Origin of the sequence: Thiobacillus denitrificans (genome assembly GCF_001530125.1) — a bacterium.
Classification (GTDB): domain Bacteria; phylum Pseudomonadota; class Gammaproteobacteria; order Burkholderiales; family Thiobacillaceae; genus Thiobacillus; species Thiobacillus denitrificans_C.
Genome location: NZ_LDUG01000036.1, coordinates 109,805 through 165,093, shown reverse-complemented (window position 1 = coordinate 165,093; position 55,289 = coordinate 109,805). Strand labels below are relative to the sequence as shown.

Sequence of the window (55,289 nt, the reverse complement as noted above, 5' to 3'; positions counted from 1 at the left end):
ATAATGCATTAAGTATTAAAGAAGTGCTTAGCTTCGTTGATGGATCAGCGCCCCCTTTACCAAGTGTGATCTATTTAACACTTACGGAAAAAGGATGGAACTTCGATTTCCATCATCCCTTGAAAACATCAGCCACTGAGGCCCATGCAAGCAGTGTTGCAGTGCTTCCGGCTGGCGTCCCGATTTATAGGATCATCGAAAGCGAGCTGGTAACTCTGACTGGTTTTGTCAGCGATAAACCAATTATCTTATTTGAGGAATTTGGCAGCCAACCATTCTCAATGGCGACGGCCCTAAAAACATTCATTACGCCGACATCAACTTTAATACCACCCTCATACCTTCAAGGAAATCCAGATGAGTACTCCAAGCCCTACCATTAAGGGACAGGCGTTCATCAATGCAAGGCCCTTGCAAGTCCGGCTCGTCAATGAACGCGCAACGTCCGCACCTGCACAGCCAAGCAAAGAACCCAAAAAGATCGAGTTGCGTGCCGAAACTGGTAGCCAATTTGAAATTGGATTGGACAATCCCGAGGCCCCTACTCTGCTCAATGTCGCGATCAACTTCGAAGTACGGCTTACGGTTTCCGAGGCGGAAAAAAAATTAGTCGATTACGAGGCTAAACACGAAGTTCAATTCTCCCTGATATCTTGGGTAGGTTTTGATGACTGGCTAAATGTACCAAGCGAGGCCCTCTCTCCGTATTTAGGAGTTGTTCATGACATCGCGCTTCGTAGGGCCGAAAGCACTTTATTGGAAATGGGCTTGCGAGGCGTTAGCTTACCAAGACCTCAGACGTTTGATGGGCCTGAGATCGAGAAACAAATTCCTGCAGAATAGCTCGTGTAATAGTGCTAACCCATTCAGAACAGCCTAAATACGACGTCCCAGTGCCCCGATTCATCTCTTCCAGCGCACCACACATTAAAAGCTCGGTCATTTGACCGGGCTTTTTTCTTTTTCCGACTACACCCTGAATTTCATCCCCGGGCCATAGGTGCCCAACGGCGGTTTTGATCCGGCTGTGGGTTCAACTCACAGGAAGCCCGGACAGCGATGCCTCTTCCGGGAATCCCTCACCCAGTTTCAACCTGAGTGTCCGCGTACGGGTAAAGTGACCGGGTCTCCGGTAAAATGCCGGATTGGTGTTTACCGCTTTACCCTCCCTGATGGAATCCACTCTCACCGCGCCGGCGCAAACCGGCGATCCCGCCTTGGCGCGCGACGTCAAGAAACGCCGCACCTTCGCCATCATCTCGCACCCCGACGCCGGTAAGACCACGCTGACCGAGAAGCTGCTGCTGTTCGGCGGCGCGATCCAGATGGCTGGCACGGTCAAGGCGCGCAAGAGCGGCCGCTATGCCACCTCCGACTGGATGGAGGTCGAGCGCGAGCGCGGCATTTCGGTGGCGAGCTCGGTCATGCAGTTCTCCCACGGCGGCTGCGTGTTCAACCTGCTCGACACCCCCGGCCACAAGGACTTTTCCGAGGACACCTATCGCGTGCTGACCGCGGTGGATGCCGCCATCATGGTGGTCGACGCCGCCAAGGGCGTGGAGGAACAGACGATCAAGCTGCTGGAGGTGTGCCGCCTGCGCGACACGCCCATCATCACCTTCATCAACAAGATGGACCGCGAGGTGCGCGAGCCGCTGGAACTGCTGGACGAGATCGAGTCGATCCTTAAAATCCACTGCGCGCCGGTGACCTGGCCGATCGGCATGGGCAAGCGCTTTCAGGGCGTGTACCACCTGCTCAACAACGAAATTTTGCGCTTCAAGGCGGGAGAAGAAAACGCCAACCAGCAGTTCGAATCGCTGCAGGGGCTGGGCGAGGCCGCCCTGAAGGAACGCTTCCCGCTCGAAGCCGACACCCTGCTGTCGGAAATCGAGCTGGTGCGCGGCGCCGGCGACAGCTTCGATCTTGATGCGTTTCTCAAGGGCAGGCAGTCGCCGGTGTTTTTCGGTTCCGGGATCAACAACTTCGGCGTGCGCGAAGTGCTGCGCGCGCTGTCCGACTGGGCGCCGCCGCCACAGCCGCGCGAGGCGGTCGAGCGCGTGGTCGACCCCACCGAACCGAAGTTCACCGGCTTCGTGTTCAAGATCCAGGCCAACATGGACCCGCAGCACCGCGACCGCATCGCCTTTTTCCGCGTCTGCTCGGGGCGCTACAGCCCCAACATGAAAGTGCGCCACCGCCGCACCGGCAAGGAGATGAAAATCGCCAACGCCGTGGTCTTCATGGCCAACGAGCGCACCCGCATGGAAGACGCCGTCGCGGGTGACATCATCGGCATCCACAACCACGGCCAGCTGCATATCGGCGACACCCTCACCGAAGGTGAGGCGCTGCAGTTCAAGGGCATTCCCTACTTCGCCCCCGAACTGTTCAGCCGCCCGCGCCTGCGCGACCCGCTGCGCGCCAAGCAGCTGAACAAGGGTTTGCTGGAACTCGGTGAGGAAGGCGCTGTGCAGGTGTTCGAGCCGTTTGCCGACAACACCCTGCTGATCGGCGCGGTCGGCCAGCTGCAGTTCGAAGTCGTCGCCCATCGCCTGAAGACCGAGTACGGCGTCGACGCCAGCTTCGAGAACGCCGGCATCTACACTGCGCGCTGGGTCACCTGCCCGGACGCCCAGCACCTGGCGGAATTTACCAAGGCCAACACACTCAAACTGGCCAGGGACGTCGATGGCAACCTGGTCTATCTGGCGGACACGCGGGTGAACCTGATGCTGGCACAGGAACGCTGGCCCAAAGTCGCATTCCACGACACGCGCGAACACGGCCAGCTGATGAGTTAGGGCGCGGGAACGTAGCGGAAGCCCGGGGAGCTATCCAGCAAGCGCGCACCTGCCGGGATCAGCCTGCCGGGATAATTGCCGCAAACAGCCCGCTTGTTCATCCAACGCGGCCGGTCAATATGGGGAAAACCTGACCCCGTCCGCATGTTCGTGGGGGAAACTCGGTGCCTAAGCTCAAGGATTTTTATGCATGACAACTATCAAATACTGGGCATATCGCCCAGTGCAACAACGGATTTAATCAAGGCCGCTTACCGGAAAAAGGCCGCACAGTACCACCCTGACAAAAACCAGTCTCCGGATGCACCGACGCGCTTCAGAGAAGCCCAGGAAGCCTATGAAGTGCTTTCCGACGCAGCGCGCCGCAAGGCTTACGACGACTATCGGCAACGCAGCCTGATCGAAGACCCTTTGCCTGTCGCATGGGACATGTCGGGCAAATACATCCAGGAAGCCCTTAAGTGAAAAAATCGCGTTATTTTTCGGACCTCATCAAAAACTACATCGAAGAGGTCGACGACCTGGTGACGGATTCCGAAGGCAAGTCCGTGCTGCAAAAGCGCTTGAACGAGAAGCGCCGGGAGATTGATGCCATCCTGCCGATGATCGAATTCAGCCCGGAAATGGTATCGGTCGTTTTCTACGGCGCCTTTGACTTCAGGTCGCCGGAAACCATGCAGCGGGTCGTGTTGAGCGAACCCGGGGATGCCGATTTCCTCGCCTGGGCAGAGCTTGAAAACGAGCTGGCGGTTTCAGCCTGGGCCAAGCCGCTGATCGATTCGTCGCTGAAGGTTCAGGGCGGCGACGTTTTTCTCGTCGCCACGGCTGCGCTGGAATTCCTGCGCAACAAGGATTCGATTCCTGCGCCGATGCCTGAGCCAGAGACCGAGAAAGAAGGGGGCGCCGAAGGTGAAGAAGGCGATGAGGACGGATCGGATGACTTGAATGAGGCGGGCGCGGACTGGCTCGCCGAACAGGGATTCGATCCGCTGGATCGCTAGGCACAATGATTCATAAAGAAGGACACAGCATGCACCCGGTTGTTTTGAAATCCTCACAGCTGATTCTTGCCGGCGATATCGTCGGCGCCGAGAACGCCCTCGCGACCATTGCCGATGAGCAAGGCGATCACGCGCTGGTAAGCATCCTTGATGAGTTGCAGCCCAAGGACCTGCTTGCGGTCATGCGCGAATTTGATTCGTCCAGGGAATCCGTGGTGAATATGCTGGTGACGCCCGAGCAGTTCGCCCGCTCGATTGTCCTGGAAAAAAAGTACGGCGACCGGACGAGCGAGCGACTGCGCGCCATGATGAATGCCGTCATTCACCGTGATTATCATGCCGTCCACGAATACCTCGAAGCCATCTCCGACATTGAGGGGGGCAGCGAAACGCTGGCTGACTACTTTGCCGACCATTACGACGAGGTGTTTTGTTTCGCCACCAGCGGCAGTTTTGCACCGCAAATCAATCCTGATTCCGATCCCAAAATCCACACCACCTGGCTCATGGAAAAAATCGAGGAGATCGATCATGGGCTGGCTTTTGGCAACTTCATCGAAGATTCGCGGCCCGTGCTTTCCCGCTCGGAAGTCGCGGACGGCGACTGGATGGAAACCGCATGGGTGCTTCGCTACGAGCTGACCGATGCGTTCGAGGAAGTGATGATCACACTGCGTGACCGTGCGCAAAAAATGCTGGAGTTGGCCGAACTGGCTTCGATTTCCGAGGCCTCGGGTTCGGTGGATGCGACCGGTGACGAAGAAGAGTCCGCAATTTAAGGGCTGGACGCATGGCAACCGCTTTCACCGCACTGGCGCCTTTCGACAATCGGCCATTTTTTGACAAGGCACTGCGTTACGGCGTTGCGCAGGACATCATCACGCCGGGGCGACTGCAAAGCCTCCAGGAGGAATTCTCGAAGGGCATCGTCCAGATTGCCCACTTTTTCGGCACGGCGCATCTACGCCCGGAGCTTGAACTCGCCCTGCACCGGATGGTGAATCTGGTCAGTCTCTACCTCGAGGACATGTCGGGTGGCGACATGCAGATCGCCGCAGCGTCCTTGCGCGACAGGACATTACTGTCGCACTCCAAAGCCGGCTCGGACATGCTCAAGCGGCTCCATGCGATGCCGGACAGCACGCTGATCGGTCGCGGCCCGGTTTCAGCCGAGGGTCAACGCGCCTATCTCGACCAAAAAACGGCTTCAGACACGATCCCCCTTGCTGAATACCGGTCCGAACTAGGCCTTCGCCAGGAGATGCGGAACACGATCGATTTCTCGTTGTGGCTGGCAAAAACAATGGGGGTTTCCCGCGACGACATCGATGATGCCGAGTCGCTGATCCGAAGCGCCATGCTGGTTGTTTTTGTTGATCAAGCCGAACTGAAGCTCCCGACCCGCACGGCATTCGTCCGCTTGTTCAAATCTGCCAAGCATCCGAAAGCCAGGCTAAATGAAAACCGGCTGAAAGGGTTTCTCAGGGAAGCACCAACGGAATTCCAGCGGCTTGCGCGAGGTGCGATGGATCGTTTCATCGAAAGGGATCTGCCGCAGATTCGCGCTGCCTCCAGCACGGCTGATAAATTGCTGTATAGCGACGCTGGCGAAAACTATTTCATCAGCGAGAGCGTGGACGACGACGTCAGGGAATACGACCGCCTGGTCGCCAGGGAATGGGATCGCGTGACGCAAGGCGAGGCTGACGACCCGACAGTCGTGGCCACGGTGTTTCTTTTCGTTGCGACCGGGCTGCCACCCAAAACCACCCTGCTTCTGCGGGAAGCCAAGGAAGTCATCAGTATTTTCAGAAGCCGAGGTTTTGATTCGCAGGCCGTGATCAAGTTCGTCGATGACCATGCGCCTGCAGCGATCCGCGAAGAACTGCAGAAATTCTGGAACGATGAGCTGAAGCCCGAAGCGGAAGAACAGCTAAGCGATCTGGACCCCAACTGGCCAGACGCCCACATGGAGCGTGCCCTCGAATACCTGAGGAAAACCTGCCGTGTCACCTGGAAAGCGCGAAGACGGTAATCTGGGCGAGCGCCCATCGCGTGACATCAATCCTGTCCCCGGTGCCCTCAGCTTTCCCTGAATAAGCGAATCGCCTCGTCCAGCCGATGTACGGGATGAATCGTCATCCCCATGATCTTCTGCTTGGGCTGGTTAGCGGCCGGCACGATGGCCTGGGTGAAGCCCAGCTTGGCGGCCTCCTTCAGGCGCTCCTGGCCGCGCTGCACCGGGCGGATTTCGCCGGCCAGGCCGACTTCGCCGAACATCACCAGCTTGTCGGGCAGGGGCTGGCTTCTCAGCGACGACACGATCGCCGCAAGCACCGCGAGATCGGCCGCAGGCTCGCTGATCTTGACCCCGCCCACCGCGTTGACGAACACGTCCTGATCCATACAGGCGATGCCGGCATGGCGGTGCAGCACGGCGAGCAGCATGGCGAGCCGGTTCTGTTCCAGGCCGACGGACAGGCGGCGCGGGTTGGGCGCCTGACTGCTGTCGACCAGCGCCTGAATCTCGACCAGCAAGGGGCGCGTGCCTTCCTGCGTGACCAGCACGCATGAGCCCGGCACCGGCGTGCCGTGGTGCGACAGGAAGATGGCCGAAGGATTGGACACGCCTTTCAAGCCCTTCTCGGTCATCGCGAAGACGCCGATTTCATTCACCGCGCCGAAGCGGTTTTTGATCGCGCGCACCAGGCGAAAACTCGACCCGGTATCGCCCTCGAAATACAGCACGGTGTCGACGATGTGCTCGAGCACGCGCGGGCCGGCGATCGCACCTTCCTTGGTGACATGGCCGACCAGCAGAATCGCGCAGCCGCTCTGCTTGGCATAGCGCGTCAGCTGCGCCGCGCATTCGCGCACCTGCGCCACCGAGCCGGGGGCTGAGGTCAGGGTTTCGGAATACACGGTCTGGATCGAATCGATCACCGCGATGACCGGCTTGATCGCGGCGAGGTGGCTCAAAATCGCTTCGAGTCGGATCTCCGGCAACACCGGCAGATACGCTTCGGGCAATTGCAGGCGGCGCGCGCGCAGCGCCAGTTGCTGCGCGGATTCTTCGCCGCTGACGTAGAGCGTCGGCAGGCTTTGCGACAGCACCGCCAGCGCCTGCAACAGCAGGGTCGATTTGCCGATGCCGGGGTCGCCGCCGATCAACACCACGCCGCCTGCCACCAGCCCGCCTCCCAGCACGCGATCGAGCTCGCCGAGCGTGGTCGGAATCCGGCTCGCCTCGGCGCCCTCCACTTCACCCAAAATCTGCACCTGGCTCGACGCCGCCAGCGCCTGGTAGCGCGGCTTGGCCGACTCGGCGATGGTTTCAACCAGGGTGTTCCAGGCATTGCAAGCCGGGCACTGCCCCTGCCACTTGGGTGATTGCCCGCCACATTCTGTGCAGGTGTAAATCGTCTTGGTTTTGGCCATCAGGCGTTGCTTCTTCTCGTCGATTTTCTGTTCACAGCCCGACCTCACGTTGGTGGCGAATGGCGAGCACGATCACGACATCGCGAATTTCGTTGTAGCGATACAGCGCGATGTAACCGGTTTTTCCGCGCGAGATGACAAGTTCGCGCAGCTGGCTTCCGCTTCGCCTGCCGATATTGGGATGCAGGCGGAGGGTTTCTACCGCCGAAATGATAAGGGGAATGGTTTGTCTGGCGGCTGGCGCATCCACTTCGAGCAGAAAATCTTCCAGCCGATCCAGGTCGTCGAGTGCTTGCAGGGCATATACGACCGCCGTCATCGATCAGATCTTGATCGGTTTGGGACGTTTGACGGGTTTGCCGTCGAGCTTATCCAACAGATATTGGTGCACGTCTTCCATTGCATAGGCTTCGCCTGTCCGCAGCATCTCCTGTTCTGCTTCCAGCGCCTCTGCGACAAAGGCAGTGTAGGCCTCGGATTGCTCGACACGTTCTTCCAGTGCTTCGATCATCCAGGCATGGGGCGACTTTCCAGCAGCCTCGGCCAGCGGAGCGATGCGGGTTTTGAGCTGTTCGGGCAGTTTGAGCGTGGTGGTAGCGGCCATGACATTCCCCAATAAACAAGGTGTTACCAAAGTAGCACCGAACAGGGAAAACGTCAATTTCAGGCCGGGAACACGCCGGTGGACAGATAGCGGTCGCCGCGATCGCAGACGATGGAGACGATGACGGCATTCTCGACTTCCTTCGACAGCTGCAGCGCCGCCCACAGCGCGCCGCCGGACGAAATACCGGCGAAGATGCCTTCCTCGCGCGCCAGCCGCCGGGTGGTTTCCTCGGCGTCCTGCTGGGAGACGTAGATCATGCGGTCGACGCGGCTGGGGTCGCATATTTTCGGCACGTATGCTTCCGGCCATTTGCGGATGCCAGGGATTTGCGCGCCCTCGGTCGGCTGCACGCCGATGATCTGGATCGCCGGGTTCTGTTCCTTGAGGTAGCGCGAGCAGCCCATGATGGTGCCGGTAGTGCCCATGCTGGATACGAAGTGGGTGATCCTGCCCTCGGTGTCGCGCCAGATTTCCGGGCCGGTGGTGCGGTAGTGCGCGTCCGGATTGTCGGGGTTGGCGAACTGGTCGAGGATCTTGCCGATGCCCTGCTTTTCCATCGAAACCGCCAGGTCGCGCGCGCCTTCCATGCCAGCTTCCTTGCTCACCAGCTGCAGTTCGGCGCCGAAGGCGCGCATGGTCTGGCGCCGCTCGATCGACAGATGCTCGGGCATGATGAGGATCATCCTGTAGCCGCGCATCGCCGCCGCCATCGCCAGCGCAATGCCGGTGTTGCCGCTGGTGGCCTCGATCAGCGTATCGCCGGGCTTGATCTCGCCGCGCGCCTCGGCCCGTTCGATCATCGACAGCGCCGGGCGGTCCTTCACCGAGCCCGCCGGGTTGTTGCCTTCGAGCTTGACCAGGATAGTGTTCGACGTCTCGCCGGGTATGCGCTTGAGGCGAACCAGCGGCGTGTTGCCGACACAGTCTTCGATGGTCTTGTACATGCCTTACTGGCGTCCGATTGGCAAATAATCGAAACCCATCTCGCGCATCGCCTGCGGCTCGTAGAGATTGCGGCCGTCGAACACCAGCGGGGCTTTCAGCAGCGCCTTCATGGTGTCAAAATTGGGGCTGCGGAACACTTTCCACTCGGTGACGATCAAGAGCGCATCGGCGCCCTTCAGCGCATCCATCGGGCTGTCGACCAGCAGCAGGTCGGCACGCTCGCCGTAGATGCGGCGGGTTTCCTCCATCGCCGCCGGGTCGTAGGCCGACACGCTCGCGCCCATCGCCCACAGCGCTTCGAGCATGCTGCGGCTGGGTGCTTCGCGCATGTCGTCGGTGTTCGGCTTGAACGCCAGCCCCCACATGGCAAAGCGCTTGCCCTTGAGGTCGGTGCCCAGCTTTGCGGTCAGCTTGTTGACCAGAATCTGCTTCTGCGCATCGTTGGCTGCTTCCACCGCATCGAGCACGCGCAGCGGGATGCCATTTTCCTGACCGGTGCGGCGCAGCGCCTGCACGTCCTTGGGGAAGCACGAACCGCCGTAGCCGCAGCCGGCATACAGGAAGTCGTAGCCGATGCGCGGGTCGGAGCCGATGCCGTGGCGCACCTGCTCGATGTCGGCGCCGAGTTTCTCGGCCAGCACCGCGAGTTCGTTCATGAAGGAAATGCGCGTCGCCAGCATGGCGTTGGCGGCGTACTTGGTGAGTTCGGCGCTCTTCACGTCCATCACCGTCAGGCGATCATGATTGCGCTGGAACGGCGCATACAACTGGCGCAGCAACGCGGTGGCGTCCTCGCTGTCGGTGCCGATCACGATACGGTCGGGCTTCATGAAATCGTCCACCGCCGCCCCCTCTTTCAGGAATTCTGGATTGGACGCCACGTTGAATTCGATCGCTACGCCGCGTTTGGACAGCTCTTCCTGCAGGGCGGCTTTCACCCGGTCGGCGGTGCCGACCGGCACGGTGGATTTGTCGACCACCAGCTTGTAGTCGGTCATGTGGTGGCCGATGTTGCGTGCCGCCGCCACCACGTACTGCAGGTCGGCTGAGCCATCCTCGTCGGGCGGCGTGCCGACGGCGATGAACTGGATCTGGCCGAATCGCACCGACGCCTCGATGTCGGTGGTGAACGACAGCCGGCCTGCGGCGACGTTGCGCTTCACCATGTCTTCCAGCCCCGGCTCGTAAATCGGGATGCCGCCGGCTTTCAGCATTTCGATCTTGCTCTGATCGAGGTCGAGGCACAGCACCTCGTTGCCGACTTCCGCCAGGCAGGTTCCTGTCACCAGGCCCACATAGCCCGTTCCAATTACCGTGATTTTCAAAGCATCTTCTCCCTAGGTATTTTGTATGTCGGACTGAATCTGTCTGAGCGCAGCCAGTGGATCGGCCGCTGTCGTGATCGGGCGCCCGATCACCAGGTCGGTCGCGCCGGCACGCAAGGCTTCCGCCGGCGCCATCACCCGGCGCTGATCACCCGCATCCAAGCCCGCCGGGCGGATGCCTGGCGTGACCAGGCGAAAGTCCCCGCCCAGATCGGCGCGCAGCATGGCAGCCTCCTGCGCCGAGCAGACGACCCCATCGAGCTTGCAGGCCTGCGACAGGCGCGCCAGTCGCAGCACCTGGTCGGCCGGCGCGTCGGAAACGCCGACTTCGATCAGGTCTTCGGCGCTCATGCTGGTCAGCACCGTCACCGCAATCAATAGCGGCCGCTGCGGCATATCTACCAGCGCTTGCTGCGCCGCCGTCATCATGCGGCGCCCGCCCGACGCGTGCACATTCAGCATCCACACCCCCAGTCCGGCTGCCGCGCGGCACGCGGCAGCCACGGTGTTGGGGATGTCGTGAAATTTCAGGTCGAGAAAAACCTCGAAACCGCGCGCAACCAGCGCCCGCACCAGCTCCGGCCCCGCCACGGTAAACAGCTCCTTGCCCACCTTGAGCCGGCATAACGCTGGATCGAACCGCTCCACCAGCGCCAGCGCTGACGCCGCGTCGGCGAAATCTAGCGCCACAATGATTTTATGCGTCATCCATTATTCCCTGATCCCTGATCCCTGATCCCTGATCCCTGAATCCTGCCCCCTGGGGTTCACCCCTCGCTCTCGCGCCGCTCGGGGTCGAAACTGTCCCACCGCCCGCACGCCGGGCAGCGCCAGAAGAACTGCTTGGCCTTGAATCCGCAACTGCTGCACTGGTAGCGCATCATGCGCTGGCTGTGCGACGCCACCAGGCTTTTTTCCACCTGCAGCAACTCGCGCTGTTCCGGCTCGGCATTGATGAGTTCGGCTTCCAGCAGGCGATCCAGCGTGCGCAGGGTCGGATTGCGCCGCAGTTCCTCGCGCGCGAGCTGGCTGGCTGCCGCCGCGCCTTCGGTTTCAGACACCGCCAGATACAGGGCGTTGAACACGTCTTGCGAGGGTTGCCGGGCATACAGCGCACGCAGCCACTGCACACCTTCTGCCAGCCGTCCCAACTGGCGATAGCTGCCGAGCACGCGATCGACCACCAGCGCCATGTGCGACGTGTTCTGCGTTTCGACCAGACGCCAGTCGGCAATCGCGGCTTCGTGGCGCCCTGCCGCCGCGTCGAGATCACCCGCCATCAGGTTGGCGCGCACCGACTGGCGATTAGTGGCCAGCGCCTGCTGCAAATGGGCGGCCGCGGCGTCGGGATTGCCCCTGGCCGCCTCCAGCAGCGCCAGTTCGCAATAAAAGTGAGCGATGTCGGCATTGAGCGGCTTGCTGGTGTCCTTCTCCAGCATGCGCGCCGCGTCGATGGCCTTTTGCCAGTCTTTTTCCTGCACGTAGATTTCCAGAAGATAGGTGCGCGCCTGCCCATGCTGCGGGGTTTCCAGCAGCTTGCCGAACACCTGCTCGGCGCGGTCGAGCAGCCCGGCCTTCAAGTAATCCTGGCCCAGTTCGCTCATCGCGCGCAGGCGCTGGTCTTCGGCCAGGCCTTCGCGTTCAAGCAGGTTTTCGTGCATGCGGATCGCGCGATCGAGTTCGCCGCGGCGGCGAAACAGGCCGCCCAGCGCAAAGTGCAGGTCGATGGTTTGGGGTTCGAGCTTGACGACTTCGAGAAAGGCTTCGATGGCCTTGTCCGGCTGCTCGTTGAGCAAAAAATTCAGCCCGCGGAAATACGAATTGGGCAGCGCACGCGATTCGGTCACCACCTGCCGAATATCCACCCGCGCCGCCAGCCAGCCCAGCACAAAAAACAGGGGAAACGCCAGCAGCCACCAGAATTCGAATTCCATGGCGGATTACACGACAGGCATGTCGGTGTGGATGATCGTGTCCGAATCAACGGCCCGTGATTTTTTGGCAAGTTCACGGCGCATGCGGATCTGGGTGGGCAGCAAGGCCAACACCCCCGTCAGCGCACCCAGTACAAACGCCAGCCCCAGCATGACGATCAGCGGCGCCTGCCACACATAGCCCAGATAGGAGTAGAAAGTGGCGCTATGGCTGTTTTTCAGGGCAAAGCCCAGCACCAGCAAAAACAGCAGCAGTTTCGCCGCCAGCCCCAGATAACGTGTGATATTTTTCATGGTTGATTGCGTCAGATTGGCGTCCATTCTACCGTTGCGGGCTGATTTCAAAAAGCACAGGTGAAAAAGAAAACGGCGCTCAACGCGCCGTTTTCAACAACCTGAGATCCCGCTCAGAGCGGAAAATCCACCCGGTCACGCAACTCCTTGCCTGCCTTGAAGTGCGGCACATACTTTGCCGGCACCTGCACGCGCTCGCCCGACTTGGGATTGCGCCCGAGACGGGCGGGACGGAAGCTCAGACTGAAGCTGCCGAAACCGCGGATTTCGATGCGCTCGCCACGCGACAGGTTTTTCGCCAGCGCGTCGAGAATCGTCTTCACCGCCATCTCGATATCCGCAACCGAAAATTGCGAATGCCGCGCCGCCAGTTGAGCAATCAGCTCGGACTTGGTCATGGATTACTCGGCGTTCTTGTTTTCGAGTTTGGCTTTCAGCAACGCGCCGAGGTTGGTCGAACCCGTGGCGGCCGCTGAGGAGTCTGCGGCAAGTTTCTTCATCGCCGAATCCTGATCGGTCATGTCCTTGGCCTTGATCGAGAGGTTGATCACGCGGTTCTTGCGATCGACGTTGATGATCATGGCTTCGATTTCATCGCCTTCCTTGTAATGGGTGCGCATGTCTTCGACACGGTCACGCGAGACCTCGGATGCGCGCAGGTAGCCTTCCATGTCGCTGTCCAGCTGCACGGTGGCACCCTTGGCTTCCACGGTCTTGATGGTGCCCTTGACGATGCTGCCCTTCTCGTGGCCGGTCGCGTAACTGGTCAGCGGATCGCCTTCGAGCTGCTTGATGCCGAGCGAAATGCGCTCGCGCTCGAGGTCGATGCCCAGCACCACGGCTTCCACGTCCTGGCCCTTGCGGAAGTTGCGCACGGCTTCTTCGGCGGGGACGTTCCACGACAGGTCGGACAGGTGAACCAGGCCATCAATGCCACCCGGCAAGCCGATGAACACGCCAAAGTCGGTAATCGACTTGATCGCGCCGCTGACCTTGTCGCCCTTCTTGTGGTTCATCGAGAAGTCTTCCCACGGGTTCGACTTGCACTGCTTCATGCCGAGCGAGATGCGACGCTTGTCTTCGTCGATATCGAGCACCATGACTTCGACTTCGTCGCCCAGCTGAACGATCTTGGAAGGGCTGACGTTCTTGTTGGTCCAGTCCATTTCGGAGACGTGCACCAGGCCTTCGATGCCCTCTTCGATTTCGACGAACGCGCCGTAGTCGGTCAGGTTCGCGACCTTGCCGAACATGCGGGTGCCCTGCGGGTAGCGGCGTGCGATGCCGACCCACGGATCGTCACCCAGCTGCTTGATGCCGAGCGAAACGCGGTTCTTCTCGGTGTCGTAGCGCAGGATCTTGGCTTCCAGTTCCTGGCCAACGTGCACCACTTCGGACGGATGCTTGACGCGGCGCCATGCCATGTCGGTGATGTGCAGCAGGCCATCGATTCCGCCCAGGTCCACGAACGCGCCGTAGTCGGTGATGTTTTTCACCACGCCTTTGACGATGGAGCCTTCCTTCAGGTTCTCCATCATCGCTTCGCGGTCGGCACCCATGGTCTCTTCCAGCACGGCACGACGTGACACCACGACGTTGTTGCGCTTGCGGTCGAGCTTGATGACCTTGAATTCCATTTCCTTGTATTCGTAGGGCGTGGTGTCCTTGACCGGACGCATGTCCACCAGCGAACCCGGCAGGAAGGCACGCAGGCCGCCCACCAGCACCGTCAGGCCGCCCTTGACCTTGCCCTGCACCATGCCGGTGACGATGCGGCCTTCGTTCATCGCGGCTTCCAGATCCAGCCATGCAGCCAGTTTCTTGGCGCGCTCGCGCGACAGCTTGGTGGCACCGAAGCCGTCTTCGATCGACTCGATGGCGACCGCGACAAAATCACCGATCTTGGCTTCGATTTCGCCCAGATCGTTCTTGAATTCTTCAATCGGAATCAGGCTCTCGGATTTAAGGCCGGCATTCACCGTCACGAAATTGCTGTCGATGTCGATGATTTCAGCGGTGATGACTTCACCCTGACGCATTTCCTGGTGAACCAGGGATTCCTCGAACAGGTCGGCAAAGCTTTCCATCGAAGCGGGAGCGGTAGCAGTAGACATTAAAACCTTCAGTCCGCCGGTGAGGACGGGGTTAGTTGCACATCGCCAGCCTGCGGGCGCAGAACTGACACGAGACTCATTACATCAATTACCTTGTTTGCTGTGGGCCTTGCATAAATCATAGTGCGCCAGCACCTTCTGCACCGCCGTCTCGATGCCCATATGGGTCGTGTCGAGCAACAGCGCATCGGCGGCGGGTTTGAGCGGCGCCACGGCGCGGGCCGTGTCGCGCGCATCGCGCGCTTGCATATCAGCAACAAGGGCGGCGAGATTAGCAGAGTTCCCCTTTTCGATCAACTGCTTATACCGCCGCTCGGCGCGCGCTTCGGCACTGGCGGTGAGGAAGACCTTGGCGACCGCATCTGGGAACACCACGGTGCCCATATCGCGGCCGTCGGCCACCAGCCCGGGGGCCTGCCGATAGGCGCGCTGGCGGTCGAGCAGCGCCGCGCGCACCGCCGGCAGCGCCGCCACTTTCGAGGCGCCGTCACCCACCGCTTCGGCGCGGATGGCATCGGTGACATTCTCCTCTGCCAGCCACACCGCGCCGTCGCGAAAGCTGGCCGGCAACTTTACCGCCAGCGCCGCCACGCCCGCTTCGTCGTCCAGCGCCACGCCGTGCTTCATCGCAGACAGCGCGGTCAGCCGGTAGAGCGCGCCGCTGTCGAGGAAATGAAAGCCGAGTGTGGCCGCCACGCGCTCGGCCACGGTGCCCTTGCCCGATGCCGAAGGGCCGTCGATCGCGATGACAGGAATGTTCATTGGGCAATCTCCGCAAGAACCTTGAAATACGCCGGGAAGGTCTTGTTCACGCACGCCGGGTCGTTGATGCGCACCGGCACGCCGCCGAGCGTCACCAGCGACAGGCACATCGCCATGCGGTGGTCGTCGTAGGTGTCGATGATGGCGTTCGGAATCAGTGTTTCCGGCGGGGTGATGCGGATGAAGTCCGCGCCCTCTTCCACCGTCGCGCCGACCTTGCGCAGTTCGGTCGCCATCGCCGCGATGCGGTCGGTTTCCTTGACCCGCCAGCTGGCGATGTTTCGAAGCGTGGTGACGCCGTCGGCAAACAGCGCCACCACCGCGAGCGTCATCGCGGCGTCGGGGATGTGATTGCAGTCGAGGTCGATCGCTTTGAGGCGACCCTCTTTGGGAGAACGCGCCTCGATCCAGTTCGGCCCCATCGTGATCTGCGCGCCCATCAACGCGAGGGCGTCGGCAAAGCGCACGTCGCCCTGAACGCTGTCCTGGCCCACGCCCTCCACCCGCACCGGGCCGCCGCCGATGGCGCCCGCCGCCAGGAAATACGAGGCCGACGAGGCATCGCCTTCGACGTGGATCTCGCCCGGGCTGCGATAGCGCGCATCGGCCGCCACCGTGAAACTTGCCCAGCCGTCCTGCGCCACCGCCACACCGAAGCGGCGCAGCATCGCCAGCGTGATGCCGATGTAGGGCTTGGAAATCAGCTCGCCGACCACCTCGACCGTGGTGGCTTTCTGCCGCAGCGGCAGCGCCATCAACAGGCCGGTGAGGAACTGGCTCGACACGTTTCCGCGCACCTGGGCGCAGTCGCCTGCCGGCGTCGCCGGATGAATATGCAGCGGTGGAAACCCGGGTTTGCCCAGGTAATCAATCTGCGCGCCGAGCTGTTTGAGTGCGTCGATCAGATCGCCGATCGGCCGCTCGTGCATGCGCGCGACGCCTTTCAACACATAGTCGCCGCCACAGAATGCCAGCGCAGCGGTCAGCGGGCGGAATGCCGTGCCCGCGTTGCCCAGAAACAATTCGGTCCGCTTGACTGGAAACGCGCTGCCCATGCCGCTGATGCGCCAGTGATGGTTACCGCAATCCTCGACCCCGACGCCCAGCGCGCGCAGCGCCGCCAGCATGTGGCGCGTGTCGTCGGAATCGAGCAGGTCGTGGACCTCGGTCACGCCGTCGGCCAGCGCCGCCAGCAGCAGCACGCGGTTGGAAATGCTTTTGGAGCCGGGCAGGCGCACCGTGCCGCGCGCCACGCTGCATCCGGGCAAATCGAGAAATTCCATCAATCCTGAGTCTCAATCCAGTGTTCACGCGCGTTGCGGGCGCGTGAAAACAGCGTCAACAATGCCTCGGCGTCTTCCCCAGCCACAGCCTCACGTAGCGACTGCAGCGCCGCGACATAGGCGTCCAGCTCGGTCAGCAGCGCCTCCCGGTTCGCCAGCGCGATGTCGCGCCACATCTCGGGGCTGCTGCCGGCAATGCGGGTGAAATCGCGGAAGCCGCTGGCAGCGAAGCGGAAGAAGGTGTCGCCGTCGGCACGCTGTGCGAGTTCATCCACCAGCGCAAACGCGGCCAGGTGCGGCAGGTGGCTCACCGCGGCAAACACGCGGTCGTGCAGCGCGGCCTCCAGCATTTCGACCTGCGCGCCGGCCGCTTCCCACAGCGCCCGCACGGTGGCGAGCGCGGCGGCGCGGGTATCGGCCTGCGGCGTCAGCACCACTTTTTTGCCCTGGTACAGATCGGCGCGCGCGGCGCCGGGGCCGCTCTGTTCGGATCCGGCAATCGGGTGGCCGGGCACGAAATCGGCGGCCCGCGCGCCGAGCGCCGCGCGGGCCGCCGCCACCACGTTGGCCTTGGTACTTCCGGCGTCAGTGACGATGGCGCCGGCCTTCAGATGCGGCGCAAGCAGTTTCAGGACGGCTTCGGTCTCGCCCACCGGCAGCGCCAGCAGGATGCAGTCGGCCTGGCCAGCCTCGGCCCAATCGACCGCGCGGTCGATCAGGCCGAGTTCGCGCGCAACGGTGAGTCGCGCCGGATTGCGGCCGACCCCCAGCACCTCACGCACGGCGCCGGCCTGTTTCAATGCCAATGAAAAGGAGCCGCCGATCAGGCCGGGACCGACGATGGCGAGCGTGTCGACGATCACGGGCAGGCTTTCAATGCGTCGAGAAAACGGAGGTTCTGCCCGGCAAGGCCAACCGACACGCGCAGAAACTCAGGCAGGCCGTAATTGGCGACCGGACGCACGATGACCCCGCGCTTCAGCAATTCGGCATTGATGCGCGCAGCGTCGCCGACTTTCGCCAGCAGGAAATTGCCTTTAGACGGCACAGTTTCGATGTTCAGATCTGCCAACCCTGCCACCAGTTGTGCCATGCCGGCGGCATTCAGCGCATAGCTGCGCGCGAGGAATTCGGCATCGTCGAGCGCGGCCTCGGCGGCGGCGAGCGCGGGCAAATTGACATTGAAGGGGTGGCGCACGCGGTTCAGCAGATCGATCACGTCGGGATGCCCCACTCCGTAGCCCACCCGCAGCCCGGCGAGGCCATAGGCCTTGGAAAAAGTGCGGGTGATGAGCAGATTGGGAAAACGTGCCAGCCAGGCTACGGTGTCGAGGCGGTCCGAATGTGGCAGGTATTCGCCGTAGGCCTCGTCCAGCACCACCAGCACCTGCGGCGGCACGGTTTCGAGAAAGGCCTCGATCTCCGCCCACGGCAGGAAGGTGCCGGTCGGATTGTTGGGGTTGGCGATCCACAGCACGCGGGTGTCGTCGCGGATCGCCGCGCGCATCGCGGCGAGGTCGTGGCCGTAATCCTTCGCCGCCACCGCGATGCCCTGCGCGCCCACGGTCTGCGTGGCAATCGGATACACCGCGAAGGCATGCTGCGCATACACCGACGAGGTGCAGCGCGCCAGGAAGGTGCGCGCCGCCATGTCCAGCACGTCGTTGGAGCCGTTGCCCAGCACGATCTGTCCGGGTGCGACGCCCAGTTTTTCCGACAGCTTCGCCTTCAGCGCAAACCCGGCGCCGTCGGGATACAGCGCCATGTCGACCAGCGCATCCTGGGCCGCTGCCAGCGCCAACGGGCTGGGGCCGAGCGGATTTTCGTTCGACGCCAGCTTGACGATATCGGCTTCGTTCAGCCCCAGTTCGCGCGCGAGTTCGGAGATGGGTTTTCCGGGTTGATAGGGGGCGATGCCGCGCACGTACGACGGAGCAAAATCACAACAGCTCATGACGAGGCAGCGGGGTAGGAGCCAAGAATTTTCAGGAAAGCAGCACGCGCCTTGATTTCGGCCAGCGCGCCGGCCAGTTTGGCCTCCTCGCGATGGCCTTCGCAAACGACGAAAAACAGGTATTCCCAGTTGCTTGAACGCGCCGGGCGTGATTCGAGCTTGCTCATGGAAATGCCGGCATCGGCAAGCGGCTGCAGCAGTTTGACCACCGCGCCCGGCTGGTTGTGCGCGCCCATCACCAGCGAGGTTTTGTCGCGCCCGGACGGCGCAGCATCGGTTTGCCCCAGCACCAGGAAACGTGTGGTGTTGCTGGCCTCATCCTCGACGCGCTTTTCCACTACCGTCAGGCCATACAGTTCGGCGGCGGTTTCCGAGCCCAGCGTGGCGGCATCGGGCTCGGCTGCGGCGCGGCGCGCACCTTCGCTATTGCTGACCACACTCACGCGTTCGACGTTGGGAAGATGACGGCTTAGCCACTGCTGACACTGGGCGAGCGATTGCGCATGGCCATACACCCGCTGAATACCGCCAAGGCCGCCATGTTTGCGCATCAGGGTCTGGTGGATCGGCAGCATTACCTCGCCGCAGATTTTCAGCGTACTTTCGACGATGAGGTCGAGCGTGCGGCCGATCGCGCCCTCGGTCGAGTTTTCCACCGGCACCAGGGCAAAATCTGCGCGGCCGGTTTCCACCGCCTGAAAACAGGCATCGATGTCGGTCTCGGCCAGTGCCTCGACCTCATGGCCGAAATGCTTGTGCACGGCCTGCTGGCTGAAGGTGCCGACGGGCCCCAGGTAGGCAACGTGGGGGGTTTCTTCCACTGCGCGACACGCCGACATGATTTCGCGGATCAGCCGCTCAATGGTGTCGCCCGACAGCGGACCGGGGTTGGCTTCGCGCAGGCGCCGCACGATCTGCGCCTCGCGCTCGGGACGGTAGATTTTTTCACCATTCTTGGCGCGCCCGACCTGCTGGGCGATGCCCGCCCGCTCCGACACCAGCTGCAGGATGGCGTCGTCGATGCTGTCGATGCGCGCACGCAGCGCCTTCAATCCTTCATCCATCGCGTCAGGCGGCAGGCAGATAGCGCACGGCGAGCACACCGGTGATAGCGGAGAGTTGCTGCATGACGGCATCGGTCGCGGCGCTGTCGACGTCAACCAGCGTATACGCCATGTCGCCCTTGGACTTGTTGAGCATGTTGTGGATGTTCAGTCCGGCGGTGGCGAGCACCGACGAAATCTGCCCCACCATGTTGGGCACGTTGGCATTGGCAACCGCGATGCGGTATGCGGATTCGCGCGCCATGCTGACGTTGGGGAAATTAACCGAATTGAGGATATTGCCGTTTTCAAGATAGTCGGCAAGCTGTTCGGCCACCATCACCGCGCAGTTCTCTTCGGCCTCCTCGGTGGAGGCGCCAAGGTGCGGCAGCGCCACCACTTTGGCATGGCCTTTGAGTGCGTTCGCCGGGAAGTCGCAGATGTAGGCGTGCAGCTTATTGGCGTCGAGCGCCTCGATCACGGCGACGTTGTCGACCACGCCTTCGCGCGCGAAATTCAAAAGCACCGCACCGGGACGCATCGCGCCGATGCGCTGGGCGTTGATGAGGTTGCGCGTGGCGTCCAACAGCGGCACGTGCAGCGTGACGAAGTCGGCCATGCGCAGCACGTCTTCGACGTTCTCGGCGCGCTTGACCTGCGACGGCAACCGCCACGCAGCATCGACCGTGATCGCGGGGTCGAAGCCCACCACGTCCATGCCGAGCTTGATCGCGGCTTCGGCAACATAGGAGCCGATCGCGCCGAGGCCGATCACGCCGAGTGTGCGGCCCGGCAGTTCAGTTCCGGCGAAGTGCTTCTTGCCGGCTTCGGTCGCCTTGTGCATCTCCTCGTCGGAGCCCGTGAGGCCTTCGACAAAGCTAATCGCGGGCACGATGTTGCGCGCGGCCAGCAGCATGCCCGCGATGACCAGTTCCTTCACCGCATTGGCGTTGGCACCCGGCGCGTTGAACACCGGCACCCCGCGTTCCGACAGCTTCTTGACCGGGATATTGTTGGTGCCGGCGCCGGCGCGAGCGATTGCGCGAACCGTCGCCGGGATATCCATGTCGTGCATGTTGGCCGACCGCACCAAAATGCCGTCCGGGTCGGCAATGTCGCCGCCGACGGTGTAATGCTCCGGCAGCCGCGCCAGCCCGCGCGCGGAAATGGCGTTGAGGGTGAGAATCTTGCGCGGCTCAGCCATGGCTTTTCTCGAATTCGCCCATGTAATCGACCAGTGCGCGCACGCCCTCGACCGGCATGGCGTTGTAGATCGACGCGCGCATGCCGCCGACCGAGCGATGGCCTTTCAGCTGGATCAGGCCGAGTTCCTTGGCGCCCTTGAGGAAGGCCTCGTCGAGCGCGGCGTCCTTCAGGGTGAAGGGCACGTTCATCAGCGAGCGGTTCTCCTTCGCCACCGGCGAGCTGTAGAAGTCGGTCGCGTCGAGCGCGTCGTACAGCAGGTTCGCCTTCTCGCGGTTGGTGTTTTCCATCGCGGCGAGGCCGCCGCGCGCCTTCAGCCACTTGAACACCAGCCCCGCCGTGTATAGGGAAAAGGTCGCCGGCGTGTTGTACATCGACTCGTTGTCGGCGTGGATCTTGTAGTCGAACATGGTCGGCGTGCCGGGCACGGTCTGCCCGATCAGGTCTTCGCGCACGATGACGATGGTGAGCCCGGCCGGGCCGATGTTCTTCTGTGCACCGGCGTAGATCACGCCGAACTTCGACACGTCGATCGGCCGCGACAGGATGGTCGACGACATGTCGGCCACCAGCGGCACGCTGCCGGTCTCCGGGGTCCAGAAGATTTCAACGCCGCCGATGGTTTCGTTCGGCGTGTAGTGCACGTAGGCCGCATCGGGATCGAGTTTCCACTGGTCCTGCGTCGGCGCGTAGCTGAAGTGCTTGTCTTCGCTCGTCGCCACCACGTTCACCGCACCGTAGCGTTTCGCTTCCTTGATCGCTTTTTTCGACCATTCGCCAGTGTTCAGGTAGTCCGCACCGGTTTTGCCGCGCAACAGGTTCATCGGCACCATGGCGAACTGGCTCGACGCGCCGCCCTGCAGGAACAGCACCTTGTAGTGGACGGGGACGCCCATCAGCTCGCGCAGGTCGGCTTCCGCTTCCGCCGCGATGCCCATGAATTCCTTGCCGCGGTGGCTCATTTCCATCACCGACATGCCGCTGCCGTGCCAGTTGATCATCTCGGCCTGCACCTGCAATAAAACGTCCCTGGGCAGCACGGCCGGGCCGGCGCTGAAGTTATAGATCGTCATGCTTTACTCTCCCAATTCTTCTTCGTTGTCGGTTTCAGCCACTTTTTCCAGGCTGATCAGCTTTTCACCCTTGTCCAGGTTGATCAGCGTGACGCCCTGCGTGGAGCGGCTCATTGAACGGATTTCCTTGACCCGGGTACGGATCAGCACGCCACCGGTGGTGATCAGCATGATTTCGTCGTCCGGCTTGACCAGCGTGGCGGCGACCACGCGGCCATTACGCTCGCTGGTCTGGATCGCGATCATGCCTTGCGTCGCGCGCGCATGGCGGGTGTATTCGCCAATTGGCGTGCGCTTGCCGAAGCCGTTTTCAGTCGCGGTCAGCACGAAGTCGTTCTCGTCTTCGGCCACCAGCAACGAAATCAGCTTTTTGCCCTTGGCCAGTTTCATGCCGATGACGCCGCGTGCGGTGCGGCCCATCGGGCGCACGTCGTTTTCGTCGAAGCGCACCGCCTTGCCGCCATCCGAGAACAGCATCACATCGTGGCGGCCGTCGGTGATCGACGCGCCGATGAGGAAATCCTTGTCGTCCAGACCCACCGCGATGATGCCGGCGGTGCGCGGACGCGAGAAGTCCGACAGGGGCGTTTTCTTGACAATGCCGTTGCTGGTCGCCATGAACACATAGTGATCGTCGTCAAAGGCCTTGACCGGCAGCAAGGCGTTGATCTTTTCACCCTCCTCCAGCGGCAACAGGTTGACGATGGGCTTGCCGCGCGCGCCGCGCCCGCCCTGCGGCACGTTGTAGACCTTGAGCCAGTAGAGGCGGCCGCGGTTGGAGAAGCACAGGATGTAGTCGTGGGTGTTGGCGACAAACATCTTCTCGATGAAGTCTTCGTCCTTGGTGCCCGCCGCCTGCTTGCCGCGCCCGCCGCGCTTCTGCGCGCGGTAGTCGTCCATCGGCTGGGTCTTCATGTAGCCGCCATGCGACAACGTCACCACCATCTCTTCCGGCTTGATCAGGTCTTCCATCGACATGTCCTGCGCGTTCTCGACGATGGCCGAGCGGCGCGCATCGCCGAACTGCTCCTGGATCTGGGTCAGCTCGTCGCGGATGATCTGGGTGATGCGTGCCGGGTTGGCGAGGATGTCGAGCAGGTCGGCGATCTTCGCCATGATCTCCTTGTACTCGCCGATGATCTTGTCCGATTCCAGATTGGTCAGGCGCTGCAGTTGCATTTCCAGAATGCGCTGCGCCTGGATCTCGGACAGGTGGTAGCCGTCGGCGTGCAGGCCGAACTCGGGACCGATGTTCACCGGACGCGAGAACTCGGGATCGATGCGCGCCAGCATTTCCTCGACCATCGCCGACTTCCAGGCGCGGCCGAGCAGGCGCTCCTTCGCGATCACCGGGGTTTCCGAGCTCTTGATCAGCTCGACGATCTCGTCGACGTTGGCCAGCGCCACTGCCAGGCCTTCGAGGATGTGGCCGCGTTCGCGCGCCTTCCTGAGATCAAACACGGTGCGGCGGGTGACGACTTCGCGGCGGTGGCGCAGGAAGGCGTCGAGCATTTGCCTCAGGTTGAGCAGGCGCGGCTGACCGTCGATCAGCGCCACCATGTTCATGCCGAAGGTGTCCTGCATCTGCGTCTGCTTGTACAGATTGTTCAGGATGACGTCGGCGTTTTCGCCGCGCTTCAGCTCGATGTAGACGCGCATGCCCGACTTGTCGGATTCGTCGCGCAGGTCGGCAATGCCTTCGATCTGTTTTTCGCGTACCAGCTCGCCGATCTTGATCAGCAGATTGGCCTTGTTCACCTGATACGGCAACTCGTCGATGATGATCGCCTGTTTGCCGCCCTCCCTGCCCACATCTTCGAAATGGCAGGTGGCGCGCATCACCACGCGGCCGCGCCCGGTGCGGTAGCCGTCGCGCACGCCAGACAGGCCATAGATGATGCCAGCAGTCGGGAAGTCCGGCGCCTTGACAATGGCGATCAGCGACTCGATGTCGGTCTCGGGATCGTCCAGCAGCGCAAACAGCGCGGTGCAGATGTCGGTGAGGTTGTGCGGCGGGATGTTGGTCGCCATGCCCACCGCAATGCCCGACGAGCCGTTGATCAGCAGGTTGGGGATCTTGGTCGGCATCACCAGCGGCTCATGCTCCGAGCCGTCGTAGTTGGGGCCGAAATCGACCGTTTCCTTGTCGAGGTCGGCCAGCAGCTCGTGTGCGATGCGGGACATGCGCACTTCGGTGTAACGCATCGCCGCAGCGTTGTCGCCGTCGACCGAGCCGAAGTTGCCCTGGCCGTCGATCAGCGGGTAGCGCAGCGAGAAATCCTGCGCCATCCGCACCATGGTGTCGTACACCGCAGTGTCGCCGTGCGGGTGATATTTACCGATGACGTCGCCGACCACGCGGGCCGACTTCTTGTAAGCCTTGTTCCAGTCGTTGGAGAGCTCGTGCATCGCGAACAACACGCGGCGATGTACGGGCTTCAGGCCGTCGCGTACATCCGGTAGCGCGCGCCCCACGATCACGCTCATCGCGTAATCGAGGTATGAGCGCCGCATCTCGTCTTCGAGACTGACCGGGAGGGTTTCCTTGGCAAACTGTTCCATAACCGGCTTTGTTGTTGACTTAAAGCCCGTGATTTTAGCATGGTCGCCGGCTCCACCGGGCTTTGCCAAACTACGGCCAAACAGTGAGAATGCAGGCCACCATGAAAGCCCCCGCCGATCTTATTCTCCTGCCGCAATGGGTGGTGCCCGTCGAACCCGATGGTGCGCTGGCCGACCATGCCGTCGTCATACAGGACGGCCGGATTCTCGACGTGCTGCCCGCCGCCGCGGCGCAAGCACGCTACGACGCCGCGCAAACGGTCACCCTGCCCAGCCACGCCCTGATGCCGGGCCTCGTCAACCTGCACGGCCACGCCGCGATGTCGCTGTTGCGCGGCATGGCCGACGACCTGCCGCTGATGGCCTGGCTCAACGAGCACATCTGGCCGGCCGAAAAACGGCTGGTTTCAGAGGCCTTCGTGCGCGACGGCACCCTGCTCGCCGCCGCCGAAATGCTCTCGGGCGGCGTCACCTGCTGCAACGACATGTATTTCTTCCCGCAGGCCGCGGGCGAAGCCTTTCTGCAGGCCGGCATGCGCGCCACTCTTGGCATGATCGTGCTGGAATTCCCCAGCGCCTATGCGGTCGATGCCGACGACTATCTGGCCAAGGGGCTGGCCCTGCGCGATGAACTCAAGGACGAGCCGCTGCTCAGCTTCGCCTTCGCCCCGCACGCGCCCTACACCATCGCCGACGCCACCTTCGGCCGCATCAACACCCTGGCCGAACAGCTCGGCCTGCCCATCCACACCCACATCCACGAAACCGCCGACGAAATCCACGACAGCCTCAAGCAATACGGGCTGCGGCCGCTCGAACGGCTGGCGCGGCTGGGCCTGCTGGGCCCCAACTTCATCGGCGTCCACGCGATCCACGTGAACGACGCCGAAGTCGAGCTGCTGGCGCAACACGGCTGTCATGTGGCGCACTGCCCCAGCTCCGGCCTGAAGCTCGCGTCCGGCATCGCGCCGGTGGCCAAACTCCTCGCGGCAGGCGTCAATCTCGGTTTCGGCACCGACGGCGCCGCCAGCAACAATCGCCTCGACCTGTTTGGCGAAATGCGCCTGGCCGCCCTGCTGGCCAAGGGCGCCAGCGGCGACGCCGCCGCCCTCCCAGCCGCCGCCGCGCTCAAGGCCGCCACCCTGGACGCCGCCCGCGCACTCAACCTCGACAGCCGGATCGGCAGCATCGTCCCCGGCAAGCGCGCCGACCTGGTCGCCGTTGACCTGCACGCCCTGTCGAGCCAGCCGGTGTTTGACCCTGTCTCGCACCTGGTTTACGTTGCCGGACGCGAGCACGTCACCCATGTGTGGGTCGACGGCACGCTGAAACTGAATAACCGCCGCCTGGTCGATCTGGATGCCGACGACCTGGCCACCCGCGCCGCCTACTGGCGCAGCAAACTCATCGCAAAAGGACAGTCATGAGCAACGTCGACGCCGCCGAAATCGCCAAGTTTTCTGAACTCGCCCATCGCTGGTGGGACCCGAACTCCGAATTCAAGCCGCTGCACGAAATCAATCCGCTGCGTCTGAAGTGGATCGACCAGTTGGCGCCGCTGGCCGGCAAGAACGTGCTCGACGTCGGCTGCGGCGGCGGCATCCTGGCCGAGGCGATGGCCGGCGCCGGCGCCGAGGTCAGCGGCATCGACCTGTCGGACAAGGCGCTCAAGGTCGCCAGACTGCATTTATATGAATCGGGCAAAAGCGTCGACTACCAGCTGGTGTCCGCCGAAGATTTCGCCGACCAGCATGCGGGCGAATTCGACATCGTCACCTGCATGGAAATGCTCGAACACGTGCCCGATCCGGCCTCGGTGGTTGCCGCCTGTGCGCGCCTGGTCAAGCCCGGCGGCTGGGTGTTCTTCTCGACGCTGAACCGCAATGCCAAGAGCTATCTGTTTGCCATCATCGGCGCCGAATACATCCTCAAGCTGCTGCCGCGCGGCACCCACGACTACGCCAGGTTCATCCAGCCCGCCGAGCTCGCCCGCATGGCACGCGAGACCGGGCTCGACACCCATGAACTGATCGGCATGATCTACAACCCACTGACCAAGGCGTACAAGCTGGAAGCGGACACCGGCGTCAACTACCTGCTGGCGACCCGCCGTGGGGATTGAACGCCGTGGAGATTAAGGCAGTGAAGCTCGATGGCATCAAGGCGGTGCTGTTCGACCTCGACGGCACCCTGGTCGACACCGCGCCCGACCTCGGCTACGCGCTCAACCTACAGCGCGCACAGCACGGCCTGCCGCCGCTGGCCGACGCTGTCATCCGTCCGCAGGCCTCGCACGGCGCGCGCGGCCTGCTCGGCGTGGGGTTCGACCTGCACCCCGACAACCCGCGCTTCGCCCACATGCGCGAGGAATTCCTGCGGCTGTATGCCGACAACATCTGCCGTCACTCGCGTCCCTTCCCCGGCATCCTCGACCTGCTGGCCGAGCTCGAAGCGCGCCAGCTGAAATGGGGCGTGGTCACCAACAAGCCGGCGCGCTTCACCGAGCCGCTGATGTCCGTGCTCGACCTCGCCGAGCGCGCCGCCTGCATCGTCTCCGGCGACACCTGCCCGCAGGCCAAGCCGCACCCGGCGCCGATGCTCGCTGCCGCCGAACTGTGCGGCGCCACGCCCGCGCAGTGCCTCTACCTGGGCGACGCCGAACGCGACATCCAGGCCGCGAGCGCCGCCGCCATGCCCGCGCTGGTCGCCGCCTGGGGCTATCTCGACGCCGCTGATCGCCCGCTTAACTGGGGGGCGCATGCGCAAATCCACCACCCGGCCGAAACCCTCGATTACCTGGGAAGCTGAACGATGGCCTACAGCCTCATCAAAAACCTGCACCTCGCCACCATCGCCCTCAGCCTGGCGCTGTTTGTCCTCCGCGGCGTCTGGATGATGGCGGATTCCCCCCGGTTGCAGGCACGCTGGGTGCGCATCGTCCCGCACCTCATCGACACCCTGCTGCTGGCCAGCGGCATCGGGCTGGCCGTGCTGATCCAGCAATACCCGCTGGTGCACGGCTGGCTCACCGCCAAGGTGCTCGCCCTGATCGCCTACATCGTACTCGGCACCCTTGCCCTCAAGCGCGGAAAAACCCGTGGCCAGCGCATCGCCGCCTGGTTCACCGCCCTGCTGGTATTCGCTTACATGGTGGCGGTCGCGATCACGCACGACCCCTTCCCCTTCGGGCAGTAAACCGCCCCGCAGAAAATCCTTTCGCGCCGGAACTTTCTATCCGGCCCCCTCTCTATGCAGTACACTTGTTGTAGCAACACACATGGGGCCGACCTGGCTTCGACGTGGGTCGCAAAGCAGAGTAGGGCATACCGAGGGTCAGAGCACCTCGTAAATCCAACTGAAAAAAACTTAGTCGCAAACGACGAAAACTACGCCCTAGCCGCTTAAGGTCTAGGACTCACACCGGATCGTTCATGGGCCGGGCCGGCGCAAGCCGACAGTGAGTTAATTCACATGAAATCGCGTTCATCCGGGTCGCTTGGGTGAAGGCTAAATCAAGGCGACTCGGCAAAATCCAGCCTGTTCGGCGGGCGTGATCGAGCTTAAAGCACAAAAACACCGGACTAAGTATGTAGAACTGCCTGTAGAGGGCTTGCGGACGGGGGTTCGATTCCCCCCGGCTCCACCAATTCAACATCCAACAACATCCAGAAACATCCTTAAGCCCGTGAAAATACGGGCTTTTTCTTTGTCTGGCGTCCAAGGCCGTACAGTAACATCCGTTGAAATCCAGCCTATCTTGCAGTAACGTACGCAGTATCAGCGTTTTTGCTGTCACTGCGTCGAGGGAGTTACTGCAATGGCGAAATACCTCATCAAGTCGGATGCGACCATCAAGGCGGCCAAGCCCAAGCCAGCCCCTTACCGCCTGTTCGATGGCGACGGGCTTTACCTGCTGATCCGTCCAGACGGGAAAAAGTGGTGGCGGCTCGACTACACCATCGCGGGCAAGCGCAAGACCATTTCCATAGGCGTGTACCCAAGCACCGGCCTATCACTGGCGCGCGACAAGGCCAAGGGCGCGCGTGCATTGGTGGCTGCCAACACAGACCCCAGCGACGCCCGCAAGGCGGCCAAGGTCAAACAGGCAGAAGCGAATGAAGCCGAACGGCGCGTGGCGGAAGGAATCCCGCTTGAAAACAGCTTCGAGGCTGTCGCCCGTGCGTGGTACGCGAAAAAATCATCGAGCTGGGTGCCAAGCCACGGCGACAAAATCATCCGCCGTCTTGAGCGTGACCTGTTTCCTTGGCTGGGCGCTCGCCCGATAGGCGAAATCAAGCCGCCGGAAATACTGGCCGCCGTGCGTCGCATTGAGGCGCGCGGGGCGATTGAAACCGCGCACCGGGCGCTTACCAATTGCGGGCAGGTCTTCCGCTTTGCTGTTGCCGAGGGGCATATCGAGAGCGATCCAACCCGTGACCTGCGGGGCGCTTTGGAGCCGGTCAAAGGCGGGCACATGGCTGCAATCACCGAACCGGCCAAGGTGGCGGAACTGTTGCGGGCGATTGACGCCTATCGTGGATCGCTGATCGTGCGCTGTGCATTGCAGCTTGCGCCGCTGGTGTTCGTGCGGCCGGGCGAGCTACGCAAGGCCGAATGGGCGCACATTGATCTGGACGCGAAGGAATGGCGCTTCACCGTGACGAAGACCGACACCGGCCATATCGTCCCGCTGGCACCACGGGCTGTTGAAATACTTCGCGAAGTTCAGGCCCTGACCGGGCGCGGGCGCTACGTCTTCCCCAGCGCGCGCACCAGCGAACGCCCGATGAGTGACAACGCCATTCTAGCGGCCATGCGGCGCATGGGTATCGCCAAGGAGGAAATGACCGGCCACGGCTTCCGGGCGATGGCGAGGACGATCCTTGATGAGGTTTTGCACTTCGATGCGCACCTGATCGAGCACCAGCTAGCCCACGCCGTCAAAGACCCCAATGGGCGCGCCTACAACCGCACCGCGCATCTGGAACAGCGACACCTCATGATGCGTCTGTGGGCTGGCTATCTGGAAACCATCAAGGCCGGGGCGAACGTGGTGCCGCTCCACGGCAGGGCCGCTGCCTGACACCCTGCCGGCGGCGAGCACCCACTTCCGCCGCAAGTCCTGATCGCACTTTCGCGGGAATTTCAAAACCGCTGATTCGACCGTTTCAACACTGCAAGCAAACAGCCTGAAAACACCGCTACCGCAATGGTAGCGATAGTGGTATCGACCCGATACAACCGCCCGTCACAATCGACCTGAAACCCGCGTCAATCCTGAACACGGGGGCTACCATCATTGCTTACGCTACCTTTTTGGTATTAGTAATCAAACACTTACAGAAATATTACAAGTTATTTAGTTCTTGCCTTTGCGCTTCCAGCGTAATTAATCTAAGCGCATTCCTCAACGCCCAAGGAGAGCACGGAATGCACAATGATGATTTTCAACTGGTAAGAATCGACGAAGGCTGCAAACAGCTTTGCATGTGTCGTGCTGGCTACTACAAAGCTCACGCGGAGGGCCTGACGCCGCCACCCGTGAAGGTTGGCTTGCGTGCCGCCGCAATCCCGAAACGCGAGATTGACGCGATCAACGCAGCCCGCGCTGCTGGCGTAAATGACGATGGAATTCGTGCCTTGGTTCAACGTTTGGTAGCTGACCGCACCAAGCGTTTCGCAAAACTCACTGGTCAACTGGACGACGCAACCCGGCAGGCTGCATGAACGTCGCACAAACAAAAGGCCGCTCCGACTGGCATCGGGAAGCGGCCTCACAACATACAACTGACAGCGCAAAGCATAGCAGCACGGCACGCCGCTTGCCAGCCTTCGGGCGCGATCTTGTTGTGGCTCGCCGGAACGGCCAGACGGTTCCTTTTCTGGTGATAAGCATTGGCTGGCGCTTTGGCCGCGCCATGCCGCGCGTCGTCGTGCCTGACGATCAACAGCTCGACCAGCTCGACCTCAGCCTTGTGGCCGAGCTGGGCTGCATGGTCGTCCACCACGATGAACCTGCGCGCGCCTTCGAAGTGGCTGCTGCTGCGCTGGCCGCTGGCGCTACGGCCTGCCCGATCTTCTGCATGGCACAGGGCAAGACTACGCTCACTACCAGCGAAATTGTCGCGACTCTCGAACTGAGGTCTGCCGCGTGAAGCCCAACAGTTTTGCAAAACACCTGGTCCCCGCAGAATCGACGGAGAGCGCCGCAAACGGTATGGCTGGGGCTTCGGTATCGACTGCCGCCACGAAACTCGCAGCGCCACGCCTGACGCCGGTTTGCGTGAGCTTGTCCGAACTGTTGGAGAAGCAAATCCCGCCGCGCGCACCGATGCTGGCGCCGTGGCTGACCGAGCAAAGCCTGAGCATGATTTACGCATGGCGCGGCATTGGTAAATCATGGCTGGGTCTGTCCGTCGCCTACGCCGTCGCCAGTGGTTGCGATCTGCTGGGCTGGCACGCACCGGGCAAGCGCCGCGTGCTGTATATCGACGGCGAACTCCCGGCGCGGGTGATGCAATCGCGCCTTGCCCTGATCGTCGGCGCCTTCGACGGTGAACCCGATCCTGACGGCTTCAACATCCTGACACCCGATCTGCAACCTAACGGCGTCATGCCCAACCTGTCCGACTATGCCGGGCAGGCTGCTATCGACCTGTACGCAGACGAAGCCGACCTGATCATAATCGACAACCTGAGCACGCTCGCCCGGGGCGGCAAGGAAAACGAAGGCGAGTCTTGGCTCCCGGTTCAGGAATGGGCGCTTCGCCATCGCGCTAAAGGCCGAGCTGTGCTGTTCATCCACCATGCAGGCAAGGGGGGGCAGCAGCGGGGTGCCAGTCGCCGCGAGGATGTTCTCGACACGGTTATCAGCCTGCGCCGCCCTGCCGAGTACAACCCGGCGGATGGTGCCAAGTTCGAGCTTCACTTTGAGAAGGCACGCAACCTGACCGGCGACGAAGCCCAGCCGCTTGATGTGTGTCTGCACGGCGACGACAACGGCATCCGATGGGAATACGCCCCGGCTGAGGATGGCATTCTCGACCGGCTGGAAGCCTTGGTGCGTGACGGTGCCAGCCGTGCCGAGATACAGGAAGAACTCAGCTTGAGCCGATTTGCGCTTGGCAGGCTGGTGGATAAGGCGAACGCAGCCGGTAAGAACATCGTCCTGCCAAGAGCTAAAAGGGGGGCGGCATGAACACCAACTCGACCGCAAAAACGAAATGTGCGGATGTGCGCACCCTAGGAACCGCACATCCGCACATTAGCGATGAAAGCCGCACATTACCGCGCACATTATCCGCACAGACCAGCCTGAAAGCCTTAGCCGGTGCGGTTCTTGAGCGCACATCGTCCCGCACATTGTCCGCACAAAGCACGGAAAAGCCCCGCACATTAGCCGCACATTTGGAGGTGGCCGCGCACATTACAAACGAGGCTGAATTAACCGACCTCGTTCGACTGTGCGGTGACCGCTACCAATTCACAGAAGCCGAACACGCGGTGGCGCTGCAAGTCGCGCTCGCCGATCCCGTGTCGGCTCTTATTTGTTTCCGGGCAATCGCCCGAGAAGTCCCCCCGGCCATCCCGGCCACAACCTGTACCACCAACCACGAAAGGAACCACCATGCTTAAAAAACTGAATGACCAGCTTGCCGAAGTCCGGCGCCAGCAATCCGCTATCGCCTCCAAGCTGGGTGACATTGCAGCGGAGTGCCACGACATCGAGACCGAAGCCACCGACAATGCCGCCGGTATTGCGGCGGCTGAGCAGAATCTGATCGAACATCTTGCCCGTCAGGAATTGGGCGAAAAGTCCGACACTGCCAGCGCAGAGAAAGCCCTTGCCGATGCCAAGACGCAGGCCGCGAACGGGATCGAGACCTCGACCCGCCTGCGTGTGTTGGACGCCGTCAAGACACGCTTCGAGGGTGAGCACAAGGCGCTCCACGAAAAGGGTGTTGCCATCATCGCCGCGATCCGCGAGGCCGAAAAGGATCGCCTGGTCGAAATCGCAAACGAACTGTTCAACGATTGCGAAACCGCTCTTGAAAGCTTGGCTCAGGCCGAACCCAAGTTATACGCTGCCCGCTCACTGCTGAACGAGTACGGCCACCCTTGGCACCTTGGTCAGCTTGTCCAGGCACAAGTGCAAGCACGCTTCCCCACCAGCCCAAACCAAGCCCGCGCCGCTGTGCTGGCCGAACTCAACCACGCTTAAAAGGAGAGAACATCATGTCTACAGCAACCGTTTACCGTGATGGCAAAGCCATCCGCACCACAACCCTGACCGCCACGCAGGCCGAACAGTTCACCCTGTTGGCCGAGGCCGTGCGCGCCGCTCAGTCGATGCTCACGGTCAATGCCGCCGCCAAAGGTTCAACCCATAAATCGGGCGTCGAGCACGGCGAAAGCCACGGCGCGGACATTTACGCCGCGCTACTTCGGATTGACGATCTTCTTGGCAAAGACCCGCGCGCGGTCTATTCGCACCTCGACCGGAACTCGACCGGCGAAGTCCTGCGGAACCCCGATGGCACCCCGCGCCATGGATTGATGCCTGTGTCGAATAACACGCCGGTTCCACAGCCAGCATATGCCCCCCTTCGCGCCATTTACCCCAGTGGCGTGTACACCGACTTGGCTCAGAGCTTGGGCATGTTGCCGACCGATTTGCTAGCCTTTTCGCACAGTGAACTGACCGATCCCGCGCTGGCGGCGGCAGTGCCGACAATCCGCGCATGGGTGCGTTGGCGCGCTTAATCGGAGAGGGTGAGGGATAGCATGGGCAAACCCAGTTCAACGCAGCCACGGCAACCCTACGGCGCCAGCGATGCTACCGACGAAGACGGCTTCGTGATCGATGGCGCAACGGGCTTGCCTGTACCCCCCACCCCCAGCCGGAAGCGGGAGAAGTTCATCCCGTTGTCCAAGCTGTCCGATCTAAAGGCAGAACTGGGCCGCCTATACAGACAGGCCAAGTCTGGGAAGGTGGCGACCAGCGACGCGTCACGGCTGGCGTTCATCCTGAACAGTTTGGGCCGCGTGATCGTGGATGCTGAACTTGAACAGCGTATTCAACAGTTGGAGCAACAGTTAGAAGGGGACTGTGATGAGTCTTGAGTCACGCATTGAAAATCTGGAAGCCCGCATCAAGACCGTGGAGGATGAGACCGTGCCGCTGGTGTTCGTCCGCCGCTTGATCGACCAGGCCGGCACCGTCACGAAGTGTTGGCTGATCGAGTTCCCGCACCCCTGTGACATAGCAGGTTTTACCGCAGCGATGGGAGCCGAGCCGACCGAGTACCGCAGCCGGGAGGGTTGCCCCGATGCCGACGACTGCGGTTCTGCGCAGCGCTGCCGAGCGGGGGAAGCGTCATGAGCCTGCTCGACCGCGTCGCACGCCTAGAGGCCCGGTATCGACCCGACACAACCAGCCCGTTGACGTCCGCCGTGTTGGCGCTGCTGTCCGGCGCCGAACTGGACGAACTCACAGCGATGTTTGCCGAACACGGGGCTGATGAGTTCGACGATCTGCCGGTGGATGCGCAGGCCCGTGTGCTGGAACTGCTCGACGTCGCCAGCCACCGCGATCAACCGGCACCGCTGGCACGCATGGAGCCGGGCTATGACGTGATGGCCGAGACTCTTAGGCTGTACGCGTGAGGTAGCCGCAGACTGAGCATCGTGGACGACCTCCTGCTGGGCAGGCGGTGGACACAGACAATCCAGCCCGGCCATGTGCCGGGATTTTTTTTCGCCTCGATTGCACCCGCACCGGCCACGGGTTGCAGTAACAGGCGCAGTAACTACCCGACAGCAAAAGCACAAACCCCTTTATCCATGAGGCTTGCAGCGCATGATTAAAGAGACCCCGGCCCACCAATACCCAAACCCCAGCCGGAAACGGTTGGGGTTTTTCTTTGCCCGAAACATTCGCATTGGCGAGGTTGAACCCAGGCCGATGCAGGTGCGATTGCGAATTGATCAGGCGGGGGCATACTTGTCATGTCAACCGACAATGCCCCCCCTTCCGAAATACGAATCAAAATGGACGAGATCCTCACCTGGCTGCCCGCCGAACTGGCCACCTTGCCGCGTTACGTGGTGGCGCTGGCGATCGGCCTGCTGATGGGGCTGGAGCGCGAGCGCAACCCGGCGGCGAAGGCGGGGCTGCGCACCTTTGCGCTGACCGCGCTATTCGGCGTGCTGACGGCGCATCTGGCAACCGAGTTCGGCGAACTCTGGCTGATTGCCGTCGGCCTGCTGCTGGTCGGCAGCATGATGATTGCGGCCTATCTGCACTCGCCGCAACCAGCGGACGGCGACCCTGGCACGACAACAGTGGCAGCGCTGATGCTGTGCTACGGCCTCGGCGTGCTGGTGTGGCACGACGAAGTCCAGTTGGCGGTGATGCTGGGGATTGCGGCAACCATGCTGCTGTACTTCAAGCCCGAGCTGCGCGGTCTGAGCCAGCATATGAGCCGTCGCGACCTGCTGTCGATACTGCAGTTCGCGGTGCTTGCGCTGATTATTCTGCCGCTGCTGCCGAACCAGGACTACGGCCCCTACGGGGCGATCAACCCGCACCAAATATGGTGGATGGTGGTGCTGATCGCCGGCGTGGGACTGGCGGGCTATGCCGCGCTGCGAGTGGTCGGACAACAACGCGGCGCGGTGATGCTGGGCCTGCTCGGCGGACTGGTGTCATCGACTGCAACGACCCTGTCATTCAGCCGCCACGCCCGCGCCAGCGACACGATGATTCCGATTGCGGTCATCGTCATCGTGCTGGCCAACCTGATGGTGCTGGTGCGCCTGGGCGTGCTGGCCGCAATTGTGGCGCCCGCGGTCCTGGCACAACTGCTGCCCGTGCTGACAGGCGGGCTGATCGTCGGCGGTTTGGGCGCCGCGTATGGCGTGCACCGGCTGCAACCGCAAGGTGAACTGCCCGCATTGGCGATGGGCAACCCCACCGAGCTGCGCACGGCATTGGGCTTCGGCCTGATGTATGGCGTGGTGTTGCTCGCTGCAGCCTGGCTATCCGACTGGCTTGGGACACGTGGCTTGTATGCGGTGGCGGTGTTGTCCGGGCTGACCGATGTCGACGCCATCACCTTGTCCAGCATGCGCCTGCACAATCTGGACAAACTGTCCGTGACCGTGCTGGTCAACGTCATCACGCTCGCCACCCTGGCCAATCTGGTATTCAAATCGGCGCTCGCTCTCGGCATCGGCGGCTGGCAGATGGCACGCCACGCTATCGCCGGCATGGCCACGGCAGGTCTGGGCCTGGTGTTGGCCTGGGCTATAATTCGGGGCTTTTCCGCTTAATCACCGAGCCCTATCATGGAAGCCGAAAGCCTCAATCAGATCGAATCCAAACTCGCCGACCTGGGCGAGCGCGCCACCCAGCTCAGGGGGTTTCTTTAACTACGCTGTCAAGAAAGACCGCCTGGAAGAAGTCAGCCGCCTGTCCGAAGCGCCTGATTTCTGGAACGACGCCACCCGCGCCCAGGAACTGGGCCGCGAACGCAAGTCGCTGGAAGATGTGGTGCTAGTGCTCGACCGCGTCAGCTCGGGCCTGAAGGATGCGTCCGAACTGTTCGAAATGGCGCGCGAGGAGAACGACGACGACACCCTCGCCGCCGTGCAGGCCGACATCGCCAGCCTCGAAAAGGACGTCTCGACCCTGGAATTCCGCCGCATGTTCAACCATCCGGCGGATCCCAACAACTGCTTCATCGACATCCAGGCCGGCGCGGGCGGTACCGAAGCCTGCGACTGGGCGTCGATGCTGCTGCGGCAATACCTGAAATACGCCGAACGCAAAGGCTTCAAGGCCGAGTTACTGGAAGAATCCGACGGCGACGTCGCCGGCATCAAATCAGCCAGCATCAAGATTGAGGGCGACTACGCCTACGGCACCTTGCGTACAGAAACCGGGGTGCACCGTCTGGTGCGGAAATCCCCGTTCGACTCCTCGGGCGGGCGCCACACCAGCTTCGCCAGCATATTCGTCTACCCGGAGATCGACGATTCCTTCGAGGTGGACATCAACCCCGCCGACCTGCGTGTCGACACCTATCGTGCGTCCGGCGCCGGCGGCCAGCACATCAACAAGACCGACTCGGCGGTGCGCCTCACCCACCTGCCCAGCGGCATCGTGGTGCAGTGCCAGAACGACCGCTCGCAGCACAAGAACCGCGCCGAGGCGATGTCGATGCTGAAGTCCAAGCTCTACGAAGCCGAGCTGCGCCGCCGCCAGGTCGAGCAGGACAAGCTCGAAGCCGGCAAGTCCGACGTCGGCTGGGGCCACCAGATCCGCAGCTACGTGCTCGACCAGTCGCGCATCAAGGATTTGCGCACCAACGTCGAAGCCACGAACACGCAGAAGGTGCTGGACGGCGACCTCGACATGTTCATTGAGGCGAGCCTGAAACAGGGCGTGTAAATCACGGTTTCCTGCGGTTGATGGCGGGCGTAAACTTCGATTGGCCATGCATGAAGGGAATCGATGATGAAAACAGCTGAGTTGATCGACGAAGTAGCTTCGCTGCCAGTGGAAAAACGGGCACGCGTAGTGGATACGCTGCTGCGCAGCCTGAATGCACCTGAAAGCGCGATCGATTCCGCGTGGATGGACGTGGCACAGCGCCGGCTCGATGAATTGCGCGCCGGCCGCGTGGAGGTCGTCCCCGGCGATGCGGTATTCGAGCATATCCGCCAGCGCTACGCAATGTGAGCAAGTAGTCCGAATGCTCACGCGTATTTTCAAGATCGGTCGCTCGCTGGCCACCCGCAGCCCCAAAGAGTTCGCTATCTTCGAAGCCGACCAGGATGTCGAAATTGAAAAAATCGGCGACACACTGGTGCTTCGCCCGGTCGTCAAACGCAAGTTGACCGGCCTCGCCGAAGCCTTCGCTGCCTTCTCGCCGGATTTCATGGGCGAAGGCCGGGCGTTCCACGAACAGAAAGATCGCGACTGGAGCGACTTTGGCGAAGGCGTCCCGCCAGACGAGCAATAAGCGCCCTGTCGATACCTCAGTAACAGGCACACCCCATGGCTTTCAGCGAACTTGAACGCAAGCGGATCGAGAAAACGGTCGGCCGGTTTATCGAAGCGCACCGTCCGCCGCCCGCCATCCGCAGCCAGCTCGACCTCGGATTTCGCCTGCAGGGCCAGAGCGTCGAGCTGTTCGAAATCCGGCCCGTCTGGGACAACCCGAGTCAAAAAATGGAATCGCCGGTTGCCAAAGCAACCTACGTCAAAACGCAAAACGTCTGGAAGGTGTACTGGATGCGCGCCGATTTCAAATGGCACGGCTACCCGCCCGCCCCGGAAGTGGACACGCTCGACGCCTTTCTCGCGCTGGTGGCCGAAGACAAACATGCGTGTTTTTTCGGCTGACCCATCCAATGCGGGCCGAAACGTCCTGCATAATCGACGCCTGATAATGCCTGACCACCCGCAGTGAAACAGGAACCCGAGTGACCGATAAAGAAGCCACGGCCCGCATCAAGATCAACAAACTGCTCGAAGCCGCAGGCTGGCGTTTCTTCGCGGAAGGCAGCACGCCCGCCAACATCCGCCTCGAATCCAACGCAACGATCACCTCATCCGATCTCGATGCGTTTGGCGAAAACTTCGAGAAAACCGGCAAGGGCTTCATCGACTTCCTGCTACTGGACGCCAAAGGTTTCCCGCTCATCGTGCTGGAGGCCAAGTCCGAGGGCAAGCACCCACTCGTCGGCAAGGAACAGGCGCGCAAATATGCCGAGTCCCAGAACTGCCGCTTCGTCATCCTCTCCAACGGCAACCTGCATTATTTCTGGGACCTGGCGCGCGGCAACCCCTACCTCATTACGTCTTTCCCCACCCCGGACTCGGTCACCGGCTACCGGCAGGTCACGCCCAACCCGCAACGCCTCATCGAAGAACAGGTTGGCGACGACTATATCGCGCTGACCCTGCGCCCTAACTACCAATCCGAAGCGGCGTGGCGCAACGAGGCAGAGCGTCCCGACTACATCAAGGCCAACAAACTGCGCTTCCTGCGGCCCTATCAGTTGCAGGCCGTTCACGTCTTGCAACAGGCTGTGCAAGACGGCAAAGAGCGCTTCCTGTTCGAGATGGCTACCGGCACCGGCAAAACCCTTACCGCCGCTGCCGTCATCAAGCTCTTCCTGCGGTCCGGCAATGCCCGCCGCGTGCTGTTTCTGGTGGATCGTCTCGAACTGGAGGATCAGGCCAAGAAGGCTTTCGTGGCGCTGCTGTCTGCCGACTTCCAGAGCGTGGTCTACAAGGAGAACCGCGACGACTGGCGGCGCGCCGAGATTGTCGTCACCACCGTGCAATCGCTGCTCTTCAACAACAAGTACCAGCAACTTTTCTCGCCGACCGACTTCGACCTGGTCATTTCAGACGAAGCCCATCGCTCCATTGGTGGCAACGCCCGCGCCGTGTTCGATTACTTCGTCGGCTACAAGCTGGGGCTCACCGCCACGCCGCGTGATTACCTGCGCCGGTTCGACAGCGCCAAATCCGGCACCCGCGACCCGCGCGAAGCCGAGCGCCGTCTGATGCTGGACACCTACCGCACCTTCGGCTGCGAGAATAGCCAGCCGACCTTCCGCTACTCCTTGCTCGACGGCGTAAAAGAGGGCTTTCTCATCAACCCCACGGTGGTCGATGCCCGCACTGACATCACCACCGAACTGCTGTCCGAAGAAGGCTACGCCGTCACCCTCACCGACGACGCGGGCAACGAACTGGAAGAAACCTACAAACAGCGCGAGTTCGAGAAGCGCTTCTTTTCCGATGCCACGAACCAGCTCTTCTGCAAAACCTTTCTGGAAAACGCCCTGCGCGACCCAATCAGCGGAGAGATAGGTAAAGCCATCATCTTCGCGGTCAGCCAGCACCACGCAGCCAAGCTGGCACAGATTCTCAACCAGATGGCCGACCGCATGTACCCGGCCAAATACCAGTCCGACTTCGCCGTACAAGTCACGTCACAAATTGCCGACGCCCAGCAATTTACGATCAATTTCGTCAACAACAACCTGCTCGGTTCGGCCAACTTCCTGCCCGCCTACAAAACCAGCAAGGCGCGCGTCTGCGTCACCGTAGGCATGATGACCACCGGCTACGACTGTCCGGACATCCTCAATATTGGCTTGTTTCGCCCCATCTTCTCGCCGACCGATTTCATCCAGATCAAGGGGCGCGGCACCCGCAAGCACGACTTCCGCGAGCAGCTCTTCGACGACGCCATCAAGGACAGCGTCACCGCGCCGAACAAGTCCGCCTTCAAGCTGTTCGATTTCTTCGCCAACTGCGAATACTTCGAGACCGAATTCAACTACGACGAAACACTCAAGCTGCCCAAACCCCAAAGCAAAGGCAGTGATGATCCGCAGCCCCCTCCCCCGCCCGGAGGCACCTACGCGCACATGGGAGATGACCTCATCGCCTCGCTCCAAGTCGAGCAAATCACCGCCGAAGGCATGAAGATTGACCGCATGTTTTTCGAGAAATTCGAGGACGCCGTGCGCGACAACGCCACCATCGCCGATGCCGTCGAAGCCGGTCAGTGGGATCGCGTCATCGACTACGTCAACCGCGAAGTTTTCGACAAACCGACCGAGTACTACAGCCTCGACAAACTGCGTAAAGCTGCCGCCGTGGATCGCCGCCTTGGCCTGCGCGAAATTCTCGAAAAGGTTTTCGGCCTCATCCCGCGCTTCAAGTCCAAAGACGAATTGCTGGAAGAAGAGTTCGCCAAGTTCGTCAGTGATGCCAAACCCGACGAAGCCGAGGCCATCCCGGCGATCAAAAACTTCTTCAAGGCCTACGCCACCAGCCATGCCGTGCGCGGCATCATCGAAAGCGGCCACTTCACCGATCTGGCCACCAACCCCTATTTCTCCACCCGCGACTTCACGGCTGTGCCCGCCAAGTACCGCGCCCTCATCCCCAATTACATCAAGGACTATGTATCCCTGAACCAGTTTGCTCCATAGCTATGCACGCAAGAAAAGGCGCGCACAAAACGCCGGGCAATAACACATATTTAAGTGTTACACTTATTCAAGTGTTATCAGTAAGGAGCAATAAAATGGCAACAACCGTCAATTTCACCGGCGCGGTCGATCGCGACCTGCTCAAGCGCGCCAAGGTCATCGCCGCCAAAACTGACACGTCGGTCAACGCGCTGTTCAACGCCGAGCTTCGCCATCTGGTCGAGACCTTCGAAGCGGCAGAGGTCAGCGGCAACCAGAACTTCAAGGTTCTGCTCGATTTTTCGCTCGGCAAGCTCAATGGCGCTGAGGCCATGCAAGCGCTGGGCATCGATGGTGAGGAAGACCTGTTTCTGCTGATGGCGCAAGCGCACCTGCCGATGCCCAGGCTCCCCGAGGCCGTAACGCGTGACATGGTCGATCAACTGAATTCGCTGTCGGCGTAAGCGGGAGACACCATGTCAGCGTCCGTTGCCCTGCTGCCCGATGCCGGGCCGCTCATTACCCTGGCCTACGCGGACGCGCTCGACCTGTTGTTCAAGCCCGGCTGGCCGCTCGTGCTGGTCGATATGGTGCTGCATGAAGTGACACGCCAGCAAACGCCGACCAGCGAGAAGCTGGCCCGCTGGGTTGAAGCCAACAAAGTGTCGGTGCGCACGACCCGGACGTTCCAGCACTACCAGCAGACGCTGGCGGCAGAAGCCGTTGGGGTGCGCAAATCGAATCTCGGCGAACTGGCGATACAGGAAACCATGAATGACTTTGCCCTGGAAGAATTCAGCCTTGGCCAACCCCGGAAGACCGGTGTTTTCCTGTTCGAGGATCACAAAATCGCCCGCGCCAGCTTTCTGGTGCCCGACAACTGCCGCAAGATCAGTACGCGCGCCTTCCTGATTTTTCTGGAGCAAAAAGGCTGGCTGGCATCGGCAACCGAAATCGAGCGGCAGGCAATCCAGGCCGGGCGCAATTTTTCCAGCCTGCGGTTTCCGCCTGAATAAATCACCTCGATGCATTTCGCCCGAACGGCATTCGCCCAAACGACCCACGCTTTCAGCACAATTAAACGATAAACCATGCTCGACACCGCCACCAAACGCCGCATCGACACCGCCCGCGACATCCTCGTCGGCAAAGTGCCCGACCCCAAATCCCAGGTCGAGCAGATCACCATCGCGCTGATCTATAAGTTCATGGACGACATGGACGCCGAATCCGAGGAACTCGGTGGCAAGCGCAAGTTCTTCACCGGCGACTTCGCCCGCTACGGCTGGGCCAAGCTCATGCGCAGCGGCCTGGGCGGCCACGAAACGCTCGCGCTCTACGCCGAAGGCATCACCAAGATGCCCGAGAACCCCGGCATCCCGCCGCTGTTCCGCGACATTTTCAAGAACGCCTATCTGCCCTACCGCGATCCCGAGACGCTCAAAAGCTTTCTCAAGATCATCGACGAGTTCAGCTACGACCACAGCGAGCGCCTCGGCGACGCCTTCGAGTACCTGCTCTCGGTGCTCGGCTCGCAGGGCGACGCCGGACAGTTCCGCACCCCGCGCCACATTATTGATTTCATGGTCGAGGTCCTCGACCCGAAAAAGAACGAAACCGTGCTCGATCCTGCCTGCGGCACCGCCGGATTTTTGATCTCGTCCTACAAGCACATCCTCAAAACCAACACATCACTCCCCTCGCCCTCGGGGAGAGGGGCTGGGGGTGAGGGAAGCAGAACAGGCGACCTCCTCACCCCCGACGACCGCGGCCGCCTCGCCCAAAACTTCAGGGGCTACGACATCTCGCCCGACATGGTGCGGCTCTCGCTGGTCAACCTTTACCTGCACGGCTTCACCGATCCGCACATTTTTGAGTACGACACCCTCACCAGCGAAGAACGCTGGAACGAATTCGCCGACGTCATCCTCGCCAACCCGCCCTTCATGTCGCCGAAAGGCGGCATCAAGCCGCACAAGCGCTTCTCCATCCAGGCCAAGCGCAGCGAAGTGCTGTTCGTGGATTACATGGCCGAGCACCTCACGCCGCAGGGCCGCGCCGGCATCATCGTCCCCGAGGGCGTCATCTTCCAGAGCCAGACCGCCTACAAACAACTGCGCAAGCTGCTGGTGGAAAACAGCCTCATCGCCGTCGTCTCGCTGCCGGCGGGCTGTTTCAATCCCTACTCCGGGGTGAAAACCTCGATCCTCATCCTTGACAAGTCGCTGGCGAAACAGAGCGACAGCATCGCCTTCTTCAGGGTGGAGAACGACGGCTTCGGCCTCGGTGCCCAGCGCCGCGCCTTCGACAAGAACGACCTGCCGCAGGTCAAAGCCGAACTCGCCGAATACCTGCACCGCCTGCGGGCGGGAGAGACTGTAGAACCCTCTCCCTCTGGGGAGAGCGAAGCGAGGGGGGCGAAGCCGCAGGGTGAGGGCTTCCAGCCGACGCTCGGCCTGATCGTGCCAAAAGAAAAGATCGCCGCGAATGGCGACTACAACCTCAGCGGGGAACGGTATCGAGTGGGAACTGCCAGCGCCTCCATCTTCCCGATGGTTGAGCTAGGCGAGGTGATAACTCTCCAGCGTGGTTACGATCTTCCAAAGCAGTCGTGGCTGGAAGGGCCACATCCAATCGTAGGTTCCAACGGAGTAATCGGCCACCATGCAGAATGGAAAGAGAGCGGTCCGGGTGTCGTAACCGGACGGAGCGGAACCATCGGCAAAGTTCATTTTATCGAATCCGCTTACTACTGGCCTCACAACACGTCGTTGTTCGTGAAGGATTTCAAAGGCAACGATCCGAAGTTCGTTAAGCTCTTGTTAGAGGCGATTGATCTCAAATCGCTAGGCGCACAAACGGCTGCGGTTCCATCTCTTGATCGGAAGAACGCGCACAGAGTAAAAGTCCCGCTGCCGCCGCTGGAAGTGCAGAAGGAGATCGTGGTGGAGATCGAGGGCTACCAGAAAGTCATCAACGGCGCCCGCGCCGTCCTCGACCACTACCGCCCCCACATTCCCATCCACCCCGACTGGCCGATGGTGGAGTTGGGTGAGCTATGCACCATCGAGAGAGGCGCGTCGCCTCGCCCAATCCATGATTTCATCACCGATGCCACCGACGGCGTGAACTGGATCAAGATCGGAGACGCGGAGGTCGGCGGGAAATACATCACTGCAACCAAGGAGCGCGTGACACCAGCGGGTGCAGCGAAGTCGCGCCGTGTAAAGCCAGGCGATTTCGTTCTCTCTAATTCTATGAGTTTTGGACGACCATACATCATGGCTACTGAGGGATGCATTCATGACGGCTGGCTTCTGCTGCGCGACCAGTCGGATCGCTTGGATAAGGATTTTCTTTACAACATCCTCGGCTCAAGCATCGTGTTCGCGCAGTTCGAGCAAGCTGCGACGGGTGGCGTGGTCAATAACCTGAACAGCGAGATCGTGCGCGGAGTCAAGATTCCACTCCCGCCTCTCGCCACCCAGCAAGCCATCGTTGCCGAGATCGAAGCCGAGCAGGCGCTGGTCGCCACTAACCGCGAACTGATCGCCCGCTTCGAGAAGAAAATCCAGGCCACCCTCGCCCGCGTGTGGGGCGAAGCAGCACCCTTAGACCCGGAGTTCTAAGCCATGAACTGTCTGACCTTCCAAGAGGCAATAACAGCTTCCAATCATTACACCAAACGGCACTTGCTTCTCGGCAACGGCTTTAGCATTGCTTGCCGCCCAAACATCTTTCGATACGACAAGCTTTTTGAACAGGCCGATTTTTCGGCGCTACCTATAGCGGCGCGGAATGCGTTTGTCGCCCTTGGTTCAACTGACTTTGAGCGTGTCATCAAGGTGATTCGCGACGCGGCCGCAGTTGCCACAGGATATGGACTAACCCCGGCTCAGGCAGATCAAATGCGAGCCGACGCGGACTCACTCAAAGAACTTCTTGTCCAGACCATCGCCAAGAGTCACCCGGAACGGCCAAGCGATATCAGGGATGAGGAATATGCGGCCTGTCAGACCTTTCTGGCGCATTTTCAGAAGACCTATACGCTTAACTATGATCTCTTGCTTTACTGGACGCAGATGCATCGCGACGATGATGGAGATATCAGTTCAGATGACGGCTTTCGCACCTCGCAAGGAGACATTGAGTCCGGCATCGAGTCTGACTACGTGGTTTGGGAGGCAGGCCAAAGCCACGAACAAAACATGTGGTTCCTTCATGGCGCTCTGCACGTGTTTGACTCTGGCACCGAAGTCCAAAAATATACGTGGACGCGGACTGGCGTGCGTCTCATCGAGCAAACACGCGACGCGTTGAGCCAAAACTTGTTTCCGTTGTTCGTTGCCGAGGGAACAAGCGCCGAGAAACTTGAACGGATTCGACACAGCGATTACTTGGCCAAAGCATATAGGAGCTTTCAGGAGATTCAGCAATGTCTCTTCATTTATGGGCACTCTCTTGCAGCAAATGACGAGCACTACCTGAAGCTCATTGAGCGCGGCAAACTTTCGCATGTCTACGTCGGTTTGTTCGGTGACCCAGCATCAGATGCAAATAAGGCTATCATCCGGCGCGCCCAAGCGATGGCTATTGCGCGCAGAACACAAAGACAATTGAAAGTGGACTTCTTCGACAGCGGAACCGCGAAGGTGTGGGGTTAAACCTTGGAAGAAGCCGCCGAACTCGCCAACTACCTGCCTCTCTCCTTCAAGACGCCGAAGGAGCAGGAATACATCGAGTTTCTGTGGGACGCCTTTGAGACGAACTACACACACGGCAAATACCAGTTCGCCTTCCTCGCCTACCACATGCTCACCATGAGCTTCGTATATTTCAACATCTGGCAGATCAAGCAGACGGAGCCAGGCGACTTCGAAAAAGGCCTCATCGGCTTTGGCAAGGACATTGAGAAGAGCCTGCTGGAAGCAACCTCGCCCTTTGTCTTCAGCTCAGTGAACGAGCGCAGTATCCTGCGCCTGCTCAAACTCATCGCCTGCGACAACGGCAAGATCGGCACGTACGCCAAGCTCGTGGACGACCGCAACGATTCCGCCCACCCCAACGGCAATATCTTCTACAGCGAGCAAAGCGCCCTCGACCTCAAAATCCGCGAAATCCTCCGCGTGGTGGACGAAATCCAAACCCACTCCGCCCCGATGATCCAGCGCTGCTATTCCCGCTTCCTCGCCGAGAGCAACGACCCCGAAACCCGCGAATATTCCGATGACGCTGATCAAATCCGCGAAGTGCTCATCCACGGAAACTACCTTTCCCAAAAAGACATCGAGCTGTGCGCCGCCTTCGACATCTCGGAGCATGAGATGCACCCCAACTTTCCCGGCATCGAGTCCCTCTACCAAACTCTTCAGAAGCAGTACTCCAGTGAATAGTTGCCTCGCCACCCAGCAAACCATCGTCGCCGAGATCGAAGCCGAGCCGGCGCTGGTCGCCGCCAACCGCGAACTGATCGCCCGCTTCGAGCAAAAAATCCAGGCCACCCTCGCCCGCGTCTGGGGCGATGCCGCGCTCGCCGCCGTGCAGAATATCGCCTTGCCATGCGCTGTTCCCGCTTCTACAATCTGGTTAACCAGTTTGACAGGACACTCGCCATGCATACCGTAGGCGCATTTGAAGCCAAAGCAAAAATCGCTGAGCTGCTCGATAAAGTCGCGGCGGGCGAGACCGTGCTGATTACCCGGCGCGGTGAGGCCGCCGCCTTGATGGTGCCGCCCGCCAGAATCCTTCAGGACAAAGCCCGCGCACTCCAAGAGATCAAGCGTTTCCGCAAGTCCTGCAAAACTGGCAAGGTGGATATCGAAGCGCTGATTAACGAGGATCGGCCTTGAGTTTTGTGGTGGATTGCTCGGTGGCGGCGCGCTGGCTGCTACCGGATGAAGCCACGCCTTACACGGATGCGGTTTTCGAGCTGTTGAACGCGCAGGATGCCGTCGTTCCGGCGTTATTTCTTTCCGAGTTCAGCAACGTATTCCTCAAGCTGTCACGCCAGCGCAAACTGACGACAGAACTCGCGTTAAGTGCAGTGCAGCGATTTACCGCCCTTGGTTTGGAAGTCGACCGCCACACGCCTGATCCGGAAAGGCTCTTTACCCTGGCCGATCATTACGGTCTGTCGGCCTATGACGCGACTTACCTTGAGCTTGCTCTGCGGCGCGGTTTACCGCTGGCGTGCTGGGATGGCGGGCTAAAACTTGCAGCCGTGAAAGCCGGACTTTTTCTCGACATTCCATCGCGCTAAAGCTCACCCGGCAAAAGAAATTGCGGGCCTGAGCAGTTCACTTCGGCTGCTCCTGGTCTGCCATGGCTACCGGAGCGACGACAACGTCATTCGCATCATCTCCGCGCGCAAGGCAACGGCGGGCGAATCGAAGTCTTACCCCTGAAGATGACCCCATGCGCAAAGAATATGACTTCTCCCCCTCCCGCAAAAACCCCTACGCTTCGCAGTTGAAGAAACAAATCACCATTCGGCTGGACGAGGACGCGATCGCTTATTTCAAAACGATTTCGGAAGAGTTGGGTATCCCCTATCAGAGCCTGATCAATCTGTATCTGCGGGATTGCGCGGCTACGCACCGCAAGCTCGACCTGAACTGGAAGTAAGCGCGGGGGGCAAGCGCCACGTGGTCGGCAACGAGGAGATGCGGCACCGGATCAAGACATGGTCGAACTGAAATGGACGATGTTGGGCGTAAACTTTGATGGGGCGTACATGAAGGGGGTCGAAGATGAAAACGGTTGAGTTGATAGATGAAGTCGCTTCGCTGCCCATAGAAGAACGGGCGCGTCTGGTAGATACGCTACTGCGCAGTTTGAACACACCGGAAAGCGCTGTTGATTCCGCCTGGATGGAAGTGGCCCAGCACCGCCTTGATGAATTGCGCGCCGGTCGTGTGGAATCCGCCCCTGGCGAGGCGGTGTTCGAACGTATCCGCCAGCGCTACGAAAAATGAGTTATGTCTTCCACCCGCAAGGGGCAGGCCGTGGTTGTAAAGACGCTTAAGCGTCAACAACCACGCACCACCCAGACGCCGAGGTGGAGCCGAATCAAGCCCACATTCATTCGTTGGGCACCAACTCCCGGAATGCGCGACAATTAAACTTTCCTTCCCCCGGAATTCAGCCATGGAACTGACAGCTGTTCTTACCCCCGCCGAAGAAGGCGGATATGTTGCCCTCAATCCCGAAACCGGCACCACCACCCAAGGTGAAACGGTCGAGGAGGCCATTGCCAACCTGACAGAGGCGACGGCACTCTATTTGTCCGAGTTTCCCCTACCTGCTTCCGGGCATCCGTTGGTCACCATGTTCAGCGTTTCCGTACATGCCTAAGCTGCCGCACGTTTCAGGAGCCACGATAGTCAAGGCACTTGAACAGTTGGGGTTTGTGAAAATTCGCCAATCCGGCAGCCACGTCATCATGCGGCGTGGTTCCAAAGGCTGCGTCGTTCCAATGCACAGCGAAGTCAAGGTTGGAACCCTTGCAGGTGTTCTGCGCCAAGCCGACCTATCGCCAGACGAATTCATCGCGGCGTTGTGATCTTGACGTCTAACCCCGCGGGCTAGCGTAACCGCTGCGCGCTCGACTGGGTGCTCGACCAGTACAAAGAGAAGTAGCCAAAAGACCCCACCATCCGCGAGCAGTTCGACACGCGGGGCGCAGCGCGCTCAGCCCTCCTCAACCACCGCCAGCACCGCCTCGCCGTAGGCTTCCAGCTTCTTCGTCCCCAGCCCCGATATCTCACCCAGTTCCGCCAGCGTGGCGGGGCGGCGCGCGGCGATCTCGCGCAACGTGGCGTCGTGCAGGATGACGTAGGCGGGGACGCCTTTTTCGTTGGCGGTTTCGCGGCGCCAGGCGCGCAGAGACAGGAACAGCGGATCTTCGTCGTTGTGGACGCCTTCGCCGGAGCTGGGCGCGAAGCGCGACTTCTTGCTGCGTGCGGGGCGCACTTCAATGGCGCGCAGCATGACGGTTTCCTCGCCTTTCAACACCGGCCGCGCGGCGGCAGTGAGCTTGAGCGCGCCGTAGGCAGTGTGATCGACTTCGAGCAGGCCGCGCACCACGAGCTGGCGCAGCACGGTGCGCCAGACTTTGTCAGTTTGCGTCGCGCCGATGCCGAACACGCTCAACTGGCCGTGGCCGAATTTGTCGGTTTTCTCGGTGGTCTTGCCGAGCAGCACGTCGATGACGTGGCCGGCGCCGAAGCGCTGGCCGGTGCGGTAAACGGCGGAGAGCAGTTTCTGCGCGGCTTCGGTGCCGTCCCACAGCGTCGGCGGATTCAGACACACGTCGCAGTTGCCGCAGGACTGGCTGGCTTCGCCGAAGTAGGAAAGCAGCGCGACGCGGCGGCAGCTGGCGGCCTCGCACAGTCCAACCAGGGCGTCGAGCTTGGCGTGACCGACGCGCTTGTGCGCGTCTTCGGCGTCGCCCTCGTCGATAAAGCGGCGCTGGGTGACGACGTCCTGCAGGCCCCACGCCATCCACGCTTCGGCAGGCTCGCCGTCGCGGCCGGCGCGGCCGGTTTCCTGGTAATAGCCTTCGACCGATTTCGGCAGGTCGAGGTGAGCGACGAAGCGCACGTCGGGCTTGTCGATGCCCATGCCGAACGCGAGGGTGGCGACCATGACGACGCTGTCCTCGCGCAGGAATTTTTCCTGATGACGGCGGCGCGTGTCGTTGTCCATGCCGCCGTGGTAGGGCAATGCGGTGAGGCCAGCCTGCTTGAGCGCCTCGGCGGTTTCCTCGACCTTCTTGCGCGTGCTGCAATAGACGATGCCGGCCTCGCCTTTGTGCTCGCCCAGGAAATCCAGCAGCTGCCGCCGCGGCTCGGATTTTTCAGAAATCCGATAACGGATGTTGGGGCGGTCGAAGCTGGCAACGAACACGCGCGCAGCACCGAGATCGAGCCGGGTGAGGATTTCGGCGCGCGTCGCGGTGTCGGCGGTGGCGGTGAGGGCGATGCGCGGAACATTGGGAAACCGCTCGTGCAGGGCCGACAGGCCGAGGTATTCCGGGCGGAAGTCGTGCCCCCATTGCGACACACAGTGCGCTTCGTCGATGGCAAACAGCGCGACGTGGGCCTGTTCGAGCAGGGATTGAAAACGCGGCGTGAGCAGGCGTTCCGGGGCAACGTAGAGCAATTTCAATTGCCCGGAAACGAATTCGCGCTCGACCCGCATCGCGGCCGCGTTATCCAAGCTCGAATTCAGGAACTCGGCAGCGATGCCCAATTCTTTCAACGCCGCGACCTGATCCTGCATCAGTGCAATCAGCGGCGACACCACCACCGCACAGCCTTCGCGCAGCAACGCGGGAATCTGGAAACACAGTGACTTGCCGCCGCCGGTGGGCATCAGCACCAGCGCGTCGCCGCCCGCCGCGACGGTGTCGACGATGGCGGCCTGCTCGCCGCGGAACGCGGGATAGCCGAAGACACGGTTGAGCAGATCGAGAGCGGAATCAGGTGGCATGCGGGTAAAAATTTAGGGCGGGCGGGTCGAATCTGGTTTTCCGGCTGGAAAATCAGTGTGTCACATCAGCTATAATTGTGTCACGTTTTTGCCGCCAGGAGGCTGCCCATGAAAACCCTGACCATCCGCGAAGCCCGCGAAGGCCTGTCGCACCCCGACCAGATGTTCGCCGACAGCAACGAGGTGCTGGTGGTGTGCCGCGGCGAGCCGGTGGCGCGGATTCTGCCGGTGGAACGGCGCAAGAAGCCCTTCCGCTCGCTCGCGGCATTTCGGGCCAGCCAGCCGTTTCAGGAGGTTCCCAGCGAAGTCCTGATCAGCGAAGACCGCGAAGAGCGTTTCTGATGATTTATGTCGATACCAGCGCGCTGGTGAAACGCTACATCAGCGAAGCGGGCAGCGATACGTTCGACGCTTTCTTTCTGGCCCAGGCGCCACTCGCGGTCAGTCGTTTGACCATCGTGGAAATGCGTTGTGCGCTGGCGCGCCGTCGTCGCAACCTGCAGATTTCATCAGAACTCGAAGCCCAGGTGCTCGAAGCCTTCAGACTTGATGTGCAGGACGGCGCCCTTGCGGTCTCGCCTTTCCTGGAGGACGACCTGACGCTGGCTTACCACCTGATGGACGAGGTCGCTGATTTGCCTTTGCGCACGCTCGATGCGCTGCACCTCGCTGTCGCCCGCCGCCATAGCATTCCAGAATTTTCAACTGCTGACAAAAAGCAGGCCGAAGCCGCGCAAAAGCTGGGTTTCGTACTCCACCGTTTCGATTGACCCTGGCCACCATGAATACCGAAAATCTTGCCCCCGCCCTCGACGAAAACCAGATCATCATGGAGCGCCGCGCCAAGCTCGCCGCGATCCGCGAAGCGGGCATCGCCTTCCCTAACGATTTCGAGCGCCACGACTACGCCGGCAAGCTAGCTGCCACGCACGGCGACAAGTCCAGGGAAGCGCTGGAAGCCGAGGCCGTCCAGGTCCAGCTGGCCGGCCGCATGATGCTCAAGCGCGTGATGGGCAAGGCCAGCTTCGCCACCCTGCAGGACATGAGCGGGCGCATCCAGATCTACGTGTCCAACGACCTCACCGGAGCCGAATCGCACGACGCGTTCAAGCACTGGGATCTCGGTGACTTTCTCGGCGTTTCCGGCACCCTGTTCAAGACCAACAAGGGCGAGCTGACCATCCAGGCCAAGTCGATCCGCCTGCTATCGAAGGCATTGCGCCCGCTGCCGGAGAAATTCCATGGTCTGGCCGACCAGGAGCAGAAATACCGCCAGCGCTACCTTGACCTCATCACCAACGACAGCACGCGCGAAACCTTCATGCGGCGCTCGAAGATCATCCAGGCGATCCGCAGCTTCATGGTCGAGCGTGATTTTCTCGAAGTCGAAACGCCGATGATGCACCCCATCCCCGGCGGTGCCGCGGCCAAGCCGTTCGCCACCCACCACAACGCGCTCGACATGGAACTGTTCCTGCGCATCGCGCCCGAGCTGTACCTGAAACGGCTGGTGGTCGGCGGCTTCGAGAAGGTATTCGAGATCAACCGCAACTTCCGCAACGAAGGGCTGTCCACCCGGCACAACCCCGAGTTCACCATGATGGAGTTCTACGAGGCCTATCGCGAATACCGCTACCTGATGGACTTCACCGAGGCGCTGATCCGCCACACCGCGGTTGCCGCCACCGGTTCGACCACGGTCGCCTATCAGGGGCACACCATCGAGCTCGGCACGCCGTTTGCCCGCCTCACCATCGTCGAGGCAATCCGCAAGTACAACCCGCACTACACGGTCGAACAGCTGAACGACCGCGACTGGCTGGTCACGCAGTTCATCGCGATGAAGGCCAAATACCGCCCGCAGGACGGCATCGGCGGCCTGCAGCTTTCCTTCTTCGAGGAAACCACCGAGGCGCTCCTGATCCAGCCCACCTTCATCATCGACTACCCGGCCGAGGTGTCCCCCCTCGCCCGCCGCTCCGATGCCCAGCCCGACATCACCGAGCGCTTCGAGCTTTTCATCACCGGGCGCGAAATGGCCAACGGCTTCTCCGAATTGAACGACGCCGAGGACCAGGCCGAACGCTTCATGGAGCAGGTGCGGCACAAGGAAGCCGGCGACGAAGAGGCGATGCACTACGACGCCGACTTCATCCGCGCGCTGGAACACGGCCTGCCGCCCACCGGCGGCTGCGGCATCGGTATCGACCGTCTGGTGATGCTGCTGACCGATTCGCTGAGCATCCGCGACGTCATCCTGTTCCCGCAGATGCGGCGCGAAGCCTGAGCCCTTCCACTAAAATCGATCCTCTTCTGTTACCCGTTTTTCAGGCCACGCCATCATGACCGACGCTTTCAACACCTTCGATTCCATTTCCACCGCCAGCGGCAAGGCCCACTTCGCCTCGTTGAAGAAACTCGAAACCGCGCTGGGCGCGCCGGTGTCGCGACTGCCGGTGTCGATCCGCATCGTGCTGGAATCGGTGCTGCGCAACTGCGACGGGTTGAAGGTGACGCCCGAGCACGTCAAGCAGCTGGCGAACTGGCAGCCGAATGCCGATAGAACCGCTGAAATCCCCTTCACCGTAGCGCGCGTGATCCTGCAGGACTTCACCGGCGTGCCGCTCCTGGCCGATCTCGCCGCGATGCGCTCCGCCGCCGCGCGCGCCGGCCGCGACCCGCAGAAGATCGAGCCGCTGGTGCCGGTCGACATGGTGGTCGACCATTCCATTCAAGTCGACAAGTATGGCACTCCGGACGCGCTCGATCTCAACATGAAAATCGAGTTCGAGCGCAACCAGGAGCGCTACCAGTTCCTCAAGTGGGGCATGCAGGCGTTTGACACCTTCAAGGTGGTGCCGCCCGGCGTCGGCATCGTGCACCAGGTGAACATGGAATACCTGGCGCGCGGCGTGATGGAAAAGGACGGCATGGCCTACCCCGACACGCTGGTCGGCACGGACAGCCACACCACCATGATCAACGGCCTCGGCATCGTCGCCTGGGGCGTCGGCGGCATCGAGGCGGAAGCGGCGATGCTGGGCCAGCCGGTCTATTTCCTCACCCCGGATGTCGTCGGCGTCAACCTCACCGGCAGCGTGAAACCCGGCGTCACTGCCACCGATGTGGTGCTGACCATCACCGAGGTGTTGCGCCGCGCCAAGGTGGTCGGCAAGTTCGTCGAGTTCTTCGGCGAGGGCGCGGCTGCGCTGCCTGTGACCGACCGCGCGACGATTGCCAACATGGCGCCCGAATACGGCGCGACCATGGGCTTCTTCCCGATCGACGAGGCCACCTGCCAGTACTTCGCTGCTACTGGCCGCAAAGCCGCGCAGGTCGACCTGATCCGCGCCTACTACCAGGCGCAGGGCCTGTTCGGCATCCCCAATGCCGGCGAGATCGACTATTCGCAGACACTCAGCTTCGATCTCTCCAGCGTCGAGCCCTCGGTCGCCGGCCCCAAGCGGCCGCAAGACCGCATCGCGCTGTCCGCGATCGACACCACTTTCGACACGCTGATGCAGAAGTCCAAGGCGGATGGCGGCTACGGCAAGACCACCGAAGACCTGCGCCGCACCTATGCGGTCGAAGACGGCGACGAACTGCGCCACGGCAGCGTGGTTATCGCAGCCATCACCTCGTGCACCAACACCTCCAACCCCGGCGTGATGATCGCCGCCGGCCTGTTGGCGAAAAAGGCGGTCGAACTCGGCCTCTACACCCCGTCCCACGTGAAGACCAGCATGGGCCCCGGTTCACGCGCGGTGACCGAATACCTGAAGGCCGCCGGCCTGCTGCCCTATCTGGAGCAGTTGGGCTTTTCCGTAGTCGGCTATGGCTGCACCACCTGCATCGGCAACTCCGGCCCGCTGCCGGAGGCGATCGAGAAGACCATCCTCGACAACGACCTGGTCGCCTGCTCGGTGCTCTCAGGCAACCGCAACTTCGAAGCGCGCGTGCACCAGAACGTCAAGGCCAACTTCCTCATGTCCCCGCCGCTGGTGGTGGCCTTCGCGCTGGCCGGCCGCGTGCCGTTCAACGTCGAGAAGGAACCCATCGGCGCCGGCAAGAACGGGCCGGTTTACCTGAAGGACATCTGGCCGACGCAAGAAGAAATTGCCGCGCTGCTGCATTTCTCCACCGACGCCGGCACCTACAAGAGCTACGCCAACGTTGGCGCCGACAATCCATTGTGGGACGGGGTGACGGCACCGACCGGCGCAGTGTACGAATGGGATGAGAAATCGACCTACATCCAGGAACCCCCGTTCTTCACCGGTGCCAAGGCTGCCACGCCTGCCATCAAGGGCGCCCGCGCGCTAGCGATCTTCGGCGACTCGGTCACCACCGACCACATCAGCCCCGCCGGCGGCATCAAGCCGACCGCGCCGGCCGGTCTCTACCTCACCGAGCACGGTGTGCAGAAGGCTGATTTCAATTCCTACGGCGCGCGCCGCGGCAACCACGAGGTGATGATGCGCGGCACCTTCGCCAACGTCCGCATCAAGAATTTGATGATCCCCGGCAGCGAGGGCGGTATCACCCTGAAGGACAGCGAGGAAAAGCCGATCTACGACGCCGCCATGACGTATCAGGCAGAGGGCACGCCCCTGATGATCTTCGCCGGCGAGGAATACGGCACCGGTTCTTCCCGCGACTGGGCGGCCAAGGGCACCACGTTGCTTGGCGTGAAGGCAGTCGTCGCCAAGAACTTCGAGCGCATCCACCGCGCCAACCTGGCCGGCATGGGCGTGCTGCCCTGCCAGTTCAAGGACGGCGTCGACGCCGCCACGCTGAAGCTCGACGGCTCCGAGACCTTCGACCTCGAAGGCACCGAAAACGGCATCGCCCCACAACAGGACGTCACGCTGGTCATCCACCGCGCCAACGGCAACGTGGAGCGCGTCGCGCTCAAACTGCGCATCGACACGCCGATCGAGGTCGAGTACTACAACAAGGGCGGGATCCTGCCGTTCGTGCTGGGCCAGCTGCTGGGGTGAACGGTGCATCGTATGACGGATGCCCATTCGGCCGATAGCGGCCTGCGGCCTCATCCGCCCTTGTATCTTGTTTCCCGTGGTAATTAGCTGTCACCACACGAGACGAAGTGAGCTTGTATCCGCCCTGAAGGCCTTGACCTTGATTTGTAGACAAAGCCCTTCGTCTCACCTTCTGCCATTCATGACACTGGACGGTATCCGAGGGCGCGCACAGCGTAGACCCTGTATGGACAAGGCGAGTGAGGGTGAAGGGCTTTAATCATCGATGTAAACGTGTAGCCCGCGCTGACGCAGTGCATCGAGTATATCGAAGGTGCGCGCCGGATTCTCCATCGCGGCACTCTCGGTCACTTCCAACTGCAAATGCGCAGGGTCCATCCCGGTGTCCTTCAGGATGGCATCGATATCGTCGATCAGGCGCGCGTCGGAAAGCTGCCGCGGCGACAGGTT

Annotated in this window: 63 protein-coding genes and 1 other RNA gene (2 of these 64 running past the window's edge); 44 read left to right on the top strand and 20 right to left on the bottom strand. The window is 61.5% G+C overall.

Annotation, left to right across the window (positions count from 1 at the left end; all coding sequences use genetic code 11):
- From ABW22_RS17410 to ABW22_RS13175, 7 genes are all read left to right on the top strand, one after another.
- Positions 1-383 carry the 3' portion of a hypothetical protein gene (locus ABW22_RS17410; protein WP_157648645.1) on the top strand. It extends 331 nt beyond the left edge of the window, so only the last 383 of its 714 coding nucleotides appear in the window; its start codon lies off the left edge, out of view; it ends in the stop codon at positions 381-383.
- Entirely contained in the window at positions 358-843 is a 486-nt protein-coding gene (locus ABW22_RS13200) for a hypothetical protein (protein WP_157648644.1), read from the top strand. The genes ABW22_RS17410 and ABW22_RS13200 overlap by 26 nt, the downstream gene beginning before the upstream one ends.
- Positions 844-1,172: 329 nt before the next feature.
- Positions 1,173-2,804, top strand: a complete 1,632-nt coding sequence (locus tag ABW22_RS13195; RefSeq protein ID WP_059757502.1) for a peptide chain release factor 3 — start codon at positions 1,173-1,175, stop codon at positions 2,802-2,804.
- A 186-nt stretch (positions 2,805-2,990) separates the two neighbouring features.
- Positions 2,991-3,269: a DnaJ domain-containing protein gene (locus tag ABW22_RS13190; protein ID WP_059757722.1), complete on the top strand. Its 279-nt coding sequence runs from the start codon at positions 2,991-2,993 to the stop codon at positions 3,267-3,269.
- A gap of 83 nt (positions 3,270-3,352) precedes the next feature.
- A complete protein-coding gene (locus ABW22_RS13185) occupies positions 3,353-3,805 on the top strand; it encodes a hypothetical protein (protein ID WP_162264489.1) in 453 nt (150 codons plus the stop codon).
- A 29-nt stretch (positions 3,806-3,834) separates the two neighbouring features.
- Positions 3,835-4,584, top strand: a complete 750-nt coding sequence (locus ABW22_RS13180) for a hypothetical protein (protein WP_059757497.1) — start codon at positions 3,835-3,837, stop codon at positions 4,582-4,584.
- 11 nt (positions 4,585-4,595) lie between these two features.
- The gene (locus ABW22_RS13175; RefSeq protein WP_059757495.1) at positions 4,596-5,840 is read left to right on the top strand and encodes a hypothetical protein; all 1,245 of its coding nucleotides are present in this window, start codon (positions 4,596-4,598) and stop codon (positions 5,838-5,840) included.
- Between the two features lie 47 nt (positions 5,841-5,887).
- Here the strand turns inward: ABW22_RS13175 and radA are convergent, their stop codons facing one another.
- The 18 genes from radA to gyrA all read right to left on the bottom strand — a co-directional run bounded on the left by radA (position 5,888) and on the right by gyrA (position 24,342).
- Positions 5,888-7,243, bottom strand: coding sequence for a DNA repair protein RadA (radA, locus tag ABW22_RS13170; protein ID WP_059757492.1), 1,356 nt, complete (start codon positions 7,241-7,243; stop codon positions 5,888-5,890).
- A 31-nt stretch (positions 7,244-7,274) separates the two neighbouring features.
- Complete coding sequence (locus ABW22_RS13165; RefSeq protein WP_059757489.1) at positions 7,275-7,562, bottom strand: type II toxin-antitoxin system RelE/ParE family toxin; 288 nt, start codon at positions 7,560-7,562, stop codon at positions 7,275-7,277.
- Between the two features lie 3 nt (positions 7,563-7,565).
- Positions 7,566-7,847 (bottom strand): CopG family ribbon-helix-helix protein, encoded by a 282-nt coding sequence (locus tag ABW22_RS13160; RefSeq protein WP_059757487.1) that lies wholly within the window; start codon positions 7,845-7,847, stop codon positions 7,566-7,568.
- A 59-nt stretch (positions 7,848-7,906) separates the two neighbouring features.
- Positions 7,907-8,794 (bottom strand): cysteine synthase CysM, encoded by an 888-nt coding sequence (cysM, locus tag ABW22_RS13155; RefSeq protein ID WP_059757484.1) that lies wholly within the window; start codon positions 8,792-8,794, stop codon positions 7,907-7,909.
- Between the two features lie 3 nt (positions 8,795-8,797).
- Positions 8,798-10,120, bottom strand: coding sequence for a UDP-glucose dehydrogenase family protein (locus tag ABW22_RS13150; protein ID WP_059757481.1), 1,323 nt, complete (start codon positions 10,118-10,120; stop codon positions 8,798-8,800).
- A 12-nt stretch (positions 10,121-10,132) separates the two neighbouring features.
- On the bottom strand, positions 10,133-10,828 hold the full coding sequence (gene pyrF / locus ABW22_RS13145; RefSeq protein ID WP_059757479.1) for an orotidine-5'-phosphate decarboxylase: 696 nt from the start codon (positions 10,826-10,828) through the stop codon (positions 10,133-10,135).
- A gap of 59 nt (positions 10,829-10,887) precedes the next feature.
- Positions 10,888-12,054, bottom strand: coding sequence for a lipopolysaccharide assembly protein LapB (lapB, locus tag ABW22_RS13140; RefSeq protein WP_059757476.1), 1,167 nt, complete (start codon positions 12,052-12,054; stop codon positions 10,888-10,890).
- A gap of 6 nt (positions 12,055-12,060) precedes the next feature.
- The gene (locus tag ABW22_RS13135; protein ID WP_059757719.1) at positions 12,061-12,348 is read right to left on the bottom strand and encodes a LapA family protein; all 288 of its coding nucleotides are present in this window, start codon (positions 12,346-12,348) and stop codon (positions 12,061-12,063) included.
- Positions 12,349-12,461: 113 nt separating this feature from the next.
- Entirely contained in the window at positions 12,462-12,746 is a 285-nt protein-coding gene (locus ABW22_RS13130) for an integration host factor subunit beta (protein WP_059757474.1), read from the bottom strand.
- A 3-nt stretch (positions 12,747-12,749) separates the two neighbouring features.
- Positions 12,750-14,462: a 30S ribosomal protein S1 gene (rpsA, locus tag ABW22_RS13125; protein ID WP_059757471.1), complete on the bottom strand. Its 1,713-nt coding sequence runs from the start codon at positions 14,460-14,462 to the stop codon at positions 12,750-12,752.
- 84 nt (positions 14,463-14,546) lie between these two features.
- A complete protein-coding gene (gene cmk / locus ABW22_RS13120) occupies positions 14,547-15,224 on the bottom strand; it encodes a (d)CMP kinase (protein WP_059757468.1) in 678 nt (225 codons plus the stop codon).
- Positions 15,221-16,507: a 3-phosphoshikimate 1-carboxyvinyltransferase gene (gene aroA, locus ABW22_RS13115; protein ID WP_059757466.1), complete on the bottom strand. Its 1,287-nt coding sequence runs from the start codon at positions 16,505-16,507 to the stop codon at positions 15,221-15,223. Before aroA ends, cmk begins: the two co-directional genes overlap by 4 nt.
- On the bottom strand, positions 16,507-17,370 hold the full coding sequence (locus ABW22_RS13110) for a prephenate dehydrogenase (RefSeq protein ID WP_059757463.1): 864 nt from the start codon (positions 17,368-17,370) through the stop codon (positions 16,507-16,509). Before ABW22_RS13110 ends, aroA begins: the two co-directional genes overlap by 1 nt.
- Positions 17,367-18,461, bottom strand: coding sequence for a histidinol-phosphate transaminase (gene hisC, locus ABW22_RS13105; RefSeq protein WP_059757461.1), 1,095 nt, complete (start codon positions 18,459-18,461; stop codon positions 17,367-17,369). The genes ABW22_RS13110 and hisC overlap by 4 nt, the downstream gene beginning before the upstream one ends.
- Positions 18,458-19,525, bottom strand: a complete 1,068-nt coding sequence (pheA, locus tag ABW22_RS13100) for a prephenate dehydratase (protein ID WP_059757458.1) — start codon at positions 19,523-19,525, stop codon at positions 18,458-18,460. The genes hisC and pheA overlap by 4 nt, the downstream gene beginning before the upstream one ends.
- Before the next feature lie 4 nt (positions 19,526-19,529).
- A complete protein-coding gene (locus tag ABW22_RS13095; RefSeq protein ID WP_059757455.1) occupies positions 19,530-20,708 on the bottom strand; it encodes a phosphoglycerate dehydrogenase in 1,179 nt (392 codons plus the stop codon).
- Entirely contained in the window at positions 20,701-21,780 is a 1,080-nt protein-coding gene (gene serC / locus ABW22_RS13090) for a 3-phosphoserine/phosphohydroxythreonine transaminase (protein WP_059757453.1), read from the bottom strand. Before serC ends, ABW22_RS13095 begins: the two co-directional genes overlap by 8 nt.
- A 3-nt stretch (positions 21,781-21,783) precedes the next feature.
- On the bottom strand, positions 21,784-24,342 hold the full coding sequence (gyrA, locus tag ABW22_RS13085) for a DNA gyrase subunit A (RefSeq protein ID WP_059757450.1): 2,559 nt from the start codon (positions 24,340-24,342) through the stop codon (positions 21,784-21,786).
- 101 nt (positions 24,343-24,443) lie between these two features.
- Between gyrA and ABW22_RS13080 the strand changes: the two genes are divergently transcribed.
- From ABW22_RS13080 to ABW22_RS16870, 33 genes are all read left to right on the top strand, one after another.
- Positions 24,444-25,769, top strand: coding sequence for a TRZ/ATZ family hydrolase (locus ABW22_RS13080; RefSeq protein WP_059757716.1), 1,326 nt, complete (start codon positions 24,444-24,446; stop codon positions 25,767-25,769).
- Positions 25,766-26,464, top strand: coding sequence for a bifunctional 2-polyprenyl-6-hydroxyphenol methylase/3-demethylubiquinol 3-O-methyltransferase UbiG (gene ubiG / locus ABW22_RS13075; RefSeq protein ID WP_059757449.1), 699 nt, complete (start codon positions 25,766-25,768; stop codon positions 26,462-26,464). The genes ABW22_RS13080 and ubiG overlap by 4 nt, the downstream gene beginning before the upstream one ends.
- A gap of 20 nt (positions 26,465-26,484) precedes the next feature.
- Positions 26,485-27,150, top strand: a complete 666-nt coding sequence (locus tag ABW22_RS13070) for an HAD-IA family hydrolase (RefSeq protein ID WP_082708838.1) — start codon at positions 26,485-26,487, stop codon at positions 27,148-27,150.
- 3 nt (positions 27,151-27,153) lie between these two features.
- A complete protein-coding gene (locus ABW22_RS13065) occupies positions 27,154-27,537 on the top strand; it encodes a SirB2 family protein (RefSeq protein WP_059757446.1) in 384 nt (127 codons plus the stop codon).
- Between the two features lie 84 nt (positions 27,538-27,621).
- Positions 27,622-27,988, top strand: a transfer-messenger RNA (tmRNA) gene (gene ssrA, locus ABW22_RS13060).
- A 171-nt stretch (positions 27,989-28,159) separates the two neighbouring features.
- Complete coding sequence (locus ABW22_RS13055; protein ID WP_059757443.1) at positions 28,160-29,425, top strand: tyrosine-type recombinase/integrase; 1,266 nt, start codon at positions 28,160-28,162, stop codon at positions 29,423-29,425.
- Positions 29,426-29,772: 347 nt separating this feature from the next.
- A complete protein-coding gene (locus ABW22_RS17405; protein ID WP_157648643.1) occupies positions 29,773-30,069 on the top strand; it encodes a helix-turn-helix transcriptional regulator in 297 nt (98 codons plus the stop codon).
- The gene (locus ABW22_RS13045; RefSeq protein ID WP_157648642.1) at positions 30,066-30,497 is read left to right on the top strand and encodes a hypothetical protein; all 432 of its coding nucleotides are present in this window, start codon (positions 30,066-30,068) and stop codon (positions 30,495-30,497) included. Before ABW22_RS17405 ends, ABW22_RS13045 begins: the two co-directional genes overlap by 4 nt.
- Positions 30,494-31,540: an AAA family ATPase gene (locus ABW22_RS13040; protein ID WP_202813957.1), complete on the top strand. Its 1,047-nt coding sequence runs from the start codon at positions 30,494-30,496 to the stop codon at positions 31,538-31,540. The genes ABW22_RS13045 and ABW22_RS13040 overlap by 4 nt, the downstream gene beginning before the upstream one ends.
- The gene (locus tag ABW22_RS17400; protein WP_157648641.1) at positions 31,537-31,977 is read left to right on the top strand and encodes a hypothetical protein; all 441 of its coding nucleotides are present in this window, start codon (positions 31,537-31,539) and stop codon (positions 31,975-31,977) included. Before ABW22_RS13040 ends, ABW22_RS17400 begins: the two co-directional genes overlap by 4 nt.
- Entirely contained in the window at positions 31,970-32,563 is a 594-nt protein-coding gene (locus tag ABW22_RS13035) for a hypothetical protein (protein WP_059757433.1), read from the top strand. The genes ABW22_RS17400 and ABW22_RS13035 overlap by 8 nt, the downstream gene beginning before the upstream one ends.
- 14 nt (positions 32,564-32,577) lie before the next feature.
- Complete coding sequence (locus ABW22_RS13030; protein WP_059757430.1) at positions 32,578-33,105, top strand: hypothetical protein; 528 nt, start codon at positions 32,578-32,580, stop codon at positions 33,103-33,105.
- Between the two features lie 21 nt (positions 33,106-33,126).
- Positions 33,127-33,465 carry a hypothetical protein gene (locus tag ABW22_RS13025; protein ID WP_202813956.1) on the top strand — a complete coding sequence of 113 codons (339 nt, stop codon included), beginning with the start codon at positions 33,127-33,129 and terminating at the stop codon, positions 33,463-33,465.
- Positions 33,455-33,724 (top strand): hypothetical protein, encoded by a 270-nt coding sequence (locus tag ABW22_RS13020; RefSeq protein WP_059757428.1) that lies wholly within the window; start codon positions 33,455-33,457, stop codon positions 33,722-33,724. Before ABW22_RS13025 ends, ABW22_RS13020 begins: the two co-directional genes overlap by 11 nt.
- On the top strand, positions 33,721-34,008 hold the full coding sequence (locus ABW22_RS13015; protein WP_157648640.1) for a hypothetical protein: 288 nt from the start codon (positions 33,721-33,723) through the stop codon (positions 34,006-34,008). Before ABW22_RS13020 ends, ABW22_RS13015 begins: the two co-directional genes overlap by 4 nt.
- 384 nt (positions 34,009-34,392) lie before the next feature.
- Positions 34,393-35,676, top strand: coding sequence for an MgtC/SapB family protein (locus tag ABW22_RS13010; protein ID WP_059757422.1), 1,284 nt, complete (start codon positions 34,393-34,395; stop codon positions 35,674-35,676).
- A 15-nt stretch (positions 35,677-35,691) separates the two neighbouring features.
- Positions 35,692-36,796, top strand: a protein-coding gene (prfB, locus tag ABW22_RS17395; RefSeq protein WP_157648639.1) for a peptide chain release factor 2 whose coding sequence is annotated in 2 segments (ribosomal slippage) — positions 35,692-35,772 and positions 35,774-36,796 — 1,104 coding nt in all. Because the reading frame shifts where the segments join, the coding sequence is not laid out codon by codon here.
- Between the two features lie 63 nt (positions 36,797-36,859).
- Positions 36,860-37,087, top strand: coding sequence for an addiction module protein (locus ABW22_RS13000; RefSeq protein ID WP_202813954.1), 228 nt, complete (start codon positions 36,860-36,862; stop codon positions 37,085-37,087).
- Between the two features lie 13 nt (positions 37,088-37,100).
- Positions 37,101-37,370: an antitoxin gene (locus ABW22_RS12995; protein ID WP_059757416.1), complete on the top strand. Its 270-nt coding sequence runs from the start codon at positions 37,101-37,103 to the stop codon at positions 37,368-37,370.
- A gap of 35 nt (positions 37,371-37,405) precedes the next feature.
- Positions 37,406-37,753, top strand: a complete 348-nt coding sequence (locus tag ABW22_RS12990; protein WP_059757413.1) for a DUF3024 domain-containing protein — start codon at positions 37,406-37,408, stop codon at positions 37,751-37,753.
- An 80-nt stretch (positions 37,754-37,833) separates the two neighbouring features.
- Positions 37,834-40,368, top strand: coding sequence for a DEAD/DEAH box helicase family protein (locus ABW22_RS12985; protein ID WP_059757411.1), 2,535 nt, complete (start codon positions 37,834-37,836; stop codon positions 40,366-40,368).
- Between the two features lie 95 nt (positions 40,369-40,463).
- The gene (locus ABW22_RS12980; protein ID WP_059757408.1) at positions 40,464-40,811 is read left to right on the top strand and encodes a hypothetical protein; all 348 of its coding nucleotides are present in this window, start codon (positions 40,464-40,466) and stop codon (positions 40,809-40,811) included.
- Positions 40,812-40,823: 12 nt separating this feature from the next.
- Positions 40,824-41,363 carry a hypothetical protein gene (locus tag ABW22_RS12975; RefSeq protein ID WP_059757405.1) on the top strand — a complete coding sequence of 180 codons (540 nt, stop codon included), beginning with the start codon at positions 40,824-40,826 and terminating at the stop codon, positions 41,361-41,363.
- Between the two features lie 75 nt (positions 41,364-41,438).
- Positions 41,439-43,976 carry an N-6 DNA methylase gene (locus ABW22_RS12970; protein ID WP_059757402.1) on the top strand — a complete coding sequence of 846 codons (2,538 nt, stop codon included), beginning with the start codon at positions 41,439-41,441 and terminating at the stop codon, positions 43,974-43,976.
- Between the two features lie 3 nt (positions 43,977-43,979).
- Positions 43,980-45,011, top strand: coding sequence for a DUF4917 family protein (locus tag ABW22_RS12965; RefSeq protein ID WP_059757399.1), 1,032 nt, complete (start codon positions 43,980-43,982; stop codon positions 45,009-45,011).
- Between the two features lie 3 nt (positions 45,012-45,014).
- The gene (locus ABW22_RS12960) at positions 45,015-45,740 is read left to right on the top strand and encodes a hypothetical protein (RefSeq protein ID WP_059757397.1); all 726 of its coding nucleotides are present in this window, start codon (positions 45,015-45,017) and stop codon (positions 45,738-45,740) included.
- Positions 45,733-45,972 carry a hypothetical protein gene (locus tag ABW22_RS12955; protein WP_059757394.1) on the top strand — a complete coding sequence of 80 codons (240 nt, stop codon included), beginning with the start codon at positions 45,733-45,735 and terminating at the stop codon, positions 45,970-45,972. Before ABW22_RS12960 ends, ABW22_RS12955 begins: the two co-directional genes overlap by 8 nt.
- A complete protein-coding gene (locus ABW22_RS12950) occupies positions 45,960-46,196 on the top strand; it encodes a type II toxin-antitoxin system Phd/YefM family antitoxin (protein ID WP_059757391.1) in 237 nt (78 codons plus the stop codon). Before ABW22_RS12955 ends, ABW22_RS12950 begins: the two co-directional genes overlap by 13 nt.
- Positions 46,197-46,201: 5 nt before the next feature.
- On the top strand, positions 46,202-46,606 hold the full coding sequence (locus tag ABW22_RS12945; protein ID WP_237763352.1) for a type II toxin-antitoxin system VapC family toxin: 405 nt from the start codon (positions 46,202-46,204) through the stop codon (positions 46,604-46,606).
- Positions 46,607-46,668: 62 nt separating this feature from the next.
- Positions 46,669-46,971, top strand: coding sequence for a BrnA antitoxin family protein (locus ABW22_RS12940; protein ID WP_082708813.1), 303 nt, complete (start codon positions 46,669-46,671; stop codon positions 46,969-46,971).
- Between the two features lie 125 nt (positions 46,972-47,096).
- A complete protein-coding gene (locus ABW22_RS12935; protein ID WP_059757383.1) occupies positions 47,097-47,321 on the top strand; it encodes an addiction module protein in 225 nt (74 codons plus the stop codon).
- Between the two features lie 172 nt (positions 47,322-47,493).
- Positions 47,494-47,700: a hypothetical protein gene (locus tag ABW22_RS12930; RefSeq protein ID WP_059757380.1), complete on the top strand. Its 207-nt coding sequence runs from the start codon at positions 47,494-47,496 to the stop codon at positions 47,698-47,700.
- On the top strand, positions 47,693-47,908 hold the full coding sequence (locus ABW22_RS16870; RefSeq protein ID WP_082708811.1) for a type II toxin-antitoxin system HicA family toxin: 216 nt from the start codon (positions 47,693-47,695) through the stop codon (positions 47,906-47,908). The genes ABW22_RS12930 and ABW22_RS16870 overlap by 8 nt, the downstream gene beginning before the upstream one ends.
- Before the next feature lie 128 nt (positions 47,909-48,036).
- On the opposite strand, the gene recQ is transcribed toward ABW22_RS16870, so the two are convergent.
- A complete protein-coding gene (gene recQ, locus ABW22_RS12925; RefSeq protein ID WP_059757378.1) occupies positions 48,037-49,839 on the bottom strand; it encodes a DNA helicase RecQ in 1,803 nt (600 codons plus the stop codon).
- A 108-nt stretch (positions 49,840-49,947) separates the two neighbouring features.
- On the opposite strand from recQ, the gene ABW22_RS12920 reads away from it, so the two are divergent.
- Genes ABW22_RS12920 through acnA form a run of 4 tightly spaced genes read left to right on the top strand, consistent with a single transcriptional unit; the run spans position 49,948 to position 54,839 of the window.
- Positions 49,948-50,181, top strand: coding sequence for a type II toxin-antitoxin system Phd/YefM family antitoxin (locus ABW22_RS12920; protein ID WP_059757375.1), 234 nt, complete (start codon positions 49,948-49,950; stop codon positions 50,179-50,181).
- On the top strand, positions 50,181-50,609 hold the full coding sequence (locus tag ABW22_RS12915) for a type II toxin-antitoxin system VapC family toxin (protein ID WP_059757370.1): 429 nt from the start codon (positions 50,181-50,183) through the stop codon (positions 50,607-50,609). The genes ABW22_RS12920 and ABW22_RS12915 overlap by 1 nt, the downstream gene beginning before the upstream one ends.
- Before the next feature lie 11 nt (positions 50,610-50,620).
- Complete coding sequence (lysS, locus tag ABW22_RS12910) at positions 50,621-52,126, top strand: lysine--tRNA ligase (protein ID WP_059757705.1); 1,506 nt, start codon at positions 50,621-50,623, stop codon at positions 52,124-52,126.
- Between the two features lie 55 nt (positions 52,127-52,181).
- Complete coding sequence (gene acnA / locus ABW22_RS12905) at positions 52,182-54,839, top strand: aconitate hydratase AcnA (protein WP_059757367.1); 2,658 nt, start codon at positions 52,182-52,184, stop codon at positions 54,837-54,839.
- A gap of 255 nt (positions 54,840-55,094) precedes the next feature.
- Here acnA and ABW22_RS12900 read toward each other — a convergent pair whose 3' ends face one another.
- Positions 55,095-55,289 carry the final stretch of an EAL domain-containing protein gene (locus ABW22_RS12900; protein WP_059757365.1) on the bottom strand. 354 nt of this gene lie beyond the right edge of the window, so the window shows 195 of its 549 coding nt (coding positions 355-549); its start codon lies beyond the right edge, outside the window; it ends in the stop codon at positions 55,095-55,097.

Bases quoted from the DNA above. Each gene is read 5' to 3' on its own strand.
- ABW22_RS13200 (WP_157648644.1), top strand. From the start codon at position 358: ATGAGTACTCCAAGCCCTACCATTAAGGGACAGGCGTTCATCAATGCA.
- ABW22_RS13195 (WP_059757502.1), top strand. From the start codon at position 1,173: ATGGAATCCACTCTCACCGCGCCGGCGCAAACCGGCGATCCCGCCTTG.
- ABW22_RS13190 (WP_059757722.1), top strand. From the start codon at position 2,991: ATGCATGACAACTATCAAATACTGGGCATATCGCCCAGTGCAACAACG.
- ABW22_RS13180 (WP_059757497.1), top strand. From the start codon at position 3,835: ATGCACCCGGTTGTTTTGAAATCCTCACAGCTGATTCTTGCCGGCGAT.
- ABW22_RS13175 (WP_059757495.1), top strand. From the start codon at position 4,596: ATGGCAACCGCTTTCACCGCACTGGCGCCTTTCGACAATCGGCCATTT.
- radA (WP_059757492.1), bottom strand. From the start codon at position 7,243: ATGGCCAAAACCAAGACGATTTACACCTGCACAGAATGTGGCGGGCAA.
- ABW22_RS13165 (WP_059757489.1), bottom strand. From the start codon at position 7,562: ATGACGGCGGTCGTATATGCCCTGCAAGCACTCGACGACCTGGATCGG.
- ABW22_RS13160 (WP_059757487.1), bottom strand. From the start codon at position 7,847: ATGGCCGCTACCACCACGCTCAAACTGCCCGAACAGCTCAAAACCCGC.
- cysM (WP_059757484.1), bottom strand. From the start codon at position 8,794: ATGTACAAGACCATCGAAGACTGTGTCGGCAACACGCCGCTGGTTCGC.
- pyrF (WP_059757479.1), bottom strand. From the start codon at position 10,828: ATGACGCATAAAATCATTGTGGCGCTAGATTTCGCCGACGCGGCGTCA.
- lapB (WP_059757476.1), bottom strand. From the start codon at position 12,054: ATGGAATTCGAATTCTGGTGGCTGCTGGCGTTTCCCCTGTTTTTTGTG.
- ABW22_RS13135 (WP_059757719.1), bottom strand. From the start codon at position 12,348: ATGAAAAATATCACACGTTATCTGGGGCTGGCGGCGAAACTGCTGCTG.
- ABW22_RS13130 (WP_059757474.1), bottom strand. From the start codon at position 12,746: ATGACCAAGTCCGAGCTGATTGCTCAACTGGCGGCGCGGCATTCGCAA.
- rpsA (WP_059757471.1), bottom strand. From the start codon at position 14,462: ATGTCTACTGCTACCGCTCCCGCTTCGATGGAAAGCTTTGCCGACCTG.
- cmk (WP_059757468.1), bottom strand. From the start codon at position 15,224: ATGAACATTCCTGTCATCGCGATCGACGGCCCTTCGGCATCGGGCAAG.
- aroA (WP_059757466.1), bottom strand. From the start codon at position 16,507: ATGGAATTTCTCGATTTGCCCGGATGCAGCGTGGCGCGCGGCACGGTG.
- hisC (WP_059757461.1), bottom strand. From the start codon at position 18,461: ATGAGCTGTTGTGATTTTGCTCCGTCGTACGTGCGCGGCATCGCCCCC.
- pheA (WP_059757458.1), bottom strand. From the start codon at position 19,525: ATGGATGAAGGATTGAAGGCGCTGCGTGCGCGCATCGACAGCATCGAC.
- ABW22_RS13095 (WP_059757455.1), bottom strand. From the start codon at position 20,708: ATGGCTGAGCCGCGCAAGATTCTCACCCTCAACGCCATTTCCGCGCGC.
- serC (WP_059757453.1), bottom strand. From the start codon at position 21,780: ATGACGATCTATAACTTCAGCGCCGGCCCGGCCGTGCTGCCCAGGGAC.
- gyrA (WP_059757450.1), bottom strand. From the start codon at position 24,342: ATGGAACAGTTTGCCAAGGAAACCCTCCCGGTCAGTCTCGAAGACGAG.
- ABW22_RS13080 (WP_059757716.1), top strand. From the start codon at position 24,444: ATGAAAGCCCCCGCCGATCTTATTCTCCTGCCGCAATGGGTGGTGCCC.
- ubiG (WP_059757449.1), top strand. From the start codon at position 25,766: ATGAGCAACGTCGACGCCGCCGAAATCGCCAAGTTTTCTGAACTCGCC.
- ABW22_RS13065 (WP_059757446.1), top strand. From the start codon at position 27,154: ATGGCCTACAGCCTCATCAAAAACCTGCACCTCGCCACCATCGCCCTC.
- ABW22_RS13055 (WP_059757443.1), top strand. From the start codon at position 28,160: ATGGCGAAATACCTCATCAAGTCGGATGCGACCATCAAGGCGGCCAAG.
- ABW22_RS17405 (WP_157648643.1), top strand. From the start codon at position 29,773: ATGCACAATGATGATTTTCAACTGGTAAGAATCGACGAAGGCTGCAAA.
- ABW22_RS13045 (WP_157648642.1), top strand. From the start codon at position 30,066: ATGAACGTCGCACAAACAAAAGGCCGCTCCGACTGGCATCGGGAAGCG.
- ABW22_RS17400 (WP_157648641.1), top strand. From the start codon at position 31,537: ATGAACACCAACTCGACCGCAAAAACGAAATGTGCGGATGTGCGCACC.
- ABW22_RS13035 (WP_059757433.1), top strand. From the start codon at position 31,970: ATGCTTAAAAAACTGAATGACCAGCTTGCCGAAGTCCGGCGCCAGCAA.
- ABW22_RS13030 (WP_059757430.1), top strand. From the start codon at position 32,578: ATGTCTACAGCAACCGTTTACCGTGATGGCAAAGCCATCCGCACCACA.
- ABW22_RS13025 (WP_202813956.1), top strand. From the start codon at position 33,127: ATGGGCAAACCCAGTTCAACGCAGCCACGGCAACCCTACGGCGCCAGC.
- ABW22_RS13020 (WP_059757428.1), top strand. From the start codon at position 33,455: ATGAGTCTTGAGTCACGCATTGAAAATCTGGAAGCCCGCATCAAGACC.
- ABW22_RS13015 (WP_157648640.1), top strand. From the start codon at position 33,721: ATGAGCCTGCTCGACCGCGTCGCACGCCTAGAGGCCCGGTATCGACCC.
- ABW22_RS13010 (WP_059757422.1), top strand. From the start codon at position 34,393: ATGGACGAGATCCTCACCTGGCTGCCCGCCGAACTGGCCACCTTGCCG.
- ABW22_RS13000 (WP_202813954.1), top strand. From the start codon at position 36,860: ATGATGAAAACAGCTGAGTTGATCGACGAAGTAGCTTCGCTGCCAGTG.
- ABW22_RS12995 (WP_059757416.1), top strand. From the start codon at position 37,101: ATGCTCACGCGTATTTTCAAGATCGGTCGCTCGCTGGCCACCCGCAGC.
- ABW22_RS12990 (WP_059757413.1), top strand. From the start codon at position 37,406: ATGGCTTTCAGCGAACTTGAACGCAAGCGGATCGAGAAAACGGTCGGC.
- ABW22_RS12980 (WP_059757408.1), top strand. From the start codon at position 40,464: ATGGCAACAACCGTCAATTTCACCGGCGCGGTCGATCGCGACCTGCTC.
- ABW22_RS12975 (WP_059757405.1), top strand. From the start codon at position 40,824: ATGTCAGCGTCCGTTGCCCTGCTGCCCGATGCCGGGCCGCTCATTACC.
- ABW22_RS12970 (WP_059757402.1), top strand. From the start codon at position 41,439: ATGCTCGACACCGCCACCAAACGCCGCATCGACACCGCCCGCGACATC.
- ABW22_RS12965 (WP_059757399.1), top strand. From the start codon at position 43,980: ATGAACTGTCTGACCTTCCAAGAGGCAATAACAGCTTCCAATCATTAC.
- ABW22_RS12950 (WP_059757391.1), top strand. From the start codon at position 45,960: ATGCATACCGTAGGCGCATTTGAAGCCAAAGCAAAAATCGCTGAGCTG.
- ABW22_RS12940 (WP_082708813.1), top strand. From the start codon at position 46,669: ATGGCTACCGGAGCGACGACAACGTCATTCGCATCATCTCCGCGCGCA.
- ABW22_RS12935 (WP_059757383.1), top strand. From the start codon at position 47,097: ATGAAAACGGTTGAGTTGATAGATGAAGTCGCTTCGCTGCCCATAGAA.
- ABW22_RS12930 (WP_059757380.1), top strand. From the start codon at position 47,494: ATGGAACTGACAGCTGTTCTTACCCCCGCCGAAGAAGGCGGATATGTT.
- ABW22_RS16870 (WP_082708811.1), top strand. From the start codon at position 47,693: ATGCCTAAGCTGCCGCACGTTTCAGGAGCCACGATAGTCAAGGCACTT.
- recQ (WP_059757378.1), bottom strand. From the start codon at position 49,839: ATGCCACCTGATTCCGCTCTCGATCTGCTCAACCGTGTCTTCGGCTAT.
- ABW22_RS12920 (WP_059757375.1), top strand. From the start codon at position 49,948: ATGAAAACCCTGACCATCCGCGAAGCCCGCGAAGGCCTGTCGCACCCC.
- ABW22_RS12915 (WP_059757370.1), top strand. From the start codon at position 50,181: ATGATTTATGTCGATACCAGCGCGCTGGTGAAACGCTACATCAGCGAA.
- lysS (WP_059757705.1), top strand. From the start codon at position 50,621: ATGAATACCGAAAATCTTGCCCCCGCCCTCGACGAAAACCAGATCATC.
- acnA (WP_059757367.1), top strand. From the start codon at position 52,182: ATGACCGACGCTTTCAACACCTTCGATTCCATTTCCACCGCCAGCGGC.